General features: G+C 71.5%; 52 protein-coding genes, 4 tRNA genes and 1 pseudogene (2 of these 57 only partly in view). 16 read left to right on the top strand and 41 right to left on the bottom strand.

Translation table 11 applies throughout. The features are described from left to right. Together ACH4PY_RS22265 and ACH4PY_RS22270 are read left to right on the top strand one after the other, a co-directional pair. A protein-coding gene (locus tag ACH4PY_RS22265) for a hypothetical protein (protein WP_398185432.1) crosses the window boundary here: on the top strand, positions 1 to 163 show its end. The gene continues 593 nt to the left of window position 1, outside the view; 163 of the gene's 756 nt are visible here — the last part of the coding sequence; its start codon lies beyond the left edge, outside the window; the stop codon is at positions 161 to 163. 38 nt (positions 164 to 201) lie between these two features. After that, on the top strand, positions 202 to 2,223 hold the full coding sequence (locus ACH4PY_RS22270; protein ID WP_398185434.1) for a hypothetical protein: 2,022 nt from the start codon (positions 202 to 204) through the stop codon (positions 2,221 to 2,223). Here ACH4PY_RS22270 and ACH4PY_RS22275 read toward each other — a convergent pair. The 4 genes from ACH4PY_RS22275 to ACH4PY_RS22290 form a co-directional block, all read right to left on the bottom strand. Then, the gene (locus tag ACH4PY_RS22275) at positions 2,216 to 2,914 is read right to left on the bottom strand and encodes an IMP cyclohydrolase (protein ID WP_398185438.1); all 699 of its coding nucleotides are present in this window, start codon (positions 2,912 to 2,914) and stop codon (positions 2,216 to 2,218) included. The genes ACH4PY_RS22270 and ACH4PY_RS22275 overlap by 8 nt on opposite strands. Before the next feature lie 67 nt (positions 2,915 to 2,981). Then, positions 2,982 to 3,773: an alpha/beta fold hydrolase gene (locus ACH4PY_RS22280; protein ID WP_398185441.1), complete on the bottom strand. Its 792-nt coding sequence runs from the start codon at positions 3,771 to 3,773 to the stop codon at positions 2,982 to 2,984. Between the two features lie 100 nt (positions 3,774 to 3,873). Then, a complete protein-coding gene (locus ACH4PY_RS22285) occupies positions 3,874 to 4,119 on the bottom strand; it encodes a hypothetical protein (RefSeq protein ID WP_398185444.1) in 246 nt (81 codons plus the stop codon). Further along, a complete protein-coding gene (locus ACH4PY_RS22290) occupies positions 4,116 to 4,463 on the bottom strand; it encodes an ArsR/SmtB family transcription factor (protein ID WP_398185447.1) in 348 nt (115 codons plus the stop codon). The genes ACH4PY_RS22285 and ACH4PY_RS22290 overlap by 4 nt, the downstream gene beginning before the upstream one ends. A 106-nt stretch (positions 4,464 to 4,569) precedes the next feature. On the opposite strand from ACH4PY_RS22290, the gene ACH4PY_RS22295 reads away from it, so the two are divergent. Continuing rightward, positions 4,570 to 4,827: a hypothetical protein gene (locus ACH4PY_RS22295; protein WP_398185450.1), complete on the top strand. Its 258-nt coding sequence runs from the start codon at positions 4,570 to 4,572 to the stop codon at positions 4,825 to 4,827. Between the two features lie 165 nt (positions 4,828 to 4,992). On the opposite strand, the gene ACH4PY_RS22300 is transcribed toward ACH4PY_RS22295, so the two are convergent. Together ACH4PY_RS22300 and ACH4PY_RS22305 are read right to left on the bottom strand one after the other, a co-directional pair. Then, entirely contained in the window at positions 4,993 to 5,400 is a 408-nt protein-coding gene (locus ACH4PY_RS22300; protein ID WP_398185453.1) for a hypothetical protein, read from the bottom strand. Positions 5,401 to 5,510: 110 nt separating this feature from the next. Further along, on the bottom strand, positions 5,511 to 6,686 hold the full coding sequence (locus tag ACH4PY_RS22305; protein ID WP_398185456.1) for a GDSL-type esterase/lipase family protein: 1,176 nt from the start codon (positions 6,684 to 6,686) through the stop codon (positions 5,511 to 5,513). Between the two features lie 263 nt (positions 6,687 to 6,949). Here ACH4PY_RS22305 and ACH4PY_RS22310 point away from each other — a divergent pair, with 263 nt between their 5' ends. Together ACH4PY_RS22310 and ACH4PY_RS22315 are read left to right on the top strand one after the other, a co-directional pair. Then, on the top strand, positions 6,950 to 7,657 hold the full coding sequence (locus ACH4PY_RS22310; RefSeq protein WP_398185459.1) for an ABC transporter ATP-binding protein: 708 nt from the start codon (positions 6,950 to 6,952) through the stop codon (positions 7,655 to 7,657). After that, positions 7,654 to 9,408, top strand: coding sequence for a hypothetical protein (locus tag ACH4PY_RS22315; RefSeq protein WP_398185462.1), 1,755 nt, complete (start codon positions 7,654 to 7,656; stop codon positions 9,406 to 9,408). Before ACH4PY_RS22310 ends, ACH4PY_RS22315 begins: the two co-directional genes overlap by 4 nt. 102 nt (positions 9,409 to 9,510) lie before the next feature. On the opposite strand, the gene tuf is transcribed toward ACH4PY_RS22315, so the two are convergent. From tuf to rplK, 11 genes are all read right to left on the bottom strand, one after another. Continuing rightward, positions 9,511 to 10,704 (bottom strand): elongation factor Tu, encoded by a 1,194-nt coding sequence (tuf, locus tag ACH4PY_RS22320; protein WP_398185464.1) that lies wholly within the window; start codon positions 10,702 to 10,704, stop codon positions 9,511 to 9,513. Between the two features lie 82 nt (positions 10,705 to 10,786). Beyond that, the gene (gene fusA / locus ACH4PY_RS22325) at positions 10,787 to 12,913 is read right to left on the bottom strand and encodes an elongation factor G (RefSeq protein WP_398185467.1); all 2,127 of its coding nucleotides are present in this window, start codon (positions 12,911 to 12,913) and stop codon (positions 10,787 to 10,789) included. A gap of 38 nt (positions 12,914 to 12,951) precedes the next feature. Next, positions 12,952 to 13,422 (bottom strand): 30S ribosomal protein S7, encoded by a 471-nt coding sequence (rpsG, locus tag ACH4PY_RS22330; RefSeq protein ID WP_031519738.1) that lies wholly within the window; start codon positions 13,420 to 13,422, stop codon positions 12,952 to 12,954. A 2-nt stretch (positions 13,423 to 13,424) separates the two neighbouring features. Continuing rightward, a complete protein-coding gene (gene rpsL, locus ACH4PY_RS22335) occupies positions 13,425 to 13,796 on the bottom strand; it encodes a 30S ribosomal protein S12 (protein WP_031519741.1) in 372 nt (123 codons plus the stop codon). A 336-nt stretch (positions 13,797 to 14,132) separates the two neighbouring features. Further along, on the bottom strand, positions 14,133 to 18,032 hold the full coding sequence (locus ACH4PY_RS22340) for a DNA-directed RNA polymerase subunit beta' (RefSeq protein ID WP_398185473.1): 3,900 nt from the start codon (positions 18,030 to 18,032) through the stop codon (positions 14,133 to 14,135). 108 nt (positions 18,033 to 18,140) lie between these two features. Then, positions 18,141 to 21,626 carry a DNA-directed RNA polymerase subunit beta gene (rpoB, locus tag ACH4PY_RS22345; protein ID WP_398185476.1) on the bottom strand — a complete coding sequence of 1,162 codons (3,486 nt, stop codon included), beginning with the start codon at positions 21,624 to 21,626 and terminating at the stop codon, positions 18,141 to 18,143. Positions 21,627 to 22,277: 651 nt separating this feature from the next. Continuing rightward, positions 22,278 to 22,664 carry a 50S ribosomal protein L7/L12 gene (rplL, locus tag ACH4PY_RS22350; protein ID WP_398185480.1) on the bottom strand — a complete coding sequence of 129 codons (387 nt, stop codon included), beginning with the start codon at positions 22,662 to 22,664 and terminating at the stop codon, positions 22,278 to 22,280. A 154-nt stretch (positions 22,665 to 22,818) separates the two neighbouring features. Continuing rightward, positions 22,819 to 23,355, bottom strand: a complete 537-nt coding sequence (gene rplJ / locus ACH4PY_RS22355; RefSeq protein ID WP_398185482.1) for a 50S ribosomal protein L10 — start codon at positions 23,353 to 23,355, stop codon at positions 22,819 to 22,821. A 129-nt stretch (positions 23,356 to 23,484) separates the two neighbouring features. After that, a complete protein-coding gene (locus tag ACH4PY_RS22360; RefSeq protein ID WP_398185485.1) occupies positions 23,485 to 23,943 on the bottom strand; it encodes a hypothetical protein in 459 nt (152 codons plus the stop codon). Positions 23,944 to 24,090: 147 nt separating this feature from the next. Then, positions 24,091 to 24,816 carry a 50S ribosomal protein L1 gene (gene rplA, locus ACH4PY_RS22365; RefSeq protein ID WP_398185488.1) on the bottom strand — a complete coding sequence of 242 codons (726 nt, stop codon included), beginning with the start codon at positions 24,814 to 24,816 and terminating at the stop codon, positions 24,091 to 24,093. A 174-nt stretch (positions 24,817 to 24,990) separates the two neighbouring features. Continuing rightward, positions 24,991 to 25,425 (bottom strand): 50S ribosomal protein L11, encoded by a 435-nt coding sequence (rplK, locus tag ACH4PY_RS22370; RefSeq protein WP_398185491.1) that lies wholly within the window; start codon positions 25,423 to 25,425, stop codon positions 24,991 to 24,993. 390 nt (positions 25,426 to 25,815) lie between these two features. Between rplK and ACH4PY_RS22375 the strand changes: the two genes are divergently transcribed. Further along, positions 25,816 to 26,613, top strand: a complete 798-nt coding sequence (locus ACH4PY_RS22375) for an SGNH/GDSL hydrolase family protein (RefSeq protein WP_398185494.1) — start codon at positions 25,816 to 25,818, stop codon at positions 26,611 to 26,613. 82 nt (positions 26,614 to 26,695) lie between these two features. Here ACH4PY_RS22375 and nusG read toward each other — a convergent pair whose 3' ends face one another. From nusG to ACH4PY_RS22390, 3 genes are all read right to left on the bottom strand, one after another. Continuing rightward, complete coding sequence (gene nusG / locus ACH4PY_RS22380; RefSeq protein ID WP_398185497.1) at positions 26,696 to 27,580, bottom strand: transcription termination/antitermination protein NusG; 885 nt, start codon at positions 27,578 to 27,580, stop codon at positions 26,696 to 26,698. 125 nt (positions 27,581 to 27,705) lie between these two features. Then, a complete protein-coding gene (gene secE / locus ACH4PY_RS22385) occupies positions 27,706 to 27,999 on the bottom strand; it encodes a preprotein translocase subunit SecE (RefSeq protein WP_398185500.1) in 294 nt (97 codons plus the stop codon). Positions 28,000 to 28,106: 107 nt separating this feature from the next. Beyond that, a tRNA-Trp gene (locus ACH4PY_RS22390) sits at positions 28,107 to 28,179 on the bottom strand. 218 nt (positions 28,180 to 28,397) lie between these two features. Here ACH4PY_RS22390 and ACH4PY_RS22395 point away from each other — a divergent pair. Both ACH4PY_RS22395 and ACH4PY_RS22400 read left to right on the top strand, forming a co-directional pair. Then, on the top strand, positions 28,398 to 29,591 hold the full coding sequence (locus tag ACH4PY_RS22395; protein ID WP_398185502.1) for a pyridoxal phosphate-dependent aminotransferase: 1,194 nt from the start codon (positions 28,398 to 28,400) through the stop codon (positions 29,589 to 29,591). 102 nt (positions 29,592 to 29,693) lie between these two features. After that, on the top strand, positions 29,694 to 30,767 hold the full coding sequence (locus ACH4PY_RS22400) for an adenosine deaminase (RefSeq protein WP_398185505.1): 1,074 nt from the start codon (positions 29,694 to 29,696) through the stop codon (positions 30,765 to 30,767). On the opposite strand, the gene ACH4PY_RS22405 is transcribed toward ACH4PY_RS22400, so the two are convergent. From ACH4PY_RS22405 to ACH4PY_RS22440, 8 genes and pseudogenes are all read right to left on the bottom strand, one after another. Continuing rightward, the gene (locus tag ACH4PY_RS22405) at positions 30,764 to 31,807 is read right to left on the bottom strand and encodes a UDP-N-acetylmuramate dehydrogenase (RefSeq protein ID WP_398185508.1); all 1,044 of its coding nucleotides are present in this window, start codon (positions 31,805 to 31,807) and stop codon (positions 30,764 to 30,766) included. The two genes, ACH4PY_RS22400 and ACH4PY_RS22405, sit on opposite strands and share 4 nt — an antisense overlap. Positions 31,808 to 31,924: 117 nt before the next feature. Next, complete coding sequence (locus ACH4PY_RS22410; protein WP_398185512.1) at positions 31,925 to 33,421, bottom strand: DHA2 family efflux MFS transporter permease subunit; 1,497 nt, start codon at positions 33,419 to 33,421, stop codon at positions 31,925 to 31,927. 305 nt (positions 33,422 to 33,726) lie between these two features. Next, positions 33,727 to 34,275, bottom strand: a pseudogene (locus tag ACH4PY_RS22415) (TetR/AcrR family transcriptional regulator); the annotation flags it as partial. Between the two features lie 252 nt (positions 34,276 to 34,527). Continuing rightward, entirely contained in the window at positions 34,528 to 34,956 is a 429-nt protein-coding gene (locus ACH4PY_RS22420; RefSeq protein WP_398185514.1) for a MaoC family dehydratase, read from the bottom strand. Continuing rightward, entirely contained in the window at positions 34,956 to 35,435 is a 480-nt protein-coding gene (locus ACH4PY_RS22425) for a MaoC family dehydratase N-terminal domain-containing protein (protein WP_398185517.1), read from the bottom strand. The genes ACH4PY_RS22420 and ACH4PY_RS22425 overlap by 1 nt, the downstream gene beginning before the upstream one ends. 264 nt (positions 35,436 to 35,699) lie before the next feature. Continuing rightward, the gene (gene rpmG, locus ACH4PY_RS22430) at positions 35,700 to 35,864 is read right to left on the bottom strand and encodes a 50S ribosomal protein L33 (protein WP_004571794.1); all 165 of its coding nucleotides are present in this window, start codon (positions 35,862 to 35,864) and stop codon (positions 35,700 to 35,702) included. A gap of 84 nt (positions 35,865 to 35,948) precedes the next feature. After that, positions 35,949 to 36,021, bottom strand: a tRNA-Met gene (locus ACH4PY_RS22435). 46 nt (positions 36,022 to 36,067) lie between these two features. Beyond that, a tRNA-Thr gene (locus ACH4PY_RS22440) sits at positions 36,068 to 36,140 on the bottom strand. 467 nt (positions 36,141 to 36,607) lie between these two features. On the opposite strand from ACH4PY_RS22440, the gene ACH4PY_RS22445 reads away from it, so the two are divergent. The 4 genes from ACH4PY_RS22445 to ACH4PY_RS22460 all read left to right on the top strand — a co-directional run bounded on the left by ACH4PY_RS22445 (position 36,608) and on the right by ACH4PY_RS22460 (position 40,584). Continuing rightward, positions 36,608 to 37,894, top strand: coding sequence for an amidohydrolase family protein (locus ACH4PY_RS22445; protein ID WP_398185521.1), 1,287 nt, complete (start codon positions 36,608 to 36,610; stop codon positions 37,892 to 37,894). A gap of 488 nt (positions 37,895 to 38,382) precedes the next feature. Then, the gene (locus ACH4PY_RS22450) at positions 38,383 to 39,036 is read left to right on the top strand and encodes an NAD(P)H-binding protein (RefSeq protein WP_398185524.1); all 654 of its coding nucleotides are present in this window, start codon (positions 38,383 to 38,385) and stop codon (positions 39,034 to 39,036) included. Between the two features lie 129 nt (positions 39,037 to 39,165). Next, entirely contained in the window at positions 39,166 to 39,852 is a 687-nt protein-coding gene (locus tag ACH4PY_RS22455; RefSeq protein ID WP_398185527.1) for an SDR family oxidoreductase, read from the top strand. Positions 39,853 to 40,035: 183 nt separating this feature from the next. Then, the gene (locus ACH4PY_RS22460; protein ID WP_398185530.1) at positions 40,036 to 40,584 is read left to right on the top strand and encodes a hypothetical protein; all 549 of its coding nucleotides are present in this window, start codon (positions 40,036 to 40,038) and stop codon (positions 40,582 to 40,584) included. Positions 40,585 to 40,591: 7 nt separating this feature from the next. Here the strand turns inward: ACH4PY_RS22460 and ACH4PY_RS22465 are convergent, their stop codons facing one another. Then, the gene (locus ACH4PY_RS22465) at positions 40,592 to 41,443 is read right to left on the bottom strand and encodes a helix-turn-helix transcriptional regulator (RefSeq protein WP_398185532.1); all 852 of its coding nucleotides are present in this window, start codon (positions 41,441 to 41,443) and stop codon (positions 40,592 to 40,594) included. 95 nt (positions 41,444 to 41,538) lie between these two features. On the opposite strand from ACH4PY_RS22465, the gene ACH4PY_RS22470 reads away from it, so the two are divergent. After that, positions 41,539 to 42,177 (top strand): HD domain-containing protein, encoded by a 639-nt coding sequence (locus tag ACH4PY_RS22470; RefSeq protein WP_398185535.1) that lies wholly within the window; start codon positions 41,539 to 41,541, stop codon positions 42,175 to 42,177. 41 nt (positions 42,178 to 42,218) lie between these two features. On the opposite strand, the gene ACH4PY_RS22475 is transcribed toward ACH4PY_RS22470, so the two are convergent. Together ACH4PY_RS22475 and ACH4PY_RS22480 are read right to left on the bottom strand one after the other, a co-directional pair. Beyond that, positions 42,219 to 42,530 (bottom strand): hypothetical protein, encoded by a 312-nt coding sequence (locus ACH4PY_RS22475; protein ID WP_398185538.1) that lies wholly within the window; start codon positions 42,528 to 42,530, stop codon positions 42,219 to 42,221. Positions 42,531 to 42,561: 31 nt separating this feature from the next. Beyond that, positions 42,562 to 42,750: a hypothetical protein gene (locus ACH4PY_RS22480; protein WP_398185541.1), complete on the bottom strand. Its 189-nt coding sequence runs from the start codon at positions 42,748 to 42,750 to the stop codon at positions 42,562 to 42,564. A 405-nt stretch (positions 42,751 to 43,155) separates the two neighbouring features. On the opposite strand from ACH4PY_RS22480, the gene ACH4PY_RS22485 reads away from it, so the two are divergent. Next, positions 43,156 to 43,338: a hypothetical protein gene (locus tag ACH4PY_RS22485; RefSeq protein ID WP_398185544.1), complete on the top strand. Its 183-nt coding sequence runs from the start codon at positions 43,156 to 43,158 to the stop codon at positions 43,336 to 43,338. 114 nt (positions 43,339 to 43,452) lie between these two features. Here ACH4PY_RS22485 and ACH4PY_RS22490 read toward each other — a convergent pair. Then, a tRNA-Tyr gene (locus ACH4PY_RS22490) sits at positions 43,453 to 43,534 on the bottom strand. A gap of 217 nt (positions 43,535 to 43,751) precedes the next feature. Here ACH4PY_RS22490 and ACH4PY_RS22495 point away from each other — a divergent pair. Continuing rightward, complete coding sequence (locus ACH4PY_RS22495) at positions 43,752 to 44,240, top strand: YajQ family cyclic di-GMP-binding protein (RefSeq protein WP_398185547.1); 489 nt, start codon at positions 43,752 to 43,754, stop codon at positions 44,238 to 44,240. 61 nt (positions 44,241 to 44,301) lie between these two features. Here the strand turns inward: ACH4PY_RS22495 and ACH4PY_RS22500 are convergent, their stop codons facing one another. The 4 genes from ACH4PY_RS22500 to ACH4PY_RS22515 all read right to left on the bottom strand — a co-directional run bounded on the left by ACH4PY_RS22500 (position 44,302) and on the right by ACH4PY_RS22515 (position 48,936). Further along, a complete protein-coding gene (locus ACH4PY_RS22500) occupies positions 44,302 to 45,954 on the bottom strand; it encodes a bifunctional aspartate transaminase/aspartate 4-decarboxylase (protein WP_398185550.1) in 1,653 nt (550 codons plus the stop codon). Between the two features lie 47 nt (positions 45,955 to 46,001). Continuing rightward, positions 46,002 to 47,678: an aspartate-alanine antiporter gene (aspT, locus tag ACH4PY_RS22505; protein ID WP_398185553.1), complete on the bottom strand. Its 1,677-nt coding sequence runs from the start codon at positions 47,676 to 47,678 to the stop codon at positions 46,002 to 46,004. A gap of 206 nt (positions 47,679 to 47,884) precedes the next feature. Continuing rightward, positions 47,885 to 48,346 carry a peroxiredoxin gene (locus ACH4PY_RS22510; RefSeq protein WP_398185556.1) on the bottom strand — a complete coding sequence of 154 codons (462 nt, stop codon included), beginning with the start codon at positions 48,344 to 48,346 and terminating at the stop codon, positions 47,885 to 47,887. Between the two features lie 191 nt (positions 48,347 to 48,537). After that, positions 48,538 to 48,936: a MarR family winged helix-turn-helix transcriptional regulator gene (locus tag ACH4PY_RS22515; RefSeq protein ID WP_398185559.1), complete on the bottom strand. Its 399-nt coding sequence runs from the start codon at positions 48,934 to 48,936 to the stop codon at positions 48,538 to 48,540. Positions 48,937 to 49,041: 105 nt separating this feature from the next. Here ACH4PY_RS22515 and ACH4PY_RS22520 point away from each other — a divergent pair, with 105 nt between their 5' ends. Beyond that, a complete protein-coding gene (locus ACH4PY_RS22520) occupies positions 49,042 to 49,449 on the top strand; it encodes a YccF domain-containing protein (RefSeq protein ID WP_398185561.1) in 408 nt (135 codons plus the stop codon). 49 nt (positions 49,450 to 49,498) lie between these two features. Here the strand turns inward: ACH4PY_RS22520 and htpX are convergent, their stop codons facing one another. The 5 genes from htpX to nuoK all read right to left on the bottom strand — a co-directional run. Further along, positions 49,499 to 50,356 carry a zinc metalloprotease HtpX gene (gene htpX / locus ACH4PY_RS22525; protein ID WP_398185564.1) on the bottom strand — a complete coding sequence of 286 codons (858 nt, stop codon included), beginning with the start codon at positions 50,354 to 50,356 and terminating at the stop codon, positions 49,499 to 49,501. A gap of 150 nt (positions 50,357 to 50,506) precedes the next feature. Continuing rightward, a complete protein-coding gene (locus tag ACH4PY_RS22530; protein ID WP_398185567.1) occupies positions 50,507 to 52,150 on the bottom strand; it encodes an NADH-quinone oxidoreductase subunit N in 1,644 nt (547 codons plus the stop codon). Further along, on the bottom strand, positions 52,150 to 53,715 hold the full coding sequence (locus ACH4PY_RS22535) for a NuoM family protein (RefSeq protein WP_398185569.1): 1,566 nt from the start codon (positions 53,713 to 53,715) through the stop codon (positions 52,150 to 52,152). Before ACH4PY_RS22535 ends, ACH4PY_RS22530 begins: the two co-directional genes overlap by 1 nt. Positions 53,716 to 53,724: 9 nt before the next feature. After that, positions 53,725 to 55,713: an NADH-quinone oxidoreductase subunit L gene (locus tag ACH4PY_RS22540; RefSeq protein WP_398185571.1), complete on the bottom strand. Its 1,989-nt coding sequence runs from the start codon at positions 55,711 to 55,713 to the stop codon at positions 53,725 to 53,727. Then, positions 55,710 to 55,751 carry the final stretch of an NADH-quinone oxidoreductase subunit NuoK gene (gene nuoK / locus ACH4PY_RS22545; protein ID WP_398185574.1) on the bottom strand. The gene runs 360 nt beyond the window's last position, so 42 of the gene's 402 nt are visible here — the last part of the coding sequence; the start codon falls outside the window, past its right edge; its stop codon occupies positions 55,710 to 55,712. Before nuoK ends, ACH4PY_RS22540 begins: the two co-directional genes overlap by 4 nt.

Raw genomic sequence — 55,751 nt, forward strand, 5'->3', positions numbered from 1 at the left:
GGCCCTGCTGACCGGCGGACCGCGTCCGGGACCGTCCTCCGCCGGCCCCGCGGAAGGGGAGGAGGCCGCGGTGCTGTGGGCCGCCCGACGCCTGTCGGCAGCGCAACTCGCGCCGCTGCGCACCACGTTGAGGGCGCAGCGGCAGGGCGGGGGCGGGCGCTAGGGTCGGGGGCGCCGGAGAGGGCACGAGAGGAGCCGCACATGCGTCCGCCGCACGAGCTGAACAGCGTCCGGTGGCAGGACCTCGCTCACGCGTACGGCTCCGCCGGGGATCTGCCGGGACGGCTGCGGGGGCTGTACGGAGACGAGAACGCCGTCGGCGAGGCACTGTTCGAGCTGGAAGGCGTCTTCCGGGGCGACCCGCGGGTCCATGCGGCGGCCGCAGCCGAGAGCGTGCCCTTCCTCGCGCACGCCGCCCTCAACGCGCCGACCCGCCGGCGGGACGACGTCCTGATGCTGCTGGCCCTCTTCGCCGAACGGGACGAGGGCGCCGCCGCACGGGAGGCGGTCGCCCGCGAGGTCGCCGGGCTGCTGCCGTGCCTGCGCGAAGCCTCCCCCGACGTCCGCCGGGCGGCTTTGCGGGTGGGCGCGGCGGCGGCGGATCTGCTGGAGCCCGCCGTACGGGAGGCGGTGCTCGCCGCGGCCGACGCGCTGTACGCGGACGACCCCGTGGTGGCGGTCCGCGCCGACGCGATGGCGCTGCGCGTGCTGCTGGGCCGCACCGACGCCCTGCCGCTGGACAGCCCGCTGCCCCCGATACGCCTGGCCGCGGCCCTCCTGACGGCCCACGTCTCGGGCCCGCCGTACGCCCCGGAGGTGGTGCGGATCCTCTCCGAGGCCGAGGCCGAGGCCGAGGCCGAGGCCGAGGCCGAGGAGGAAGAGGAAGAGGAGGAGGCGGAGCCAGACGAGGACGAGGACGAGGGGTACGACGAGAGCGCCGAGGCCGACCTGTGGGCGGCAGCCACGGCCGGGCCGTCCGCCGACCCCGACTTCCACCCCGCACCGTACGAGCACCACGGCCCCGGCCCCCGCACGGGCGACCTCCCCTGGCCCGGCACCAACCTGCCCGGCACGCAGGTCAGTTCCGTCAGCACCGTCCTCGTGGCGGACCCGGACGCCGCCTTGCGGGTCGCGGCGGGGTGGATCGCGGACGGTGACGTGGAGCGGCGCGGCACGACGCTCGGCGAGAACGTCCTCCTCCGGTGGCGGGACCACGAGCCCGCCTTCCTCGTGCTCGCCCTCGACGCGCTGCCGCTCGCGCGGTTCCCCGGTGAGCTGGCGGTGCGGATCGGGGTGATCAGCCGGTGGGTCGGGCTGGACCCCTTCCCCGACGCACGGCTGCGCGACACCCTCCACGCCCACGCGTCCGGCACCGAGGAGCAGCCCGCGAAGGAAGCGCTGCTCGCCCTCGTCCGCGCCGGTGACCCGCGCGCCCTCGACCTGCTCCCGGACCTGTCGTACCCCGGGGCGCTGCGGGCGGCGGCCGTGCACTTCCCGGCGCAGTCCGCGCGGCTCGTCCCGTTGCTGCGGCGGGAGCTGGCGGCGCCGAAGCTCTGGGGCGGCGACGCCCTCACCCTCGTCGAGGCGCTGGCCGCGCTCGGCCCCGCGGCGGTACGCGAGGCGCAGGAGGAGCTGACGGAGTGCCTGCGCGCGGATCGCGCCGGGCTCACGGCGGGGCGGGCCCTGGGCACCGCGGGTGTGAGCTCGCCGGAGATCCTGGGCCTGCTGCGGATGGCCCTGCACCACCGCGACACCACCGTGCGGGCAGGTGCGTCCGTGGCCTACTCCCAGCTCACCGGCGAGCCCACCGCCGCGGTGAACGTCCTGGCCCCGCTGCTGGCCTCCCCCGGTGAGGCCGCCCGGCACCTGCCGCTGCTCCGGTCGCTGGGCCCGGCGGCGTCCCGGCTGCTCCCCCGGGTGGAGTCCCTGCTGACGAGCAGCTACGAGCCGACACGCGTCGCCGCGGCCGAGGCCGCCTTCTGGCTCACGGGCGACCCGGCCCGCGCGACCCCCGTCCTGGCGGCGTCCGTCGCCCCCACCCCGGAAGGTCTCAAGGCCCTCACGGCGCTCGCCGAGATGGGCACCGTCCCGCCGGGGCTGCGCGCCGATCTGGAGGAGTTCGCCACCTCCCCGCACCGCCTTCTGGGCCCGTCCACGGTGGAGGGGCCCCACCCGGACCTCCGGCTGCGCGAGCTGTCGCGCCGGTTGCTGGCGGCTAGCTGACCGGCAGCGCCTGCCGGATCCCGGCGGCGGCGAGGCCGTGCGGGGCGAACGTGGCCGCGGCGACGCGCAGTTCGGGCGTGAGGGCGGACCAGATGTCGTCCAGGAGTTCCGCGCGGTCCGCGGCGGTGGTGCGGGTCTGGGTGAAGGGCGCGCCGGTCGCGACGGTCACGCCGTCGGAGAGGTAGGTCGTCATGAGGACGCCCTCGCCGGGCTCCAGCGCGCCCACCCGCAGGGTCAGCCGGTCGGTGGCCGTACGCGCCGCGCCGCTGTGGCGCGCGGCGCCGAACCAGACGGGGGCGGCGGATCCGGCGGACGCCACGACGGTCAGGCGCCGGGTGAGGATCGGCGGGTCGGGCTCGTAGTCCAGACCGTCCAGTGCCTCCGCGGGGGCCTGCCCGGCGGCGAGCCGCCCGGCGACGGTCGCGACCTGCTCCCCGTTGCCGAAGACCAGCCACTCCCCGCTCTGCCGGGCGGCGGTGTAGTGCCGCAGCGCGTCGTGCGCCCGGTCGTCGGCAGGTCCGACGATCAGCTCGTCGTCCGTCGTGAGCCGTAGCGTCCGCCCGCGCGAGGCCGCCGTCCGCCCGGTCAGGAAGTACCCGCCGCAGACCTCCCCGTCCGCGGTCCGGCACCACAGCACTCCCCGCCCCGGATACCGGTTCCCCCGCAGCACATCTCCCAGTGACCCGCTCACCGCATCCACCCTCAGCAGTCGGAACGAAGAGCCCAGGCTATCGAGGCGTCAGGGTCCGGCCGAGCCGCTAGAAACCCGCCCCCCGCAGCGCCGCGACGACCTCGGCCGGGGCCTCCAGCGGGACGAGGTGACCAGCGGCCGGGAAGGAGGTGAGGGTCGCGGTGGGGATCGCGGCGGCGTAGCGGTGGGCCATCGCCACGAAGTCGGGGGTGTCGAGGGCTCCGGTGCCGATCAGGGTGGGGGCGGCGAGGGCCGTGACGGGCAGGGAGGTGCCCGGCCGGGAGTGCGCCTCGACCGCGGGCTGGTGGGCCAGGGCGGTACGGAGGGGGGTGCGGACGCGTGCGGTGCGGGCGGGCGGGACGGCGGACCAGGGGCGGGCGGGGCCGCGCAGCCACATGTCGAGGTTGAGCTCGACCGCCGCGTCCAGGTCGCCTGCCGCGAGCGCCGCGCCCTCCGCCGCGTCGTAGGCGCGCAGTTCGGGCGAGCGGTCGAAGCCGGGCCAGGGCGGGGAGAACGCGGCGAGGGCGCTCACCCGCTCCGGGTGCGTCAGCGTGAACTCGATCGCGATCCGCCCTCCCCACGACACGCCCGCGAGCCTCACCCGCGCGAGCCCCAGATGGTCGAGCAGCGCGGTGAGGTCGGCGACCTCCTCGAAGGGTCCTTCGGGCGGCGGGGACTGGCCGAAGCCGCGCAGGTCGTAGCGGACGACCGAGCGGTCCGCGGCCAGCGCGGGCGCGACCTCGTCCCACACGTGGTGGTCGGTCAGCCCGTCGTGGACGAGGACGACGGGCGGGGCGGCGGACTCCCGGCCCTCGACGACATAGCGGAGGGCGCCCTCTTCGGGCGGCAGGCTGAGCATGCCGGGATGCTGCCAGCCGGGCACGCCGCCCGCCACCGAAAAACGGCCGGGCCGGCCGCCCGCGAGGGTCACTGCGCCGGACGCCCGGGGCGCCCGTCTGCTACTCCACCTCCTGGAGCACGCGCTCGATCTTCGCCATCCGCACCGAGATCTCGGCGAGGCTGCGCTGTGTCGCCTCCTGCGACGCGAGCGACCGCTCGCTGATCTCACGGAAATCCGCCTCCCGGGTCCCCAGCGCCTTCGTGCGCAGGTGCGCGCCGAGCTGCCGGATGACCGTGACGAGCACGGCGCCGAATATCGCGAGGACGACGACCTCTTCGATGAGCCAGTTGGGCATGTGCGTCACGACTCCTTCTGCGCGGCCTCGCCGCGCTCTGCGATCTCCGGGAGCGTCCCGGCCGCGGCCGTCAGCGTCCGCGGGGTGAGGTGCAGGTCGAACGGCGCGACCTCGTAGAACTTCATGGCCTTGCCGTCGTCGGACACCTCGATCCGCGCCGCGACCAGCCCGGCCGTCTCCAGACGCTTGAGGTGCACCTGCAGCAGCGCCCGGCTGATCCCCAGGTCGCGGGCCAGCTGGCTCACATAGGTGGGGCCGGTCGACAGGGCCGCGAGGACGCGCATCCGGTGCGGGCTGGCGAGCGTCGCCAGCACCTTCACCAGGTCCTCGCCCGTCAGTTCCGTGGTTTCCATAAGCTCCTCCTGCACGTGCAAGTAATTATTTGCACGTGCCGACTCTCGCTGTCAACCGCGTGTGCGGCTTGCCGGAGCGGCCGGCGGTCCGCGACCATCGGGCGTCATGGACACCTACACGGGGGACATCCCGGCGGCGGGCCGGTCCGCGAAGTGCAGCAGTTGCGGCGGCACCGCGCTGGAGCCCGGCTTCATCGAGGACTCCGGCGAGGGCTCGCGGGGCTACGCCCGCTGGATCGCCGGCCCGCTGGAACGCGGCATATTCGGCGGCGCGCGGCGCATGGGCAAGCAGCGCTGGCAGATCGAGGCGTTCCGCTGCACGTCCTGCGGCCACCTGGACCTGTTCGCGCACAAGCCGGTGTAGAGGCACCGGGCCGACACGGACACCGGTACGAGCCCGAAAACACGGGTCCGGACACGGGCCCGGACACGGCAATGGGCCGCGGCGAGTGGTCAGTTCGCCGCGGCCCATCACACTTTCCCCCGAGGCACCACCGGGGCAGCGCGCGCCGCCCCGGTGGTGGTCCGGCTACCACCAGGACGAGCAGCGCGCCGTCCCGTCGTTGTTCGCCTGGATGCACACCCGGGTCAGGGCCGGGCTGTTGTCGGGCATGTAGCCGCTCTCCAGCGACTGGCCCGGGCCGACCCAGATACGGGCCTGGAGCCCGTAGAAGTGGCCGGTGTTGCCCTCGGGGGCCCAGTCCATCCAGCCCGAGCAGTCCACGCTGCCGTAGTTGTCCACCAGGTTGCGGACCTGCCAGCCGGTGACGGAGTTGTTCTCGGTCATCATCGTGGCGTGGCAGTTGCCGCTCCAGACGGTGTAGCGCGCCGTCTCGGCGGACGCGACCCCGCTGCCGCCCAGCACCAGCACGCCCGCTCCGGCCACCGCGCCCGCCACCACGGCGGCCTTGCGCGCCAGCGTCGTCGTCTTGCCCATGTCTCCCCGTTTCTCCGGTCCGGCCGCCGGTCGGCCGCCGGCGTCGGACCCGATCCTGTGCGAGGCCGCCAACGCGCCGCCAACAGCCCACCAACGCCCCGCGGGCGGCGTCAGGGCGTGGAGCAGGTGACGGTCGGGGCGGGGGACGGGCTGCTCGTGGCGAGGAAGCCGAAGGTGGTGGACGCGCCCGCGCCGAGCGTGCCGTTCCACGACTCGCTGTGGACGGTGACCGTGCCGCCGGGGCCGGTCGTGAAGACCCCGCTCCAGCCCTGGCTGACGGTGACGCCGGTAAGCGTGACGGTCCAGCTGGTGATCGCGTGCACCGCGGTGACGGTGACGGACGCCTGGTAGCCGCCCTGCCAGGAGTTGCCGACCGTCAGCACGGCGGAGCAGTCACCACCGCCGGTGCCTCCGGTGGAGCCGGTGGAGGTGCCGGTGGTCGTACCGGCGGAGGTCCCGGCCGACGTACCCGTGGACGTCCCCGCCGACGTACCGCCCGACGTGCCGCCGTCCTTCGCCAGCAGGGACGCAAGCGGCGGGTACCAGCGGGCGGCCATCTTCGCGATGCCCGCGTCGTTCGGGTGGACGCCGTCCGCCGTGTCCGTCGCGTCGTCGAAGCCGGTCCACTGGTCGACGACGGTCACGGGCGACCGCGCCGTGCTGATCGACTGGGCCCACGCCGGGATCGCCGCGTCGAAGGCGACGACGCGCTGCGCGCACTCCGCGCAGTTGCTCGGGTTCATCGGCAGGATCTGCGCGACGAGCACCTGCATGTCCGGGTTGCTCGCGCGCATCTGGCCGACCATCGTCGTGAAGGCGGCGAGGATCTGCGCGGGCGGGATGTTGCTCCAGACGTCGTTCGTGCCGAGGTGCATGAGCACGATGTCCGGCGAGGTGGCGGCGAGCCAGGCCGGGAGCTGGTTCTGGTTGGCGATGTTGGTGGCGAGGATGCCGCCGTGGCCCTCGTTGTCGCCGTCGTAGGCGACCCCGCAGCCCTGCGGGGGGAGGGTGCCGACGAAGTCGATGTTGGTGTACCCCGCGGCCTGGAGCTGGTTCCAGAGCAGGGCGCGCCAGCAGCCGGGCGAGCCGGTGATCGAGTCGCCGAGCGGCATGACCTTGACGGGGTTCGCGGCCGCGGCCGCCGGGGCGGCGGTGGTGGGCGCGGAGGCCGACGCCGAGCGGGCGCCGCCGACCGCGGCGAGCGCGCCGAGGGCGAGCAGGAGCAGCGCGAGCAGTAATCTCGGCGCCCGCCACGCGGGCCGGGCGGAGGGGAGTGCGCGGGACATGTCCGGTGTCCTTCCGGGAGGGGGGATCGCGCCCCCGGGACCGTACGTCTATGGGAGCGCTCCCATAGACGTACCGACGCGCCCTCCCGCACGTCAAGACACGTGCGGGAAGCGCCGCACCGCCGCGCCCGGGCCCGCCCGCGCCGCCGGGGTGTCGAACCGCGTCGAACGGCCAGGTGCGCGCGGGGTACGGGCCGCGGCCGCGCGGCACCCCCGTACTAAGGTCGGGCGGACACGAATCACCTCACCCGTACGGAGGCCTCATGCGCGCGACGAGCGGTGGCGGCGGAGCGCTGCTGCGACTGCGGAAGGTCGGCCGGACGTACGGGGAGCGGCTGGCGCTGGAACCGCTGGACCTGGAGGTCGGGCGCGGCGAGTGCGTCGCGCTCTACGGGCGCAACGGCTCCGGCAAGTCCACGCTGCTGCGGATCGCGGCCGGACGGGACACCCCCACCCGTGGGGACGCCTTCTTCGCGGGGCGGACGGTCCGCGAGGACGACCCGGAGGTACGGGCCAGGGTCGCGGTCGTCGGTGACGCCGCCGCCTGCTACCCGGACCTCACCGTGCGCGAGCACCTGGAGCTGGTCACCCTCGCGCACGCCGTGGACGACGCCGACGCCTGGATCGACCAGGTGCTGGCCGACCGCCGCCTCGCCGACCACGCCCGCGCGCTGCCCGGCTCGCTCTCCTCCGGGCAGCTCCAGTCCCTCATGCTGGCCGCCGCACTGGTACGCCCGCGCGAGCTGCTCATCCTCGACGAGCCCGAGCAGCGCCTCGACCCCACCGCCCGCACCCGGCTCGCGGAGCTGCTGGTCGCGGAGAAGGAGGACGGGACCGCCGTGCTGCTCGCGACGCACCAGCCCGACCTCGCCGAGGCCGTCGCCGACCGGCTCATCGCCCTGGAGGACGGCCGCGTCATCGCCGAGGGCCCGCCCGCGGACGTCCTGCGCGAACTGGGCGTCCGGGCATGAGCGAGGAGGCACCCCCCGGCGTGGAAGAGGCCCGGCCGCTCACGCCGGGCGCCCCGGCGGACGGCACCCCGGTGGACGGCCCGTCCTCACCCGGCCCCGAAGCGCCGGACGACCCCGACGACGACGCGCCCTGGTCCGAGGCCGAGGACGACCGGACCGACGAGGTCATGACGTGGCTGCGCGGGCGGCGGCGGGCGCGGCGGCGCGCCAAGGGGCGGGAGCTGGCCGTCGCCGTGTACACCGTCGTGATCGCCCTCGCCGGATACGGCAGCAGCTTCGTCGTGAGCTTCCTGCGCGGGCTCGACGACGGCGGTGCGCACGGGGCCGTCGCCCGGGAGCTGCGGGCGGCGATGCCCGCGCTCGCCGCCTTCGGGGCCGTCGCACTCGGGGTGCTCGCCGCACGGGACGCGCTGTGGCGCGGGCCCGTCGTCGTGCCGGGGCCGACCGCCGGATGGCTGCTGGCGCAGCCGGTACGGCGCGAACGCGTCCTGCGCCCGTGGTTCTGGCTCACCGCGGGGCTCGCCCCGCTGGCAGGGCTGCTGACGGGGCTCGGCTGCGCCGCCGTCCTGGACGTCACCCGGCTCGCCTCCCTCGGTGACGCGCTGCTCGCCGTGCTGCCCGGCGCGGTGTGCCTGCCGCTGCTCGCGGTCGCGCTCGGGATGGCGGTGGAGCGGCGGCCCGTGTGGGGCCGGGCGGTACGGCGCTGGACCGCGCCCGCCGTGCTGCTGCTCGCCGCGCTCGCCGGTCAGGCCGCCCTCGCCGCCAAGGGGCACCGCTCCCCCGCGGTCGAGCAGGCCGAGCTGTGGAGCGGGCCGTGGGGCTGGGCCGGGCAGCCCGTCGTGCACGCCGTCGGGGGACGGGCGCCGGGCTGGCCCGTTGCCGTCGCGCTGCTCGCGGCCGCGACCGCCGCGGCGCTGTCGGCCGCCCACCGGGACGCCGGGCGCGTACCCACCGCCCGGCTGCGGGAGCGGGCCGCGACCGCCGCGGCCGTCTCCGCCGTGGCCTGGTCCCTCGAACTGCGCGCCGCCAAGCTCGCGATCATGGCCGCGGACGGGGGCGGCCCGGCCGTCCGCACGCTGCGGTTCCGCCCGCCGCGCGGCCGCCTCGGACGGCACCTGCTCGTGCCCTGGCGCGACCTGCTGACGCTGCTGCGCACCCCCGGACGGCTCGGCAAGGCCGCCGTCTGGGCCGCCTGCGGGGCGCTCGCCGCGGGCGCCGGGGCGGATCTGGGCGGCGAACGCCGCTGGGTCGGGCTCGTCCTCGGGCTGCTCGCCGGGTACGTGGCCGTGGGGGCGCTCGCGGAGCCCGCGCGGCTGGAGACCGACGACGTACGGCGGGCCGCCTGGGCGCCGTACCGCTTCCGCCGGGTCATGCTGCTGCACGGCGTGGTGCCGGCGGTCCTGGGGGCGCTGCTGGGGCTGCTCACGGCCGTCCCGTACGCCGCCGCGGGCCATCCCGCCGCGCTGGTGCTGCTGCCCGCGTGCGCGCTGCCGCTCGCCGCGGGGGCGCTGGTGTCCGCGGCTCGCGGGCCCGCCCGTACGCAGCTGCTCTTCATGGGGCTCGCGACGCCCGCGGGGGATCCGGGGCCGCTCATCTATCTGGCGTGGTATGCCGCAGGGCCGCTGCTCGCGGTGGGAGGCCTCGTCCTGGCCCTCGCCGGGCCCCCCGCCCAGGCCGTGGTCGTCGCCCTGGTCCTCGCCGCGCTGCTGGCCCTGCTCGCGCGCCGCGCCGCGGACCGCCTCTTCCGGTAGAGCCCCGGAGGGGGCGCAGCCCCTACGCACGAAGGTCCCGCACCCCCGAGGGGTGCGGGACCTTCGCGAGGTGAGCCGTAGCTCACGAAGAGGCGTCGAAGACTACTTGACGATCTTCGTGACCTGGCCGGCGCCGACCGTCCGGCCACCCTCGCGGATGGCGAACTTCAGGCCCTCCTCCATGGCGATCGGCTGGATCAGCTGAACGCTCATGGAGGTGTTGTCGCCCGGCATGACCATTTCGGTGCCCTCGGGGAGGGTCACGACGCCGGTCACGTCGGTCGTCCGGAAGTAGAACTGCGGACGGTAGTTGTTGAAGAACGGGGTGTGGCGGCCGCCCTCGTCCTTCGACAGGATGTACGCCTGGGCCTCGAAGTCGGTGTGCGGCGTGACCGAACCCGGCTTGATGATGACCTGGCCGCGCTCGACGTCCTCGCGCTTGATGCCGCGGAGCAGCAGACCGACGTTCTCACCGGCCTGGCCCTCGTCGAGCAGCTTGCGGAACATCTCGATGCCCGTGACCGTGGTGGTGGTCTTCTCGGTCTTGATACCGATGATGTCCACGGTCTCGTTGACCTTGAGGATACCGCGCTCGATACGACCGGTGACGACGGTGCCACGACCGGTGATCGTGAAGACGTCCTCGATCGGCATCAGGAACGGCTTGTCGACGTCACGCTCGGGGGTCGGGATCGCCTCGTCGACGGCCTGCATCAGACCGAGAAGCTTCTCGCCCCACTCCTTGTCGCCCTCGAGGGCCTTGAGCGCGGAGACCCGGACGACCGGAAGGTCGTCACCCGGGAACTCGTACTCGGAGAGCAGCTCGCGGACCTCGAGCTCGACGAGCTCGAGGATCTCCTCGTCGTCCACCATGTCGGCCTTGTTCAGGGCGACGACGATGTACGGAACGCCGACCTGGCGGGCCAGGAGCACGTGCTCCTTGGTCTGCGGCATCGGGCCGTCGGTCGCGGCGACCACCAGGATCGCGCCGTCCATCTGCGCGGCACCGGTGATCATGTTCTTGATGTAGTCCGCGTGACCGGGGCAGTCGACGTGGGCGTAGTGGCGCGACTCGGTCTGGTACTCGACGTGCGCGATGGAGATGGTGATACCGCGCTGGCGCTCCTCGGGAGCCTTGTCGATCTGGTCGAACGCCGAGGCCTCGTTCAGGTTCGGGTACGCGTCGTGCAGCACCTTGGTGATCGCCGCGGTAAGGGTCGTCTTACCGTGGTCGATGTGACCGATGGTGCCGATGTTGACGTGCGGCTTAGTCCGCTCGAACTTCGCCTTCGCCACTGGGTTCCTCCTGGGGATGGATCTGTACGCCTTGCTTCATCGGCGCCAGGTGATCTTTGCTGGATTTCAAGCCTAAGGCGAGTTATTCGCCCTTGGCCTTCGCGATGATCTCCTCGGCGACGTTCCGCGGAACCTCGGCGTAGGAGTCGAACTGCATGGAGTAGCTGGCCCGGCCCGAGGTCTTCGACCGCAGGTCACCGACGTAGCCGAACATCTCCGACAGCGGAACCAGGCCCTTGACGACCCGGGCGCCGCTGCGCTCCTCCATGGCCTGGATCTGGCCACGGCGGGAGTTGAGGTCGCCGATCACGTCGCCCATGTAGTCCTCGGGGGTGGTGACCTCGACGGCCATCATCGGTTCGAGGAGCACAGGGCTCGCCTTGCGCGCGGCCTCCTTGAAGGCCTGCGAACCGGCGATCTTGAACGCGAGCTCGGAGGAGTCGACCTCGTGGTAGCCGCCGTCGATCAGGATGACGCGGACGCCCACCATCTCGTAGCCGGCGAGGATGCCGAACTTCATGGCCTCCTGCGCACCCGCGTCCACCGACGGGATGTACTCCCGGGGGATGCGGCCACCGGTGACCTTGTTGACGAACTCGTACGACGCGTCGCCGCCCTCGATCGGCTCGATGCCGATCTGCACCTTCGCGAACTGACCGGTACCACCGGTCTGCTTCTTGTGGGTGTAGTCGACCCGCTCGACCGCCTTGCGGATGGTCTCGCGGTACGCGACCTGCGGCTTGCCGACGTTGGCCTCGACGCGGAACTCGCGCCGCATACGGTCGACCAGCACCTCGAGGTGCAGCTCGCCCATACCGCCGATGATGGTCTGGCCGGTCTCCTCGTCCGAGTGGACCTGGAAGGAGGGGTCCTCCTCCGCGAGACGCTGGATGGCGACACCCAGCTTCTCCTGGTCGCCCTTGGACTTGGGCTCGATCGCGACCTGGATGACCGGCGCGGGGAAGTCCATGGACTCCAGGATCACCGGCGACTTGTCGTCGCACAGCGTCTCACCGGTGGTGGTCTGCTTCAGACCCATGACGGCGACGATGTCGCCGGCGCCCACCGACTCGATCTCCTCACGCTTGTTCGCGTGCATCCGGTAGATCTTGCCGATCCGCTCCTTCTTGCCCTTCACCGGGTTCAGCACAGCCGAACCGGACTCCAGGCGGCCCGAGTAGACCCGGACGAAGGTGAGCTTGCCCAGGTGCGGGTCGCTCATGATCTTGAACGCGAGGGCGGCCAGCGGCTCCTCGTCGGACGGCTTGCGCTTGACGACGACCTCGGCGTCCTTGACGTCGTGGCCCTCGATGGCCTCGACGTCCAGCGGGGAGGGCAGGTAGCGCACGACGGCGTCGAGCAGCGGCTGCACACCCTTGTTCTTGAACGCGGTACCGCAGAACACCGGGGTGACGGTGGTGTCGCCGCCCTTGCCGGAGTTGATGGTGATACGGCGGATCGCCGCGTACAGCTGCTCCACGGTGGGCTCCGAGCCCTCCAGGTACAGCTCCATCATCTCTTCGTCGTTCTCCGCGACCGTCTCCAGCAGCTTGCCGTGCCACTCCTCGGCGGCCTCGGTGTGCGTGGCCGGGATGTCGACGACGTCGTACATCTCGCCCTTGGTGGCCTCGGCGGACCACACGAGGGCCTTCATCTGGACGAGGTCGACCACGCCCTTGAAGTCGGCCTCGGCACCGATCGGCAGCTGCATCACGATCGGGGTCGCGCCGAGGCGGTCCACGATCATGTCGACGCAGCGGTGGAACTCGGCGCCGGTGCGGTCGAGCTTGTTGACGAAGCAGATGCGGGGAACGCCGTAGCGGTCGGCCTGCCGCCACACCGTCTCGGACTGGGGCTCCACACCGGCGACACCGTCGAACACGGTGACGGCACCGTCGAGGACGCGGAGCGAACGCTCCACCTCGACCGTGAAGTCGACGTGCCCGGGGGTGTCGATGATGTTGATGGTGTGGTCGACGTCCTCGAGCGGCCAGTGACAGGTCGTCGCGGCGGACGTGATGGTGATGCCGCGCTCCTGCTCCTGCTCCATCCAGTCCATCGTGGCAGCGCCGTCGTGGACCTCACCGATCTTGTACGAAACGCCGGTGTAGAACAGGATCCGCTCGGTGGTGGTCGTCTTGCCCGCGTCGATGTGGGCCATGATCCCGATGTTGCGGACCCTGGCCAGGTCAAGTGAAGTGGTGGCCATGTGGCTCAGTCTTCTCTCGGTCTCGATGGGGGTAGCGACTACCAGCGGTAGTGCGCGAAGGCCTTGTTGGACTCGGCCATCTTGTGCGTGTCCTCACGGCGCTTCACGGAAGCCCCGAGGCCGTTGCTGGCGTCGAGGATCTCGTTCATGAGCCGCTCGGTCATGGTCTTCTCGCGGCGGGCACGGGAGTACCCGACCAGCCAGCGCAGCGCCAGGGTGTTCTGCCGGCCCGGGCGGACCTCGACCGGGACCTGGTAGGTCGCGCCACCGACACGGCGGGACTTGACCTCCAGGGTCGGCTTGATGTTCTCCAGAGCGCGCTTGAGCGTGATGACCGGGTCGACCCCGGCCTTCTCGCGCAGGCCCTCCAGAGCGCCGTACACGATGCGCTCGGCGGTGGAGCGCTTGCCGTGCAGGAGGATCTTGTTGACGAGGGACGTCACCAGCGGGGAGCCGTAAACCGGGTCGATGATGACCGGGCGCTTCGGGGCGGGGCCCTTACGAGGCATTCTTACTTCTCCTTCTTGGCGCCGTAGCGGCTGCGGGCCTGCTTACGGTTCTTGACGCCCTGCGTGTCGAGGGAACCACGGATGATCTTGTAGCGAACACCCGGCAGGTCCTTCACACGACCGCCACGCACGAGCACGATCGAGTGCTCCTGCAGGTTGTGGCCCTCACCCGGGATGTAAGCGGTGACCTCGATGCCACTGGTAAGGCGCACACGGGCGACCTTACGGAGGGCCGAGTTCGGCTTCTTCGGGGTGGTCGTGTACACACGCGTGCAGACGCCACGCCGCTGCGGGGAACCCTTCAGCGCGGGCGTCTTGTTCTTGTCGACCTTGTCCTGCCGGCCCTTCCGGACCAGCTGCTGGATCGTAGGCACCGTTTCTCCGGTTTCTCTGTGCCGATCTCGATAAAACTAACCTGGGCTCCGACCCACGCGGTCGGGTGTGTCGCGGACCCTGCACATCCCCCGGTCACGGCGGGACGTGCGTATCGTCGGGTGCCGCGGCCTCGGGCTCCCCGCACGGTCGCATGGCACGCGCAAGGACCCGGGCACACCCCAGGCACAAGGTCAGAGCGTACCTACCGCATCGGCCGCGGTCAAAACACATGCATACCGGCCGGATTCCGCCAGCTCAGCGGCCCTGTCCAGGATGCCGCAGAGCGGCCGCCCCCGCACGGGGACGGCCGCTCTGCGGTGTGTGCGGACTACGCGTCAGCCGTTGTACGGGCCGTAGTCGTAGTCCTCCAGCGGAACGGCCTGGCCGGAGCCGGAGCCGAAGGGGCTGTAGTCGATGTCGTCGTAGCCGACGGCCGAGTACATCGCGGCCTTGGCCTCCTCGGTCGGCTCCACCCGGATGTTGCGGTAGCGGGACAGGCCCGTACCGGCCGGGATGAGCTTGCCGATGATGACGTTCTCCTTCAGACCCAGCAGCGAGTCCGACTTCGCGTGGATCGCCGCGTCCGTCAGCACCCGGGTCGTCTCCTGGAAGGACGCCGCCGACAGCCACGACTCGGTGGCCAGCGACGCCTTGGTGATACCCATGAGCTGCGGACGACCCGAGGCCGGGTGACCGCCCTCGGACACGACCCGCCGGTTCTCGGTCTCGAACCGGCCGCGCTCGACCAGCTCGCCGGGCAGCAGCTCGGCGTCGCCGGACTCGATGATCGTCACCCGGCGCAGCATCTGCCGGATGATGATCTCGATGTGCTTGTCGTGGATCGACACACCCTGCGAGTTGTAGACCTTCTGGACCTCGGCGACCAGGTGGATCTGCACCTGGCGCTGGCCCAGGATGCGCAGCACGTCGTGCGGGTTGGTGGCACCGTAGGTGAGCTTCTGGCCGACCTCGACGTGGTCACCCTCGCCCACCATGAGCTTGACGCGCTTGGAGATCGGGTACGCCAGCTCGTCGGAGCCGTCGTCCGGCGTGACGACCAGCTTCTTGGTCTTCTCGGTCTCCTCGACCCGCACCCGGCCGGCCGCCTCGGAGATCGGGGCGACACCCTTGGGCACACGGGCCTCGAACAGCTCGACGACACGCGGCAGACCCTGGGTGATGTCGTCACCGGCCACACCACCGGTGTGGAAGGTACGCATCGTCAGCTGGGTGCCGGGCTCACCGATCGACTGGGCGGCGATGATGCCGACCGCCTCGCCGATGTCCACCAGCTTGCCGGTGGCCAGCGAGCGCCCGTAGCAGTAGGCGCAGGTGCCGACGGCCGACTCGCAGGTCAGGATCGAGCGGACCTTGACCTCTTCGACGCCGAGCCGCACCAGCTGGTCGATGAGCACGTCGCCGAGGTCGACGTTGGCGGGCGCGACGACCTTGCCGTCCACCACCACGTCCTCGGAGAGCATGCGCGCGTACACGCTGGTCTCGACGTCGTCCGCCTTGCGCAGGACGCCGTCGGCGCCGCGCTCGGCGATCCGCAGCTTCAGACCACGCTCGGTGCCGCAGTCCTCCTCGCGGATGATGACGTCCTGCGAGACGTCCACCAGACGACGGGTCAGGTAACCCGAGTCGGCGGTACGCAGCGCGGTGTCGGCCAGACCCTTACGGGCACCGTGGGTGGAGATGAAGTACTCCAGCACGGAAAGGCCCTCACGGAAGGACGCCTTGATCGGCCGCGGGATGGTCTCGTTCTTGGCGTTGGAGACCAGGCCTCGCATACCCGCGATCTGACGCATCTGCATCATGTTTCCGCGGGCGCCGGAGTCGACCATCATGAAGATCGGGTTGGTCTTCGGGAAGTTGGCGTTCATCGCCACGGCGACCTCGTTGGTCGCCTTGTTCCAGATCCCGATCAGCTCGTCCGACCGCTCCTGCTTGGTGATCAGACCGCGCTCGTACTGCTTCTGGACCTTCTCGTCCTGCGCCTCGTAGGCGGCGATGATCGCCTTCTTGGCCTCCGGCACGACGATGTCGGTGACGGCGACGGTGACGCCGGAACGGGTGGCCCAGTGGAAGCCGGCCGCCTTCAGGTTGTCGAGCGTCGCCGCCACGATGACCTTGGGGTAGCGCTCGGCGAGGTCGTTGACGATCTCCGAGAGCTGCTTCTTGCCGACCGCGTAGTCCACGAACGGGTAGTCCTCGGGCAGCAGCTCGTTGAAGAGTGCCCGGCCCAGCGTGGTGCGCAGCCGGAAGCTGTCACCGACCTGGTACGGCTGCTCGCCCTCGGCCGGCTCCGGCGGCGTCCAGCCACGCGGCGGGACGGTGCCCACCGGGAAGCGGATGTCGACCGGCGCCTGCATCGACAGCTCACGGTTGTCGAAGGCCATGATCGCCTCGGCGGTCGCGCCGAAGGCCCGGCCCTCACCGATGATCGTGCGCTCTTCGGAGTCCGTGGTCAGGAAGAACAGACCGAGCACCATGTCCTGGGTCGGCATGGTGACCGGGCGGCCGTCGGCGGGCTTGAGGATGTTGTTCGAGGACAGCATCAGGATGCGGGCCTCGGCCTGCGCCTCCGCGGACAGCGGCAGGTGCACGGCCATCTGGTCGCCGTCGAAGTCCGCGTTGAAGGCGGTGCAGACCAGCGGGTGGATCTGGATCGCCTTGCCCTCGACCAGCTGCGGCTCGAAGGCCTGGATGCCCAGGCGGTGCAGCGTCGGCGCGCGGTTGAGCAGCACCGGGTGCTCGGCGATGACCTCTTCGAGCACGTCGTACACGACCGTGCGGCCGCGCTCGACCATGCGCTTGGCCGACTTGATGTTCTGCGCGTGGTTGAGGTCCACCAGGCGCTTCATCACGAACGGCTTGAAGAGCTCCAGCGCCATGGCCTTGGGCAGGCCGCACTGGTGCAGCTTGAGCTGCGGGCCGACGACGATCACCGAACGGGCGGAGTAGTCGACGCGCTTGCCGAGCAGGTTCTGCCGGAAGCGGCCCTGCTTGCCCTTGAGCATGTCGGACAGCGACTTCAGCGGACGGTTGCCGGGGCCCGTGACCGGGCGGCCGCGGCGGCCGTTGTCGAAGAGCGCGTCCACGGCCTCCTGGAGCATGCGCTTCTCGTTGTTCACGATGATCTCGGGCGCGCCGAGGTCGAGAAGCCGCTTCAGGCGGTTGTTGCGGTTGATGACGCGGCGGTACAGGTCGTTCAGGTCGGAGGTCGCGAAGCGGCCACCGTCCAGCTGCACCATCGGACGCAGGTCCGGCGGGATCACCGGGACGCAGTCCAGCACCATGCCGTTGGGCTTGTTGGTGGTCTGCAGGAAGGCGGAGACGACCTTGAGGCGCTTGAGCGCACGGGTCTTCTTCTGGCCCTTGCCGGTGCGGATGATCTCGCGGAGGCGCTCGGCCTCCTCGTCCAGGTCGAAGGACTCCAGGCGCTTCTGCAGCGCCGCGGCACCCATCGAGCCCTGGAAGTACGTACCGAAGCGGTCGCGCAGCTCGCGGTAGAGCAGCTCGTCGCCCTCCAGGTCCTGGACCTTGAGGTTCTTGAAGCGGGCCCACACCTCGTCGAGGCGGTCGATCTCGCGCTGCGCGCGGTCGCGCAGCTGCTTCATCTCGCGCTCGGCACCCTCGCGGACCTTGCGGCGGACGTCGGCCTTGGCGCCCTCGTTCTCCAGCTCGCCGAGGTCGGCCTCCAGCTTCTTCTGCCGGGCCTCGACATCGGCGTCACGGCGCTGCTCGACCTGCTGGCGCTCGACGGAGACCTGGGCCTCCAGCGACGGCAGGTCGCGGGTGCGGCGCTCGTCGTCCACCCACGTGATCATGTACGCCGCGAAGTAGATGACCTTCTCCAGGTCCTTCGGGGCGAGGTCGAGCAGGTAGCCCAGGCGCGACGGGACACCCTTGAAGTACCAGATGTGCGTGACGGGCGCGGCCAGCTCGATGTGGCCCATGCGCTCGCGGCGCACCTTGGCGCGGGTGACCTCCACGCCGCAGCGCTCACAGATGATGCCCTTGAAGCGCACGCGCTTGTACTTGCCGCAGTAGCACTCCCAGTCCCGGGTGGGGCCGAAGATCTTCTCGCAGAAGAGCCCGTCCTTTTCCGGCTTGAGGGTGCGGTAGTTGATGGTCTCGGGCTTCTTGACCTCGCCGTGCGACCAGGTCCGGATGTCGTCCGCGGTGGCCAGGCCGATCCGCAGCTCGTCGAAGAAGTTGACGTCGAGCACTGTGTCGTCAATCCCTCTCAGGGTTGATTCTCAAATGGTCTGAACGGGTCGTGGGGGCCGCCGGGCCCGGCCGTACGAGGTGTACGGCCGGGAGACCGGCGGAACCCGTCAGACCTCTTCGACGCTGCTCGGCTCGCGCCGGGACAGGTCGATACCGAGCTCCTCCGCGGCGCGGAACACGTCCTCGTCGGTGTCGCGCATCTCGATGGACATGCCGTCCGAGGACAGCACCTCCACGTTGAGGCACAGCGACTGCATTTCCTTGATGAGCACCTTGAAGGACTCGGGAATGCCGGGCTCGGGGATGTTCTCGCCCTTGACGATGGCCTCGTAGACCTTCACGCGGCCGAGCACGTCGTCGGACTTGATGGTCAGCAGCTCCTGGAGGGCGTAGGCGGCGCCGTAAGCCTCCAGCGCCCACACCTCCATCTCGCCGAATCGCTGCCCGCCGAACTGCGCCTTACCACCCAGCGGCTGCTGGGTGATCATCGAGTACGGACCGGTGGAGCGGGCGTGCAGCTTGTCGTCCACCAGGTGGTGCAGCTTGAGGATGTACATGTAGCCGATCGAGATCGGGTCCGGGAACGGCTCGCCGGAGCGGCCGTCGAAGAGCCGGGCCTTGCCGGACGGCAGGACCAGCCGGTCGCCGTCGCGGTTCGGGATCGTGGACTCGAAGAGCCCGCGGATCTCGTCCTCGCGCGCACCGTCGAAGACCGGGGTGGCGACGTTGGTGCCGGGCTCGACGCGGTGCGCGTCGATGGCCTCCAGCCGGCGCGCCCACTCGTCGGCGATGCCCGAGACGTCCCAGCCCTGCTTGGCGAGCCACCCGAGGTGGATCTCCAGCACCTGGCCGGGGTTCATCCGGGACGGCACGCCGAGCGGGTTGAGGATGATGTCGACCGGGGTGCCGTCCTCCAGGAACGGCATGTCCTCGACCGGCAGGATCTTCGAGATGACGCCCTTGTTGCCGTGCCGGCCGGCGAGCTTGTCGCCGTCGGTGATCTTGCGCTTCTGCGCGACGTAGACGCGGACCAGCTGGTTCACGCCGGGCGGCAGCTCGTCGCCCTCCTCGCGGTCGAAGACCCGGACGCCGATGATCTTGCCGACCTCGCCGTGCGGGACCTTCAGCGAGGTGTCGCGGACCTCACGGGCCTTCTCACCGAAGATCGCGCGCAGCAGCCGCTCCTCCGGCGTCAGCTCGGTCTCGCCCTTCGGGGTGACCTTGCCGACCAGGATGTCGCCGGCGACCACGTCGGCGCCGATCCGGATGATGCCGCGCTCGTCGAGGTCGGCGAGCACCTCCTCGGAGACGTTCGGGATGTCCCGGGTGATCTCCTCAGGGCCCAGCTTGGTGTCGCGGGCGTCGACCTCGTGCTCCTCGATGTGGATCGAGGACAGGACGTCGTCCTGCACGAGGCGCTGCGACAGGATGATCGCGTCCTCGTAGTTGTGGCCCTCCCACGGCATGAACGCCACCAGCAGGTTCTTGCCGAGCGCCATCTCCCCTTCCTGGGTCGACGGACCGTCGGCGAGCACCTGGCCGACCACGACGCGGTCGCCCTCGTTGACGACGACCTTCTGGTTGAAGGACGTGCCCTGGTTGGAGCGGGAGAACTTCGCGACGCGGTAGGTGTTGTACGTGCCGTCGTCGTTGGTCACCGTGACGTAGTCGGCGGAGACCTCCTGGACCACGCCGTCCTTCTCGGCCTTGATGACGTCACCGGCGTCGACCGCGCAGCGGTACTCCATGCCGGTGCCGACCAGCGGGGCCTCCGCCTTGATGAGCGGCACGGCCTGGCGCATCATGTTCGACCCCATGAGCGCGCGGTTGGCGTCGTCGTGCTCCAGGAACGGGATCATCGCGGTCGCGACCGACACCATCTGGCGCGGCGAGACGTCCATGTAGTCGACGTCGTCACCGGGGATGTAGTCGATCTCGCCGCCACGGCGGCGGACCAGCACGCGGGACTCGGCGAACCGCAGGTCCTCGGTCAGCGGCGCGTTGGCCTGCGCGATGACGAAGCGGTCCTCCTCGTCGGCGGTCAGGTAGTCGACGTCGTCGGTCACGACACCGCCGACGACCTTGCGGTACGGCGTCTCGACGAAGCCGAACGCGTTGACCCGGCCGTAGGAGGCCAGCGAGCCGATCAGACCGATGTTCGGGCCTTCCGGCGTCTCGATCGGGCACATGCGGCCGTAGTGCGACGGGTGCACGTCACGGACCTCGAAGCCGGCCCGCTCACGGGACAGACCGCCGGGGCCGAGCGCCGACAGGCGGCGCTTGTGCGTCAGACCGGACAGCGGGTTGGTCTGGTCCATGAACTGCGACAGCTGGCTGGTGCCGAAGAACTCCTTGATGGAGGCGACGACCGGCCGGATGTTGATCAGGGTCTGCGGCGTGATCGCCTCGACGTCCTGGGTGGTCATGCGCTCGCGGACGACACGCTCCATACGCGCGAGGCCGGTGCGGACCTGGTTCTGGATCAGCTCGCCGACGTTGCGCAGGCGGCGGTTGCCGAAGTGGTCGATGTCGTCGACCTCGACCACGATGCCGGAGCCGTTCTCCCCGGTGGTCTCGGTCTCACCGGCGTGCAGCTTCACCAGGTACTTGATGGTCGCGATGATGTCCTCGGTGGTGAGCACACCGGCGTCCAGCGGCGCGTCGCTGCCGAGCTTCTTGTTGACCTTGTAGCGGCCGACCTTCGCCAGGTCGTAGCGCTTGGGGTTGAAGTACAGGTTCTCCAGCAGCGTCTGCGCGGCCTCCTTGGTCGGCGGCTCGCCCGGACGCAGCTTGCGGTAGATGTCGAGCAGCGCGTCGTCCTGGCCCTGGGTGTGGTCCTTCTCCAGGGTGGCGCGCATCGACTCGTACTCGCCGAACTCCTCCAGGATCTGCTCGGTGCTCCAGCCGAGCGCCTTGAGCAGCACCGTGACCGACTGCTTGCGCTTGCGGTCGATGCGGACACCGACCATGTCGCGCTTGTCGATCTCCATCTCCAGCCAGGCACCCCGGGACGGGATGATCTTGGCCGAGAAGATGTCCTTGTCGGACGTCTTGTCGATGCTGGAGTCGAAGTACACACCCGGCGAGCGGACCAGCTGCGAGACGACGACACGCTCGGTGCCGTTGATGCAGAAGGTGCCCTTCGAGGTCATCAGCGGGAAGTCGCCCATGAAGACCGTCTGGGACTTGATCTCGCCGGTCTCGTTGTTGGTGAACTCGGCGGTGACGAAGAGCGGGGCGCCGTACGTGAAGTCGCGCTCCTTGCACTCGTCCAGCGAGTTCTTCGGGGGCTCGAACCGGTGGTCACGGAACGTGAGCGACATCGACCCGGAGAAGTCCTCGATCGGGGAGATCTCCTCGAAGATCTCCTCCAGACCGGACTTCCTGGGGACGTCCTGCCCACTGTCCAGCGCCGCCTCGACCCGGGCCTTCCACGCCGCATTGCCGAGCAGCCAGTCAAAGCTCTCGGTCTGGAGCGCGAGGAGGTTCGGAACTTCGAGTGGTTCACGGATCTTCGCGAAAGAGATGCGCAGCGGGGCAGTGCTGGCGCCGTTGTTCGAATTGGCAGTCGAGGCGTTGCGCGAGGCGGCCAAGAGGGGGTCCTTCCGAGGGCTCGGACTCACTACGCGCGTACCGGTCCGCCCCTGAGGACCAGAGGGAAAACCCTGATGGGAGGGCCTTCTCAGCAGCTCTCAGACGTGGGCATGCTCCTGGTGACGGGCCAGGCAGCAGCTAACAGGCAGCGCAAAGGGTCAGTGTAGCCACTTGGCACACTGATGTCCAGGCTGAGATTCGGAGTACCGAATCGTCGCCCCCTCCGCCCGTCTCGCGACCCCAAGCCTCGGAACCTGGAACCGCCTCCGTCATACCCTGCCGTCGTCCTGCGTCCTGCTGCATAGCCATGCATTCCCGCATCGCCACCGATCCATGCATCGGATCATGCAACGGATCGGCCGCGGAACCGCGACCGGCACCGCCGGGATCGCGTCCAACGTCGTGGCGCGTCCTGAGAATTGCGCGCCGCGTGCCAAACGTCAAGGCCCCGGCCCCGCACACATGCGCGAGCACCCGTTCCCAGCAGGAAGGATCACCCTACCCGGCGGGTACGACAACCCCCGGCGCGGCCCGCCGGAGGGCGTACGAACGACCGAGGGCGGCCACCCTTCCGGGTGACCGCCCTGCGGTAGCTGGAGCAGCGAGTGCTCCTACGTCACGGAGCGTGATGCTCTCGGTGACGTGAGGTGTTACTTGACCTCGACCGAGGCGCCGGCGCCCTTGAGGGACTCGGCGGCCTTGTCCGCGGCCTCCTTGTTGACCTTCTCCAGGACGGGCTTCGGGGCGCCGTCCACGAGGTCCTTGGCCTCCTTCAGACCCAGCGAGGTCAGCTCGCGCACGACCTTGATGACCTGGATCTTCTTGTCGCCCGCGGCGGTGAGGATGACGTCGAACTCGTCCTTCTCCTCGGGAGCGTCAGCGGCGACACCGGGGACACCCGGGCCGGCGACGACGGCGGCCGGGGCGGCGGCGGTGACGTCGAACTTCTCCTCGAACGCCTTCACGAACTCGGAGAGCTCGATGAGGGTGAGCTCCTCGAACTGGGCGAGCAGTTCGTCCTGGGTGAGCTTCGCCATGATGGCGGTCCTTCCACTAAATCGGCTGGTGCCGGATGTCGTACAAGTCGGCGGGCGTACGGTCGGCCCGCGTAAGCCGGTGCGCTGGTGCGTGGTGCGGTCGCGCGCCGGCCCCGACCGGAGCCGTCAGGCCCCGGTCATCGTGCGAGCCGAATTACTCGGCACCGCCCTGCTCGGCCTCGGCCAGCTTGACCCGAAGCGCCTCCGCGGTGCGGACGAACTTCGACGGGAGCGCCTGGAAGAGCGCGGCAGCCTGCGACTGCTTGGCCTTCATGGCACCCGCCAGCTTGGCGAGCAGAACCTCGCGGGACTCGAGGTCCGCAAGCTTCTTGATCTCGTCGGCGGACAGCGCCTTGCCGTCAAGGACACCGCCCTTGATGACGAGAGCGGGGTTGTCCTTGGCGAAGTCGCGCAGACCCTTCGCCGCCTCCACCGGGTCACCGGTGACGAAGGCGACAGCCGACGGACCCGCGAACAGGTCGTCGAGCTGGGTGATCCCGGCCTCGTTGGCCGCGATCTTGGTCAGCGTGTTCTTCACCACGGCGTACTGGGCGTTCTCACCGAGCGAGCGGCGCAGCGTCTTGAGCTGCGCGACGGTGAGACCGCGGTACTCGGTCAGCACAGCGGCGTTCGAGGCGCGGAACTGGTCCGTCAACTCGGCAACCGCGGCAGCCTTGTCAGGCCTCGCCATGAGTCTCGGCCTCCTTCCGGGGTGATGGACCGCGCGGAACGAAGGACGAGGCGGGTGTGCCCCGGGCAAAACAAACGCCCCGGCGCAGGCGCACGGGGCGTGACTCGACGCTGCCCTTCGGGTTTCCCCTCAAGGCTTCGGAGTCCATCCACGATCACCTGCGCGGGCCGTCCGCATCAGCGGATCCTTCGGCCGCCCCGCCCGGAGATCCGGACACGACGGCAACCAGCGGTCTTTGGCTTCCCCGGCAGCGTACGGGACCGCGACCCCACGGAGCAAATCGCCCGCGGGGACGGTGCCCCGGTAGATCGCCGGACGGCCGTCCACCGTCTCGTGCCCGACCAGCGTGACCGGGCCGCTGGACGGCATCAGGAGCAGCCGCTGGACCGGGCTGTGCTCCATCTGCTCCGCCAGAGCCGCCGCGACCTCGGTCAGGGTGAAGCGCAGCCAGCTCTTCCCCTTGTTCGGCCCCGCGGCCGGCGGATCGACCTGGACGTACTGGAACCCGTGCAGCGAGCGCACCTCCGTGCGGTCGTGGTGGTTCACCCCCTGCATGCCGAGCGCCGCGGGCGACGCGGTGAGGACCAACCCCGCGTCCGGGCCGCCCCAGGAGTTGATCCCGGTCTCCGTGTTGTCGGGCGCGCTCCCCAGTGCGCCGCGGGGCATCGTAGACGCGGAACGCCCCGCACCCCCCGGGAAGGGGGAATGCGGGGCGTTCGCGAGGTACGGCGCGGGTCAGACCGCCGCCGGGTCCTCCTCGGTGAGGAGGTTGCGGGTGCGGTTGGGGTCGACCTGGATGCCGGGGCCCATCGTCGTGGAGACGGCCGCCTTCTTCAGGTAGCGGCCCTTCGCCGCGGACGGCTTCAGACGCAGGATCTCGTCCAGCGCCGCCGCGTAGTTCTCCACCAGCTGGGCGTCGTCGAAGGACACCTTGCCGATGATGAAGTGCAGGTTGGAGTGCTTGTCGACGCGGAACTCGATCTTGCCGCCCTTGATGTCCGTCACGGCCTTGGCCACGTCGGGCGTCACGGTGCCGGTCTTCGGGTTCGGCATCAGACCACGCGGGCCGAGGACGCGGCCGAGGCGGCCGACCTTGCCCATGAGGTCCGGGGTGGCGACGACGGCGTCGAAGTCCAGCCGGCCCTTCGCGACCTCGTCGATCAGTTCGTCGGAGCCGACGATGTCGGCGCCCGCGGCTTCCGCGGCCGCAGCACGGTCACCGGTCGCGAAGACCAGGACCCGGGCGGTCTTGCCGGTGCCGTGCGGAAGGTTCACGGTGCCACGGACCATCTGGTCGGCCTTGCGCGGGTCCACACCCAGGCGGAAGGCGACCTCGACGGTCGAGTCGAACTTGGTCGACGCGGTCTCCTTGGCGATCCGGACGGCCTCCAGGGGCGCGTACAGCCGCTCCCGGTCGATCTTGGCGTCCGCAGCGCGGAGAGACTTGCTGCGCTTGCTCATGGAACTACTCCTGTAGCTGTTTCGATGGAGTTCGTGGTGCGGGCCGAGCAGGCCCTTCCACAGGTGCTGCCTTTGCGCGGGGGCGTCAGCCCTCGCCTGTTCCGCTCGGGCTTCCTGCTCCCTCGCTCCGCGGACGGCCTCGTACCTCGGCCGGCCACTGCGCGAGCTCGGGCGTCAGCCCTCGACGGTGATGCCCATGGAACGCGCGGTACCGGCGATGATCTTCTCCGCCGCGTCCAGGTCGTTCGCGTTGAGGTCGGGCATCTTGGTCGTGGCGATCTCGCGCACCTGGTCGCGGGTGAGCTTGGCGACCTTCTTGGTGTGCGGGGTGCCGGACCCCTTGTCGACGCCCGCGGCCTTGAGGATCAGCTTGGCCGCCGGCGGGGTCTTGGTGACGAAGGTGAAGGAGCGGTCCTCGTAGACCGTGATCTCCACCGGGATCACCATGCCGCGCTGCGACTCGGTGGCCGCGTTGTAGGCCTTGCAGAACTCCATGATGTTGACGCCGTGCTGGCCCAGCGCGGGGCCGACCGGCGGCGCCGGGTTGGCCGCACCGGCGTTGATCTGGAGCTTGATCAGCCCCGTGACCTTCTTCTTCTTGGGAGGCATTGCTCTCTCCGGGTCCTGTTGAGAGTTTTTTCCATACCTGCGAGCAGGCATACCGCACCACGATAGCGGGTACTGCCCCCGGCCCCGAAATCCGTTCCGGCCGCTCCCGCGCCCGGCCCCGCTCGGCGGGCTCCGCACGGCACGGAGCCCGCCCGTCGCACTGCCTCTCGGCAGACACTGCGAGTAGCGGTACGATCACAGCACGCCATGCACTGTTGCCCCCTCAGATACCCCCACCGGCCCACGAGTTGCACCCGCGCCACCGTCAACTCCCGTAGCGGAACCTGAAGTTCTGGTCTACGCGGGAAGAATTCTTGGCATGGACACTTCCCGTGGCTACCTACTGGCTGGTACCACAGTGCTGCAGGAAGCCCTCACCCAGGAGGTTCCGTGAAGCTGAGCAGGCCCCTCACCGCTCTTACCGCGCTGGCGTCCGCCCTGACGGCGGCGCTGGTCTTCTCCGGCCCGGCACAAGCGGCCGGGCCCGCGTACGTCGCCCTCGGGGACTCGTACTCCGCCGGGAACGGCGCAGGCAACTACATCAGCTCCAGCGGCGACTGCCACCGCAGCAACAGCGCGTACCCCGCGCTGTGGGCCGCCGCCCACAGCCCGTCCTCGTTCACCTTCGCCGCCTGTTCGGGCGCGGTCACCACGGATGTGACCAACAGCCAGCTCGGCGGTCTGAACTCCTCCACCGGTCTGGTCTCCCTCACCATCGGCGGCAACGACGCCGGCTTCGCCGACGTCATGACCACCTGCGTGACCGGCTCCGACAGCACGTGCGTCAGCCGCGTCAGCACCGCCGAGACGTACATCCGCAACACCCTGCCCGGCCGCCTGAACACCACCTACAACGCGATCCGCGCCAAGGCGCCCAACGCGAAGGTCGTCGTCCTCGGCTACCCGGACATGTACGACCTGTCGGCGTGGATCTGCGTCGGCCTCAGCGACACCAAGCACCAAAAGATAAACGAGGCCGCGGACGTCCTGGACTCCACGATCGCCTCGGTCGCGGCCTCCCACGGCTTCGCCTTCGGCGACGTGCGCAGCACCTTCAAGGGCCACGAACTCTGCTCGGGCGACGACTACCTGCACTCCCTGGTCATCTCACCGAGCTGGGAGTCCTACCACCCCACGGCCACCGGCCACTCCGCCGGCTACCTCCCCCTGCTGAACGCCAACGACTGACCGGCAACGGCCGCGGTGACGACCGAGCCCCTGCCCTCCGGACGCGGAAGGCAGGGGCTCGGTCGTACGAGCTTACGGAACGTCAGTTCTTCTGGATCTGGTCGAAGCTCAGCTCGACCGGGGTCTCGCGGCCGAAGATCTCGACGAGGCCCTTGACCTTCTTCGAGTCCGGGTTGATCTCGTTGATCGTGGCCTGGAGCGTCGCGAAGGGGCCGTCGGTGACGGTGACCGAGTCGCCGACCTCGAAGTCCAGCACCTGGACCTCGACCTTGCGCGGGACCGCGGTGCCCTCGGCGATGGCCGCGGCCTCGGCGGCCGCCTCGACCTCGGGGGCGAGCATCTTGACGATCTCGTCCAGGGTCAGCGGGTAGGGGTCGTAGGCGTTGCCGACGAAGCCCGTGACGCCGGGGGTGTTGCGGACGACGCCCCAGGACTCGTTCGTCAGGTCCATGCGGACCAGGACGTAGCCGGGGAGCTTGTTCTGCCGGATGGTCTTGCGGTCGCCGTTCTTGATCTGAACGACTTCCTCCTGCGGGACCTCCGCCTGGTAGATGTACTCCTCGACGTTCAGCGAGACGGCACGCTGCTCCAGGTTGGACTTCACCCGGTTCTCGTACCCGGCGTAGGTGTGGATCACGTACCACTCGCCGGGGAGCGTGCGCAGCTCCTCGCGGAAGGCGGCCACCGGGTCGACCGGGGCGGCCGGCTCCTCGGCCTCGCCGGTGTCCTCGGCCTCGTCCTCGTCCTCATCGGACTCGTCGGACTCACCGGACTCGTCGTCCTCGGCCGCGGTCTCGTCGTCGTCCTCGGCGGCGTCCGACTCCTCCGACTCCTCCGCGTCCTCCGCCGACTCGGACTCGGCCGGGTCCTGCGCGTCGGCGGGCTCCTCGGCGGCCTCGACGGCGTCGAGCGCTGCTTCCTCGCCCTCGACGGACTCGTCGGCGTCGTACACGTTCGGGTCAGACACGGTGACTGCTTCTTCCTGACTTCAAGGGTGGCACTGCGGGCGGGGCGACCAGCGCCCGGCGCCCTCCGCGCGGACAGGCGGGACGCGGAACCCGGCCCGAGACCGGCCCGGCAAGAGCGGACGGCTCAGCCGAAAACGGCGGAAACGAGCTTGCTGAAACCCCAGTCAACCACGCTCACGAACGCGATGACGACCACAACGAACACAATCACCACAGTGGTGTACGTGCTCAGATCGCTGCGGGTGGGCCAGACGACCTTGCGGAGCTCCGCGACGATCTGGCGGTAGAACAGCGCAAGACGGCCGAGCGGCCCCTTCTTCGCGCGCTTGCCGCCGCGGCGGGGCTTCTTCTCGGCCTCGTTGTCGTCCTGAGACGCGTCAGGCTCAGGGACCTCGATGGAGTCCGTGATCTCAGTCACTCGTCCTCACCTGACTCCGGGTCGTGGCCGTGCCGCGCCCGTCGCGCGGTACGGCGAGTGCCTTATGCCTGCATCTGCCTGCCCACGTCCGGTGAGGACGTGTGGAGCAGGGCCGGAGGGACTTGAACCCCCAACCGCTGGTTTTGGAGACCAGTGCTCTACCAATTGAGCTACGACCCTTCGACAGACACTCCCAACGTACCGCAGGCGACATCGCCGGGAGGCCATCGAGCGTTGAGTGTACGTGCTCGGAGGCATCTCGTCGAACGCCTTGCCTCGGATTGCCTCCGAACGCGCTTTCCGGGCCCCAAACCCCGGTGCCGGGGGCGGTTGGTGTCTGGGACGATGCAGGTATGAGCGCAGCCACTCCCCCAGTACCTCCGGCGACCGATCGGCGCGTGTCGGTCCGTGTCGGTGCGATCTCCGAGTCCGCCACTCTCGCCGTCGACGCCAAGGCCAAGGCCCTCAAGGCCGCCGGGCGTCCGGTGATCGGCTTCGGTGCAGGAGAGCCGGACTTCCCGACGCCCGGCTACATCGTCGACGCCGCCGTCGAGGCCTGCCGCAATCCGAGGTTCCACCGCTACACGCCCGCCGGCGGGCTCCCGGAGCTCAAGGCCGCCATCGCCGCCAAGACGCTGCGCGACTCCGGCTACGAGGTGGACGCCTCGCAGGTGCTGGTCACCAACGGCGGCAAGCAGGCCATCTACGAGGCCTTCGCCGCGGTGCTCGACCCGGGCGACGAGGTCATCGTGCCCGCCCCGTACTGGACCACCTACCCCGAGTCGATCCGGCTCGCGGGCGGCGTGCCGGTCGAGGTCGTCGCGGACGAGACGACCGGCTACCGGGTCACGGTGGAGCAGCTGGAGGCGGCCCGCACCGAGCGCACCAAGGTCGTGCTCTTCGTGTCGCCGTCCAACCCGACCGGCGCGGTCTACAGCCCCGGCGAGACCGAGGCGATCGGCCGCTGGGCCGTCGAGCACGGCCTGTGGGTGCTCACCGACGAGATCTACGAGCACCTCGTCTACGGCGACACCGTCTTCACCTCGATGCCGCAGGTCGTCCCGCAGCTGCGGGAGAAGTGCATCGTCGTCAACGGCGTGGCCAAGACGTACGCCATGACCGGCTGGCGGGTGGGGTGGATCATCGGCCCCAAGGACGTCGTCAAGGCCGCGACGAACCTCCAGTCGCACGCCACCTCGAACGTCAACAACGTGGCGCAGGCCGCCGCCCTGACCGCCGTCAGCGGCGACCTGGACGCCGTCGCCGACATGCGGACCGCCTTCGACCGGCGCCGGCAGACGATCGTGCGGATGCTCAACGAGATCGACGGCGTGATGTGCCCGACGCCCGAGGGCGCCTTCTACGTCTACCCGTCGGTCAAGGGCCTGCTCGGCAAGAAGATCCGCGGCAGGCAGCCCGAGAGCAGCATGGAGCTGGCCGCCCTGATCCTGGACGAGGCCGAGGTCGCCGTCGTCCCGGGCGAGGCCTTCGGCACCCCCGGCTACCTGCGGCTCAGCTACGCGCTGGGTGACGACGACCTGGTCGAGGGCATCACGCGGCTGCAGAAGCTGCTGGGCGAGGCGCGGGACTGAAGCCCGGGCCGACCCGTGATTCAGCCCGATGATGCATTCGGGCAAGCCCCCGTTCGGAGAATCCGGTTCCGAGCGGGGGCTCGCGTTTGGCAGGATCTTGGGATGGCAAGCGATGTACGTACGTCGGGGGGCGGTCCCGGCCGCCGGGATGTCCGCAAGCTCCCCAAAGCACACCTTCACCTGCATTTCACCGGCTCCATGCGCCCCGCCACCCTGCTGGAGCTGGCCGACAGGCACGGCGTCCGGCTGCCCGACGCGCTGACCTCGGGCGAGCCGCCCAAGCTGCGGGCCACCGACGAGCGCGGCTGGTTCCGCTTCCAGCGGCTCTACGACGCCGCCCGCAGCTGTCTGCGCACCCCCGACGACATCCACCGGCTGGTGCGCGAGGCGGCCCAGGAGGACGCGGCGGACGGCTCCGGCTGGCTGGAGATCCAGGTCGACCCGACCTCGTACGCGCCGCGGCTCGGCGGGCTCATCCCCACCCTGGAGGTGATCCTGGACGCGGTGCACACCGCGTCGCGGGACACCGGCGTGGGCATGGCCGTGATCGTGGCCGCCAACCGCATGAAGCACCCGCTGGACGCCCGTACGCTGGCCCGGCTCGCGGTCCGCTACACCGACCAGGGCGTCGTCGGCTTCGGCCTGTCCAACGACGAACGCCGGGGCCTGGCCCGCGACTTCGACCGGGCCTTCGCCATCGCCCGGGACGGCGGCCTGCTCGCCGCCCCGCACGGCGGTGAGCTGGCCGGGCCCGCGAGCGTCCGCGACTGCCTGGACGACCTGCACGCACAGCGCGTCGGCCACGGCGTACGCGCCGCCGAGGACCCGCACCTGCTGCGCCGGCTCGCCGACACCGGCGTCACGTGCGAGGTCTGCCCGGCCTCCAACGTGGCCCTGGGCGTCTACGACAAGCCCGAGGACGTCCCGCTGCGCACGCTGTACGACGCGGGCGTCCCGCTGGCCCTCGGCGCGGACGACCCGCTGCTCTTCGGCTCGCGGCTCGCGGCCCAGTACGAGATCGCGCGCGACGTGCACGGCTTCACGGACGCGGAGCTGGCCGAGCTGGCCCGCCAGTCCGTCCGGGCCTCGCGCGCCCCGCAGGAGGTCCGTGAGCGGCTCCTGGGGGACATCGACGCATGGGCGGCGGCAGAGCCGGAGAGCCAGGACAGGCCCTAGAGGGCGACGCCGACCATGACCGGCTCGTTGACGAGGGTGACGCCGAAGGCCGCGTGCACGCCGTCGCGCACCTCGCGGGCGAGCGCCAGCAGGTCCGCGGTGGTGGCCGCACCCCGGTTGGTCAGGGCCAGGGTGTGCTTGCCGGAGATGCGGGCCGGTCCGGTGCCGTAGCCCTTGGTGAAGCCCGCCTTGTCGATGAGCCAGGCCGCGCTGGTCTTGGTGCCCTCCCCCGCCGGGTACGCGGGCGGGGCGGCGTCGGGGCCGAGGCGGTCGTGGACGCGGTCCAGGAAGGCGGCGAACTCGGCGGCGGCCAGCACCGGGTTGGTGAAGAACGAGCCCGCCGACCAGGTGTCGTGGTCGGCCGCGTCCAGCACCATGCCCTTGCCCGCCCGCAGCGCCAGCACCGTCGCACTGGCCTTCTCCAGCGGCACCCGCTCCCCGACGGACACGCCCAGCGCGCGGGCGGTCTCGGCGTACTTCAGCGGCGCGGACATCCCCCCGGCCGCCTCCAGCGCGAACCGCACCCGCAGCACCACGTACCGCTCCGGCTCCTCCTTGAAGCGGCTGCTGCGGTAGGAGAACCCGCACTCCCGGTTGTCGAGCGTGACCGTCTCCCCGGCCCGCCGGTCGTAGGCCACGACCTGCGTGACGGTGCTGGAGACCTCCTGCCCGTACGCCCCGACGTTCTGGATGGGCGTGGCCCCCGCGGAGCCCGGGATCCCGGCCAGGCACTCCACCCCGGCCAGCCCCGCCCGCACGGTCGCGGCCACCGCGTCGCTCCACACCTCCCCCGCGGCCAGCTCCAGCGCACTCCCCCGCAGCTCGACCCCCTGGGTGGCGATCCGCACGGCGGTGCCGGGAAACCCCTCGTCCGAGATGACCAGGTTGCTCCCCCCGCCGAGCAGCAGCACCGGCTCCCCCCGCGCGTCCGCCTCCCGCACGGCACCGACCAGCTCGTCGTCCGTCGACACGGTCACGAGCCTGCGAGCGGGCCCCCCGAGCCGGAAGGTCGTGTACGGGGCGAGAACGTCAGAATCCACGCCCCCACCTTATGGCTCTCCCCGGTCCGGCCGGGACGGACGCCTCCGGGTTCTCCCCCGCACGCGCCCGCGGGCGGCCGGGGGTGTCCCGGCCGCCCGCGGAGGAGGGTGGTGGTGTCAGCCGACCTTCTGGAGGGAGGCGGGGGCCGGGGCGCCCTGGGCGACGGTGGCCGCACGGGCCGCGCGGCGGGGCAGGGCGAGGGCGGCGAGGAAGGCGACGGTCAGGGTCGCGGCGCCGACCCACAGGGCCGGGACGAGGCCGTCGACGAAGGCCGCGCCGGAGGTGTAACCGCCGTACGCGGCGAAGATCGAGCCCATCAGCGCCACACCGAGGGCGCCGCCGATCTCGCGCAGGGCGTTGCTGGCGCCGGACGCGATGCCCTGCTCGTGCGGCTCCACGCTGGACATGCCCAGGCTCGTGGAGGCCGGGAAGTACAGGGCCATACCGACGCCGGAGATGATCAGCGAGGGCAGCTGGGTGGCGTACGAGACGTCCGGCGAGGCGATGACCGCGAACCAGCCCAGGCCGATCGCCTGGAGCGCCAGACCCGCGGCGACGACGGGACGGCCGCCGACGCGGTCGGAGAGGTAGCCCGCGATCGGCGCGACGATCATCGGCATGCCCGTCCAGGGCAGCATCCGCAGCCCCGCCTCGGTCGGCGAGTACCCGAGCACCGTCTGCAGGAACTGGCTGAGCAGGAAGATCGAGCCGAACATCCCGACGAACATCAGCATCGTCGCCGCGTTGATCGCGCTGAAGGCGCGGCGGCGGAAGAACCTCATCGGCAGCATCGGCTGGCGCGCCGTCATGCCGTGCCGCACGAAGGCCGCGACGAGGACGCTGCCGGCGATCAGCCCGGAGAGCACGCGGGCGCTGGTCCAGCCGTGCTCGTTGGCGTTGACCAGGGCGAAGACGATGCCGAACAGGCCCAGGCTGATGAGCGCGGTGCCGCGGCCGTCCAGCCGCGCGCCGGGCGCGGTGGACTCGGCCAGGCGCAGCCGGGCCAGCGGGAGCAGCAGCACACCGAGCGGGACGTTCAGCCAGAAGATCCACTGCCACGAGATGTGCTCGGTCAGGCTGCCGCCGATGAGCGGGCCGGACGCCACGGCCATGCCGTTGACCGCGCCCCATATGCCGTAGGCGGCGCCCCGGCGCTCGGGCGGTATCGCCGCGGTCAGCAGCGTGAGCGTCAGCGGCATCATGATGGCCGCGCCCACACCCTGGACCGCGCGGGCCGCGATCAGCTCGTTGATGCCGGGCGCCATGGCCGCGGCGGCGGACGCGCCCGTGAAGATCGTCAGACCGGTGAGGAAGAGCTTGCGGCGTCCGAAGCGGTCGCCGAGCGCCGCACCGAACATGAGCAGGACGGCGAAGGTGAGCGTGTAGGCGTTCACCGTCCATTCGAGGTCGGACAGCGCGCCGCCGAGGTCCTTGCGGATGGACGGCAGCGCGGTGGTGACGACGAGGTTGTCGAGGGCCGCCATGAAGCCCGCGACGCTGGTGATCAGCAGCGCCCAGCCTGCCGTGGCCTTGCCGCGGGGCGACGTCTTGTCCGTGGTGGGTGCGGGTGCGGGTGCGCCGTCGGCGGGACGCGCGCTGTCTGCGGTGGTCATTGCCCTGATCTCCTTGGTCCCCTGTCGAGATGTTGCTGCGGGCTGGGTTAGTAATTGATGACTAACTTTTTTGGGCCGAAAAAATCCCGTCCGGGGGCCGACCCCCGGGCGGGCCGCTGCTAGTCGGAAGCCTTCGGGCGCTTGGCGGACCCGGCACACCACGGAGCTTCCGGGGTCTGCGGGTCCTGCGGGTTCTGCGGGTTCTGCGCGCCGTCCGAGTCGTCCGAGTCGTCCGAGCCGTCCTGGCCGTCCTGGCCTTGCGGGTCCTGCACCGGCTCCGGGTCCTCGGCGTCCGCCGGCTTTTCCGGCCGAACGGATTCGTAGAAGCCCTCCCAGATCGGGTCCTCAGCCGAAAAACCCAGCGACACCAAGGTGTTGACGAGCATCCCGTAGGCGAAGAACTGCGTGGTCTCCTCGACGTCGGTGCCGAGCGCGTCCCGCACGGTCTCCCACAGCAGCGTCCAGACCGCGCGGATCTCCACACCGAAGGCGCGGTCCCCCGCGGCCTCCGCCGCCGCCACGGCCACGTACGTCTGCATCTGCATCAGCAGCCGCTCGGGATCGGCGTGGATCATGGCCTGGTAGGCCTTGCCCATCTCGCCCAGCCGCTCTTCGGCCGACACCCCGACCGCCGCATCCGCGAAGACCTTTGCGGTCGTCTCGATGCAGTGACGGGAGGCGGCCAGGAAGATGGCCTGCTTGTTCGGGAAGAGCCGGAAGAGGTACGGCTGCGACACACCCACCCGGCGGGCGATCGCCTCGGTCGACGTGCCGTGATAGCCGCCGTGGGCGAACTCGCTCATCGCCGCGCGGATGACGCTCTCGCGCCGCTCCTCTGCGCTCATCCTGACCATGGGCCTTAAGTTAGTGGCCAATCACTACCTTGTCAACGCGGAGGCGTGGCGGGCCCGTTGCGGGCCGCCGAGGGCAGGTCGCGGGCCCAGCACGGGCCCGCCGCCGGCTGACCGCCGACCCACCGCCGACCCACCGCCGACCGGAAAACGTAAGGACCGCCTGCCATGGGCAAGCGGTCCTTACACGGCACAGACGGTGCGCGGCTCGGCAGTATGTGCGGCCGGGCCGACGCGAAGCCTGTCGCCCGGCGGTCAGGCCAGCTGGACGACCGCGCGGGCCATGCCCAGCACCTTCTGGCCCGCCGACATCGCGGTCAGGTCCACGCGCACCCGGTTGTCGTCCAGCTTGGCCGCGACCTTGGCCGTGACCTCGACGAGCGCGCCCTCGTCGTCGTTCGGGACCACGACCGGCTTGGTGAAGCGCACCCCGTACTCGACGACCGCGGCCGGGTCCCCGGCCCAGTCGGTGACCACGCGGGCCGCCGAGGCCATGGTGAACATGCCGTGCGCGATGACGTCCGGCAGTCCGACCTCGCGGGCGAACTTCTCGTTCCAGTGGATCGGGTTGAAGTCGCCGGACGCCCCCGCGTACCGCACGAGCGTCGCCCGGGAGACCGGGAAGCTCTGCGCGGGCAGCTCGGTGCCGACCTCGACCTCGTCGTACGCCACGGCAGCCGCCATCACGCGTCTCCGTCCTGGGCGGTGCCCTGCTCGGGGTCGGCCGCGCGGGCGACCAGCTTCGTCCAGGCGGTGACGACGTGCTCGCCCGTCTCGTCGTGGACCTCGCCGCGGACGTCCAGGATGTCGTTGCCGGCCATCGACTTCACGGCCTCGATCGTGGACGTGACCGTGAGCCGGTCACCGGCCCGCAGCGGGCGCGTGTACGCGAACTTCTGGTCGCCGTGCACGACCCGGCTGTAGTCCAGGCCCAGCTCCGGGTCGGAGATCACGACGCCCGCCGCCTTGTAGGTGATCGCGAAGGCGAAGGTCGGTGGCGCGATGACGTCCGGGTGGCCGAGGGCCTTGGCGGCCTCCGGGTCCACGTAGGCCGGGTTGGCGTCGCCGATCGCCTCGGCGAACTCGCGGATCTTCTCCCGGCCGACCTCGTAGGCGGGGGTGGGCGGGTAGGTCCGCCCGACGTAGGACTGGTCGAGAGCCATCGTCACCTCGGAGTGTGCGGCAGATCACGGGCGTTGCGGGTGTTGCGGATGTCACGGGTGTTCGGGAGAGGCGTGCGGGGCGCTCAGGTGTGTGCGCGGGAGCGCGGGCGGGCGCGGGGCTCGCACCCCGCCGCGCACGCGGGCCCGGTGCGCGCCGCAGGGCCCGAACGCGCCGCGAGGCCGTCCCCCCGTCCTGCGACGGGGGGACGGCCTCGCGGTGTTACGGCCTGGTGCTGCTGGTGGTGCGACGCAGGAACGGCGAAGTCAGCGCGTCTCGCGGTGCGCGGTGTGCGCGTTGCAACGCGGGCAGTGCTTCTTCATCTCAAGACGGTCCGGGTCGTTACGCCGGTTCTTCTTGGTGATGTAGTTCCGCTCCTTGCACTCCACGCAGGCCAGCGTGATCTTCGGGCGGACGTCGGTGGCGGCCACGTGAGTGCTCCTTGACGAACGGGATATTTGAACACAGGAAGAGTAGCCGATTGAGGGACCGATCCCGCAATCGGCTACGCAGAGTAGCGGCGACCGGACTTGAACCGGTGACACAGCGATTATGAGCCGCTTGCTCTACCGACTGAGCTACGCCGCTTCGACGAACCGACCCCCGCCACGAGGGCGGGGAACCGATCCATCAGAGCCCCAATACGGAATCGAACCGTAGACCTTCTCCTTACCATGGAGACGCTCTACCGACTGAGCTATTGGGGCGAGCGAGGAAGACATTACACGCTCCGCTGCCATACGTGAAATCCGTATCCGGCGGGGCACATCGGGCACCACCGGCGGCTCCGCGGACGGCCCGCCCGGCCCGCTGTGCGCCCGTCCGCCCACCCCTCCGCCCACCCTTCCGCCCGCCCGTGACGGCGCGTTGCCGCAGGGTGCCGCAGGACCGCCCCACGTGCGTACGACAGTACGAGTAATGCACTCGTGCCGGGTGTCCCGACGCCGGTTACCGGACGCGCGCGCGGCCTGGCCCTAGGCTCGACCATGCGTGATCGTCCCGGCGGCTCGGGCGTCCCGACCGGGCGCTTCCGGCCGGACGTTTCCGACCGGCCGCTCCCGGTCGTCCCGACGCCGCCCCGGTGGTCCGCGCCCGCTCCACTGCCTCCCCCGCTCTTCCGTCCCCGGCGGCACCGGCGGGACCCGCGGGAGGCACCAGGCACCGGAGGAGCCCGATGAGCGACAGCCCGCGCGGCACCGCCGCCGAGACCGCCACCCTGCTGCTGTGCGGCGCCCGCCTCACCGACGGCCGGACCGTCGACGTACGCCTGAGCGGCCCGCGGATCGAGGCGGTCGGCACCGCGGGCAGCCTCGCCGGGCCGCCCGGTGCCACCGCCCCCCGGCAGGGCTCCGGCGCGAGCACGGGTACGGGTACGGGTACGCGGATCGACCTGCGCGGCTACCTGCTGCTGCCCGCGCCCGCCGAGCCGCACGCCCACCTCGACCTCGCCCTCACCGCGAACTGCGCGGGCCCGCCCGCCGCCGACGTCGCCGACGTCCAGCGCCGCGCCACCGAGGCCGCCCTCCTCCAGCTCGGGCACGGCGCGACCGCCCTCCGCAGCCATGTGCGGGTCGGCGACGTGCACGGGCTGCGCGCCCTCGAAGCGGTGCTCCAGGCCCGGCGGGCGCTGCGCGGTCTGATCGACGTCCAGGTGGTGGCCGTCCCCCGGCTGCTGACCGGCGCCGCGGGCGCCGACGGACTCGACGTGCTGCGGGACGCGCTCAAGATGGGCGCCTCCGCGGTCGGCGGCTGCCCCGACCTCGACCCGGACCCGAGCGGACACACCGAGGCGGTCGTCGCGCTCGCGGCGGAGTTCGGCGTGCCGGTCGACCTGCACACCGCCGCCGACGACCCCGTCCGCCTCGCCCGGCTCGCCGCGATGGCCGGCGGCCTGCGTCCGGGCGTCACGCTCGGCCCGTGCCACGGGCTCGGCACCATGCCGCGCGAGGCGGCCCTGCGCGCCGCCGAACGCCTCGCCGCCGCGGGCGTCTCCGTCGTGGCCCTCCCGCAGGGCGGCTGCGGCGGCCTGGAGACGGTACGCCGCGGCGCCGCGGGCCTCCACACCCCCGTACGGCTGCTGCGCCGCGCGGGGGTGCCGGTCACCGCGGGCAGCGGAGCCCTCGCCGACCTGGCCAACCCGGTGGGCCGCGGCGACCCGCTGGAGGCGGCGTTCCTGCTCGCCTCCTACGGCGAGTGCGAGCCGCTGCGCGCCTACGACCTCGTCAGCACGCGGGCCCGCGCCGTCCTCGCCCTCCCCGAGGTCCGCGTCGAGGCGGGCTTCCCGGCGGAACTCCTCGCGGTGCGCGGCGAATCCGTCGAGGGCGTCCTCGCCCTCGCCTACAGCCGCGTCGTCATCCACCACGGCCGCGTCGTCTCCCGTACGAGCGCGGTCCGCGAATTCTGCGACACCTCCACCGACCCCGCCCTCGACCTCCCCCGCCAGTCCCACCGCGAACCCTGACCGAACCGCGAGGGAGCCGCGCGAGGACCGCGCGCACCCCCTCGGCGAAGATCGCGGCACCGCCGCAGGCCGCCCCCGGAGCGCACAGGGGCGCGAGGAACCGCCCGCACAACCCCCACGGCGCGAAGCCCGCGAAACCCACCGCACCCCCACCCCGCAGCGAAGGGGCGCGAGGAACCGCGCGCACAACCCCCGCCCACGGAAGATCGCGAAGCCCACCCCAGCCCCACCCCCGGAGCGAAGGAGCGCGAGGAACCGCGCGACAAGCCCCCCACGGCGGAAGGTCGCGGCACCGCCGCACCCCCCACACCGCAGCGCACAAGGGGCGCGAGGAACCGCCCGCACAACCCCCACAGCGCGAAGCCCGCGAAACCCACCGCACCCCCACCCCGCAGCGCAACCCCCCGCGGCCCCCGCCGCAAAAGCCGCCCGCCAGGGCCCGGCGCGCCCGGCGGCGCAACCCCGCCCCACCCCGTACCGTCGGAGACATGCGTATCGTCATCGCCGGAGGCCACGGCCAGATCGCCCGCCGCATGGAACGCCTGCTCGCCGCCCGCGGCGACCACGCGGTGGGCCTGATCCGCAATCCCGACCAGGCCGACGACCTGCGCGAGGCCGGCGCCCAGCCCGTCGTGCTGGACCTGGAGGCGACTCCCGCCGAATCCGTGGCGACGGCCCTCGCGGGCGCGGACGCCGCCGTGTTCGCGGCCGGCGCGGGTCCGGGCAGCGGTGTGGACCGCAAGCAGACGGTCGACCGCGACGCCGCCGTCCTGCTCGCCGACGCCGCCGAACGCGCGGGCGTACGCCGTTTCCTGGTCGTCTCCTCGATGGGCGCGGACGCGGAGTCCGCGTACGAGGATCCGGGCTTCCGGGCGTACCTGCGGGCCAAGGGCGCCGCGGACGACGCGATCCGGTCGCGTACGTCCCTGGACTGGACGATCCTGCGCCCCGGTTCGCTCACCGACGACCCCGGTACGGGCCGGGTCGATCTCACCGCGAGCACCGGCCGCGGCTCGGTGCCGCGCGACGACGTGGCCGCCGTGCTGGTCGAGCTGCTGACCGCGCCGCAGGCCGCGGGCCGGACCCTGGAGCTGATCGCCGGCCCGACGGAGATCCCGGCGGCGGTCGCCGCCCTGCGCTGACGTCCCCTCACCGCACAGGTCCGTCTCCTTCCTGGTGTCAGGACCACCAGCAGAGTTCCCAACTGGTTGTCCTCCGCCCGCCCTTCGAGGATCGAAGAGCAAGCGAAGGAACGACAGGAGGCGCGGAACATGCGTGTGGTGATCATGGGCGGGACGTCCGGCATCGGGCTGGCGACGGCGGAGAAGCTGACGGCCGCGGGCGCGGAGGTGATCGTCACCGGGCGCGACGAGGGGCGCCTCGCGGCGGTGAAGGGCAGGGTGGCCGCCGCCGAGCGGGTGGACGGCACGGACGCGGCCGCGGTGACCGCCTTCTTCGAGCGGGTGGGCGGCTTCGACCACCTGGTGCTGGCGTTCAGTCCGGGCGCGCTGGGTCTCGGGCCGCTGGCGGAGGTGGACGTCGCCGATGTCCGCGGCGCGTTCGAGGGCAAGCTCTTCGGCTATCTGCACGCCGTGCAGAAGGCCCAGGTGACGGGTTCGGTGACGATGGTGTCCGCCGTGTCCGCGCGTGCGGCGCTGCCCGGCACGGTGGCGCTGGCGGCGGTCAACGGGGCGATCGAGCGGATCGTCTCCCCGCTGGCGGCCGAGCTGTCGCCGGTACGGGTGAACGCCGTCTCGCCGGGTGTGGTGGACACCGCCTGGTGGTCCTTCCTGCCCGCCGAGTCGCGGGAGGCGACCCTCGCCGAGTTCGTGAAGGACACGCCCGCCAAGCGGGTGGGTACGCCGCAGGACGTGGCGGACGCGATCGCGTACGTCATCGGGGCGACGTACGTGACCGGCACGGTGCTGCCGGTGGACGGCGGCGCCACGGTCGCCTGAGCGCGGCGGCGCCGCGGCGCGAACGGGGGGCCGGGGGCCGGGTCGGTGCGACCCGGCCCCCGGCCGCGCCCCCCTGCCGCGCCCCCGGGACCGCCTCCGCCCGCGCCTTCGGGACCGCCCGGAATCCGGCGCCGGAGTCCGGCACCCCCTCCTCTGTCCGACCCGCGTGACACGATGACGTAGGTGAGCCGACCGCTGCTCTACCTCGACGTCGACGGCCCCCTCAACCCGTACGCCGCACAGCCCGAACGCCGCCCGGACGGCTACACCACCCTCCGGGTCACGCTCGACCCCGACCGGTCCGGTCCGTCCGGTCCGTCCGCCCTCGCCGGGCGCACGCTGCGCGTCTGGCTGGCCCCCTGGCACGGCCCGGCCCTGCTCGGCCTCGACTACGAACTGTGCTGGGCCACCACGTGGACGGCCGACGCCAACCGGTGGATCGCCCCGGTCCTGGGCCTGCCCGAGCTGCCGTACGTCGACTTCGGCGACGCCCTGCTGGCCGAACGCCCCGACGGCGTCCACTGGAAGACGGCCGCGCTCGTCGAGCACGCCGCCGGCCGCCCCTTCGCCTGGGTCGACGACGAGCAGAGCGCCCTGGACGGGGAGTACGTCGCCGCGCACCACCCGGGGCCCGCGCTGCTCCACCACGTGAACCCGCGCGTCGGGCTGCTCCCCGAGGACTTCCGGACGCTGGCGCAATGGGCGGGGGGCATAACGGACGAGGAGCGCTGACGCCTCCTCAGCCGGCCGGCTGCCGCTCCGCGAGAGTCTCCCGCAGCCGGCGGTCCAGGTCCGAGCCCGGCGGGGTCAGGTAGGACACCACCGTCCTGTCGTCGTTCGCGATGTGCATCTTGGCGTACTCGAACGTGACCCGGCCGAGCACCGGATGGTCGAGGGTGCGCGGCTGCGGGACGTACGGCGTCAGGTCCTTGCGCCGCCACAGCCGGCCGAAGTCGGCGCTGGCCCGCTCCAGGTCGCGCAGCAGGGCGACGACGTCGGGGTCCAGGATGTGCTCCCCGACCTGGGCGCGGAAGAGGCCGAGGGTGTGGGCCGCCTCCTCCTCCCAGTCCAGGGACATGGCGCGCGCCTCGGGGGAGGTGAAGTGGAGCCACAGGATGTTGCGCCGCTCGGCGGGCAGGGCGGCGAGGTCGCCGAGCAGCAGCTCGCAGCCGGCGTTCCAGGCGAGGACGTCGAAACGGCGATTGACGACGAAGGAGGGGTTCGGGTCCAGGTGCGCGAGCAGCAGCTCGTACGGCCTGGGTATCCCGGAGGGCGCGGGCGGTCCGGCGGGCCGGTCGGCGGGCGGCATCTCGCCGGCGAGGCGGTAGAGGTGGTCGCGCTCCGCCGTGTCGAGCCCGAGCGCGGGGACGAGGCTGCCCAGCACCTGGCGGGAGACCTTGATCTCACGGCCCTGCTCCAACCACGTGTACCAGGTGATGCTCAGGCCCGCGAGGGTCGCGACCTCCTCCCGCCGCAGCCCCGGCGTGCGCCGCTGCCCGTAGACCCGCAGCCCCGCGTCCTCCGGCTTGCGCCGCTCCCGCCGGCTCCTGATGAACTCCGCGAGCTCGCGCCGCCGTTCGAGATCCCCCACCGCTCCCCCTCCGCGCCGTGCACGGCCCTCCGCGTGGTTGCCGTCGCCCCAGCCTAGGCGCGTGCGGCGGCGCGCCTGCGGGAGAATGACGGACGATGACCGACCTCACGCCCCTCCCCACCCCCGAGGACATCCGCCGACTCCACGAGCGGTACGCCCCCTCGCCGCAGGCCTTCGACGCCGTGCACGGCCACTGCGTCATCGTCTGGCGCATCGCCGAACAGCTCCTGGACGCCCTCGCCGCCCACGGCGCCCCCGCTCCCGTCGACCGCGACCTGGTCCGCGCGGGCTGCCTCGTCCACGACATCGGGGTCTACCGCCTCTACGGCGCCGGCGCCGACGGCGGCTTCGACGGCGCCCACTACATCCGCCACGGCCTCCTCGGCCACGAGATCCTCGCTGCCGAGGGACTCCCCGAGGCCCTGTGCCGCTTCTGCTCCCACCACACCGGCGTCGGCCTGACGAAGGACGACATCACCCGCCAGAACCTCCCGCTCCCGCCCGCCGACTACCTGGCGGAGACCCCGGAGGAGCGGCTCGTGATGTACGCCGACAAGTTCCACAGCAAGAGCACGCCCCCCAAGTTCCTGACCCCCGCCGCCTACACCGCCGCGGTCCGCCGCTTCGGCGAGGACAAGGCCGACGCCTTCACCCACCTCCGCCACGCTTTCGGCGACCCCGACGTCCGGGCCCTCTCCGCCGCCCACGGCCACCGCCTCGTGGACGCTCCCTGACGCGACCGGGGCCGCACGGCCCTCCCCGGCCCGCCGGAAGGTCAGATCCCCGCGGGTTCGCCGGACCCGGCCCCGGCCTCGTAGGCGGTGAGGACGAGCCTCCCGCCCTCACCGGCCACGACGTCGACGTACAGCTCGCTCTCCTCGTCGAAGCGCAGCGTGAAGACGGGATCGAACGCCATCAGGAGGTCGAACCCCTCCTGGTACTCCCCGACCAGGGGTGGCTCCGGGGTGGCCTCACAGCTCCACCCGTCCTGACCCGCACTCACCACGACCCGCACCGGAACCCCGGCCAGACACGTCGACCGGTTGGCCCACCACTCCAGCGTCGCAAGCCCCTCGTACCTGTCCACCCCCACAGTCCATCACCCCCCACCGCCCGGCTCAACGCCGCCAACGGCGCCGCCCCGACGAGGTGGACCGCACACCGCCGAACCCGGCCAGGTGCATGGCGACGAAGAACGCCCCGGCGATCAGCAGGCTGAACGGCGTGAACGCCGCGTCGGTGTGCGTGCTGGTGACATTGAGCAGATAAGCGACGGCGAGAATGACGGCCCCCACGGCTGCCAGCATCGTGTGCCTCCTTGGCAATGAACAGTCAGCGCCGGCGGTACGCCGACCCTGACTCGGCCGACCGGACGCCCTTGCCCATCCGGTGCCCCCAAACGACTGTTTGAATCCGCCCCAAGCCCCCGGCAGCGAGCCGCCCGCCCCCGGCATGACGGCCCACGTGAGCAACGACGCGGACCTGCATCCCGGACCCATACCCGGCTACCACGACAGCCCGTTCGGACGGCGGCCCGAGCAGCTGGACGAGAGGTTGTTCTGGATGGGGCACCTCTACTCGTGGGGGAACGGTGCACCGGTCAGACGTTCTTCGGGCCGGGGTATGCCTGAGCGGACCACCGGGCCTATCGGCAGCGCGTTTGGCAGCGGGCCGACTGGCCGGTCCTCACCGTTCCGGACCTGGTCACAGCGATGGACAACGGCCTGCCCGGAGACACCACCACCGACCCCCACACCCGCCCGCTCCTCCCCGCCTTCGGCGACGCGGCCGCACCACGAGAGGCAGTCGGCCGAATCGCCGCCGCCCTCCACGCGCGCCTGGGCACGGAGGATACGAAGGACGCCGAGCAGCTCGCCGAGGCCCCCGAGGCGTGAACACGGCAGACCGTCCCGACCACCCCCGTTCGGGGGGCTCCGCCCACGGTCGCCCCACCCACGACGAAGGGCCCCTGAGCAGCGCAAACGCTGCTCAGGGGCCCTTCAACCATGTGGCGGCACGTGGATTCGAACCACGGTAGGCTAAGCCGACGGATTTACAGTCCGCTCCCATTGGCCACTCGGGCATACCGCCATGGGATGCCGCCCCGGACCGGGGCCGCGCGGTGCGCGGGGTCCTTGGCGACGGGGTAAACGATACCTGATGGATGGGGGTGGTTCGCCACCGGGTTGATCAGGGGATCGGGTCGGTGCGGGGGGTGGGGGGCGGTGGCTAGGCTGGTCGCGGACGGTTCGGGGAACGGGCCGTGGACGTGATCGCTGATGGAACACAGTCAAGGAGCCCACTGAAGATGGCCGACTCCAGTTTCGACATCGTCTCGAAGGTCGAGCGGCAGGAGGTCGACAACGCCCTCAACCAGACCGCCAAGGAGATCTCGCAGCGCTACGACTTCAAGAACGTCGGGGCGTCGATCGCGTGGTCGGGTGAGAAGATCCTCATGGAGGCCAACTCCGAGGAGCGCGTCAAGGCGATCCTGGACGTCTTCGAGACCAAGCTGGTCAAGCGGGGGATCTCGCTCAAGGCGCTGGACGCGGGTGAGCCGCAGCTGTCCGGCAAGGAGTACAAGATCTTCGCCTCCATCGAGGAGGGGATCTCGCAGGACAACGCCAAGAAGGTCGCGAAGATCATCCGGGACGAGGGTCCCAAGGGCGTCAAGGCCCAGGTGCAGGGTGACGAGCTGCGGGTCAGCTCGAAGAGCCGGGACGACCTGCAGGCCGTGCAGGCGCTGCTCAAGGGCAAGGACCTGGACTTCGCGCTGCAGTTCGTGAACTACCGCTAGGACGTGCCGGCAGGCGCCGGGTGAGCCCGGCGCCCCCCGTTCGGCGGGGGGCGCGTGCGGCTCAGGAGTCCTTCGCGGTGCGCCACTCGTGGTGGTATTCCTCGAAGATGCGGTGCAGGCCGTGGCCGATCTTGAGGTAGTCGAGGTCGTCGAGGTTGGCCAGCGAGGCGCGCACCGACCATTCGGGGCCGTCGAAGCCGCCGCCGTTGAGGAGGACGACTCCGGTCTGGGCGGCGAGCCGGAAGAGCGGGTCCACCGGTTCGTAGGTGGCGGTCAGGTAGTCCGCGAAGGGCTTGCCGTACACCCGCTCGGCCTCGGCGAGCAGGTCGAGTTCGACGTAGTACGCGGCCCGGTCCGGGTCCTCCGCGATCTTCATGCCGGCGCCCTCCACCAGCAGGTCGAGGCGGCGGTGGACGATGGTGCGCAGTTGCTCCTTGTAGGCCTGGCCCTCGGGGAGCATCGCGAAGAGCGAGAAGAGGGTCGTCATCGCCTGTTGCGGGGTGGACAGGCCCGCGGTGTGGTTGAGGGCGACCTGCCGGGAGTCGGCGACGAGCCGGTCGATGAAGCGCAGGCCGGGGACGTCCAGGGTGATGGAGCCGTAGCGGCGGGCGAGGCGGTCGCGTTCGGTGTCCGGGAGCGCGGCGATCATGTCGTCGATGACGTTGTCGTCGCTCAGCCCGATCACGCCGAGCCGCCAGCCGGTGGCGCCGTAGTGCTTGGAGTACGAGTAGACCAGCAGGGTGTTGCGGGGCAGGTCGGCGGCGAGTGAGCGGAAGCCCTCGACGAAGGTGCCGTAGACGTCGTCGGTGACCACGACCAGGTTCGGGTTCTGCTCGGCGACGATCGAAGCGATCTGGTCGGCGACCCGGCGGCTGAGCGCCAGCGAGGGCGGGTTGGACGGGTTGACGAGGCAGAGCAGCTTGATCGAGGGGTCGGCGAGCTTGGCGACCTCCGACTCCGGGTAGCGCCATTCGCGGACGCCCTTGCCCGCCATGAGGTCCGCGTTCACGTAGACGACGTCGAAGCCGTACGTGTCGAGCTGCGGGATCTCCAGGTACGGGGTGAAGACCGGCACCATGAGGGCGATCCGGTCGCCCTTGTGCAGGATGCCGTTCTGCACGAGGGAGTCGAAGACGTAGCACATGGCGGCGGTGCCGCCCTCGGTCGGGAAGAGCGAGAGGCCGGCGGACGGCAGTTCGCCGCCGTAGACCTCGCTGCGCAGGTAGGCGCGCACCACCTCTTCGGTGCCGGCCAGGGAGCGGTCCGGCACGGGGTAGTTGTCGCCGGTCACGGCGTCGGTCAGTTCGTGGAGGAAGTCCTCGCGGTCCAGGCCGAGTTCGCCGGTGGCGTGGTCGACGCAGTCGGCGAGCAGCAGGGTGCCGGGCAGTTCCGGGTGCTCGCGCAGCCAGCGGTCGAAGCGGGCACCGACGCCGGGCTTCTCGGGCATGCCGCCGAGGTCGTCGCCGTGCCAGACGCGGCGCGACTCGGTGAGGGCGAAGTAGCCGAGCGCGTAGAAGGCCTCGCGGGGGCTGGTGGCGATCCAGTTGGGGTTGCCGCGCCCGGCGTTGAGCATCTGGACGGAGCTGGTGTCCTTGTGGCCGGGCTGGTCGCCCTGGGCCTGCTGGGCGATGTCGATGAAGACGTTCTTGAGCTCGAACGGGGAGAGCTGCGCGTACCGCTTGATCTCGTCACGGGTGAAGCTGCGTGCGGGCATCGGGGGCGGCCTTCCGTGGGTCGCGGGGCGGGGGACGGGGGGCCGGGTCAGGAGCCCAGGATGCCGACCAGGACGGGGCCGGTCAGCGGGAGCAGGAAGTTGGAGAGGGCGTAGGTGATCGTGTAGCCGAGCATCGGTACGGAGGAGTCGGCGACCTGGGTGACCGCGGTGATGGCCGGGGTCGAGCACTGCTGGCCGGCGATCGCGCCGATCAGCAGCGGTTTCTCGATCTTCAGCAGCTTCAGGCCGACGAACAGGGAGATCGTCGCGGGCACCAGCACCATGGCGACGCCCGCGCAGGGCAGCAGGGCGCCGTACTTCTTGATCAGCGGCCAGGCCTGCGGGCCGGAGGTCAGTCCGGTGCAGGCGATGAAGACCGCGAGGCCCATGTCCTTGATGGTGGCTGCGGCCTGCGGCGGGAAGGCGCCGAAGGTCTGGGTGCGGGAGCGGAACCAGCCGAAGACCAGGCCGGAGACGAGGCAGCCGCCGCCGGTGCCGAGCGACAGCGGGGCCGAGCCGATCTTGATCTCGACCTGGCCGAGGAGCGAGCCGAGGGCGATACCGAGGCCCAGGTAGATGAAGTCGGTGGTGTCGTTCTTGACGACCTGGCCGAGCTTGCCGACGAGTGTCTTCAGCCCGGAGCGCAGTCCGATGAGGCGCAGGACGTCGCCCTGGTGCACCACGGTCTCACCGGAGGCGGGAATCGCGTTGCCCGCCCGGACGACCTCGGTGACGTAGACGCCGCTGCGGTAGAACTCGGGGTTGTCCTGCTCCAGTTCGTCGATCGACTTGCCGTCGTTCTCCTTGCGGGTGACGGACACCTGCTCGGTGGCGAGCGGGGTGTCCATGCCGGGGACGGTGGGCACCTCGGGGCCGATCTGGTGGCCGACGTCGATGACGTCCTCGCGGCGGCCGACGAGCAGCAGGACGTCACCGGTGGCGGCGACGTAGTCGTCGGGGACGGGGGTGCTGACCTTGCCGTCCCGGCGCAGGGTCTCGACGCTGACCCGCTCGCTCAGCCCGCGCAGGTGGGTGAGGTTCTCGCCGGAGGACTGCGCCACCAGGTAGGTGCGGCCGACGACGCCGGGCAGGCCCTGCCGTTCGTCGGACTCCAGGTCGCCCTTGGCGCGGCTGCGCTGCCACAGCTTGCGGGAGGCGTCGGCGAGGTTGATCCGCATGATCATCGGCATGATCTGGCTGGCGTAGAGCACGATCGTGATCAGGCCGAAGAGGTAGCAGACGGTGTAGGCGGTCGCCACGTTGCCCTGGTAGTGGGTGACCTGGGCGGGCGTCAGGCCGGAGAGCTTGCCGATGGACTCGGTGGCGGTGCCGACGACCGCGGATTCGGTGGCCGCGCCGGCGAGGATGCCGGAGGCCGTGCCGACGTCGAGGTCGAACCACTTGGCCAGCAGCAGCGCGATGGCCAGGACGCACACCAGCTCGATCGCGCACAGCGCGAAGAAGCGCAGGCTCTTGCGGTTGAGGTTGCGGAAGAACTGGGGTCCGGCCATGTAGCCGAGCGCGAAGATGAACAGCGCGAAGAAGACCGTCTTGACGTCGTCGGCGATGGTCGCCTTGGTCCAGGCGCCGAAGAGCAGCGAGACGATGAGGGTGCCGCAGATGCCGCCCAGGGTGATGGGGCCGATCCGGCCCTTCCCGACCAGGTAGCCCAGCGACAGGCTGAGGAAGAGGACCAGTTCGGGATGGTCCTTGAAGACGCCCATGCCCACTCAGCCCCCGGCCACGGGGGGTTCGGCCGCCACCGGGGGCAGTTCGGCCACGGCCGGGAGCAGTTCAGCCGTCACCAGGACGGTGAAATATCGGTGCATGAGCCGAAAATAGGTGCATAACGGAAAGCGCGGGCGTACGGCACGCCGAACGTGCCGTACGCCCGCGCCGCCGCCCGCCCTCCGCGGCTGTGGGGCCGCCGCTACCGCGCCTGGAGCTCGCGGACAACCTTCAGCGCGTCGTCGATGTGCCCGCCGATGTTCGTCATCGACGAGAACGTGTGCCGGATGACGCCCTCCTTGTCGATGACGAAGGTGATCCGGCCCGGCAGCAGGCCGAGCGCCGAGGCGCCGTACAGCTTGCGCACCTCGCGGCCGCGGTCGGACAGCAGGACGAACGGCAGCTCGTGGCGCCCGGCGAAGCCCTCGTGGGTGGCGACGGAGTCCGAACTGACGCCGACCACCTCGGCGCCCGAGGCGACGAAGCTCTCGTAGCTGTCGCGGAAGCTGCACGCCTCGGCGGTGCAGCCGCGCGTGTTGTCCTTGGGGTAGAAGTACAGCACCACGACCTTCTCGCCCAGGATGCCGCTGAGCGTCACCTGCTTCCCCGCCTGATCGGGAAGCGTGAAGTCCGGTGCCTTGTCGCCGACCTGCAGGGTGCCCATGGCCATCTCCTCGACTTCTCGGCCGCGTTGGCGTCTGCGGCGATCGTACGGCGCCGGGCCGCGCGCGGTTCGACCGCAGGCCCCGCGCCGCGCGCCCCGCACCGACCGCGCCGCGCGCCCCGCACCGACCGCGCCGCGCGCCCCGCACCGCACCGCACCGCCCCGCACCGCACGGCACCGCACGCAACGGTTTACGCCGCCGGGTCGTGCCCCTCGACGAGGGCCGTCAGCAGCCGGGCCGGCTCCGCCCGCCCGTCGGCTCCCAGCGTCGCGCCCAGCTCCGCCTCCGCGGCCTCCACGACCTCGCGGGCGGCGCGCAGCGCGCGGTGGCCCTCGCCGGTGAGGCCCAGGACGTAGGAGCGGCGGTCGTCGGGGTTGCGGGTGCGTATGACCTGTCCTGCGGCCTCGAAGCGGTCGATGAGCTTGACCATGGTGGTGCGGTTGATGCCGAGCCGGTCGCCGAGATCCTGCTGGGAGTGGGCGGCACCGGGCTCGCCGATGGTGTCCAGGACCTGGAAGTCGCGGGCGCCGCCGCGCGCCGCCCGCGCAGCCCCGCGCGACCGTCGGGAACCGGCCATCCCTGCCGTCACGGACCGCACCGTATCGGGCCGCTTCCGTTTCCCTCTGTCAGTGCGCGGCCCGATACTGGACGCAGTGGGCGCATGGAGCCGTTCGGACCTGGAAAGGTGCAGGCCATGAGTGTGTTGCGACTCGTACTCAACGTGATCTGGCTGGTCTTCTGCGGGCTGTGGATGGCGCTGGCCTACGTCCTGGCGGCGCTGATCTGCTTCGTCCTCATCGTGACGATCCCGTTCGGCATCGCCTCGCTGCGGATAGCGGGATATGTGCTGTGGCCCTTCGGGCGGACGACGGTGGAGCGGCCGGACGCCGGGGCGCCGTCCTGCGTGGGGAACGTGGTCTGGCTGGTCTTCGCGGGCTGGTGGCTGGCGCTGGGGCACCTGCTCACCAGCATCCCGCTCTTCGTGTCGATCGTCGGCATCCCGTTCGGCTGGGCGAACCTGAAGCTCATCCCCGTCTCGCTGATGCCGCTGGGCCGCGAGATCGTGCCGTCGGACGAAGGCGCCTTCGCGTACCCGCGCTGAGCGCCCGGACCCGGGCCCGTATGCGGGCCCCGGGCCCGGACTGAAGGGCTCAGCGGCGGCCGGCCATCTCCTCCAGGCGGGAGATGCGCTCGGCCATGGGCGGGTGGGTGGAGAAGAGCTTCGACGCGTCGCCGGGCCGGAAGGGGTTGGCGATCATCATGTGACTCGCCGTCTCCAGCCGGGGCTCGGGCGGCAGCGGCAGCTGCTTGGTGCCCGCGTCCAGCTTGCGCAGCGCCGAGGCGAGCGCGAGCGGGTCGCCGGTGAGGCGGGCGCCGGACGCGTCGGCCTCGTACTCCCGGGAGCGGGAGACGGCGAGCTGGATGAGGGACGCGGCGAGCGGGCCGAGGATCATCATCAGCAGCATGCCGAGGATGCCGGGGCCGTCGTCGTCGTCCGAGCGGCCGACCGGGATCAGCCACGCGAAGTTGACCAGGAACATCACCACGGAGGCGAGCGCGCCGGCGATCGACGAGATGAGGATGTCGCGGTTGTAGACGTGGCTCAGCTCGTGGCCGATGACCCCGCGCAGCTCGCGCTCGTCGAGGATGCGCATGATGCCGTCGGTGCAGCACACCGCGGCGTTTCGCGGGTTGCGGCCGGTGGCGAACGCGTTGGGCGCCTCCGTCGGCGAGATGTAGAGGCGCGGCATGGGCTGCCGGGCCGCCGTCGACAGCTCGCGCACGATCCGGTAGAGCGCGGGCGCCTCGATCTCGCTGACCGGCCGGGCGCGCATCGCGCGCAGCGCCAGCTTGTCGCTGTTCCAGTACGCGTACGCGTTCGTACCCAGGGCGATGACGAGCGCCACGATGAGCCCGGTGCGGCCGAAGAAGCTGCCGATGACCAGGATGAGTGCGGACAGGCCACCGAGGAGTACGGCGGTCTTCAACCCGTTGTGCCGGCGGTGCACGTGCGCCCTCCACATTCTGCGGTGTGTGCCCCGGGGGACCTCCCCCTAAGGAAAACCTCCTGCCCTGCTCAACGCCACCCGGCGGGAGCTAGTTCCCTTGTGCGTTCCGGCACACGCGCGCGGTGGCCGCCGGCAGGGCGAAGGGGCGGCTCAGAGCAGGCTGCCCTGCGCGAAGCGCAGGACGAGCTGCGGGGCGCCGGACAGCGCCAGGCCCGCGGCGGCGGTGAGCGCGACGGCCGCGCCGAGCGCGAAGGGCGTACGCGCCACGGCGGCCTCAACGACGGTCTCCCCCGCGGCCGCGGGTGCGGGCTCGGGGGCGCGGGCGAAGAGCAGGGCCGTCCAGCGCAGGTAGTAGACGAGCGCGATGACGACGTTGACGGCCATGACCACCGCCAGCCAGCCGTGCTGCGTCCCGACCGCGGTGGAGAAGACCGCGACCTTCGCGAACAGCCCGATCACGCCGGGCGGCAGCCCGGCCAGGCACAGCAGGAAGAAGGCGAGCGCCAGGGCGGCCGCGGGGCGGCGGGCGTGCAGGGCGCGGTAGTCGGTGAGGCGGCTGAGCGGCGCGGTGCGCTCGACGAGGGCGACGACGGCGAAGGCGCCGAGGTTGACCACCGCGTACATGAGCGCGTACGCGACCGTGGTGCCGATCTCGTGCGCGGGCTCGTCGGTGGAGGCGGCCGCGGCCATCGGCACCAGCAGGTATCCGGCCTGCCCGATCGACGACCAGGCCAGCAGGCGTACGGCGCCGCGGGGGACGTCGGGGCGCTGCCGCAGGGCGCCGACGTTGCCGACGGTCATGGTGAGCGCGGCCAGGACCGCGATCGCCGGGCCCCACGTGTGCGCGTACGGGCGGAAGGCGACGACGACGAGCAGGATCAGCCCGGAGAAACCGGCGGCCTTGCCGACGACCGACAGATAGGCGGCGATCGGCAGCGGAGCGCCCGCGTAGGTGTCGGGCACCCAGAAGTGGAAGGGCGCGACGGCGAGCTTGAAGGCGAAGCCCACGATGGTGAGGGCCATCCCTACGTGGGCGACGGTGGAGAGCGGGCCGGCGTCGGTGAGCGGCAGCGCGGAGCCGATCTGCGTCAGGTAGAGGGTCCCGGAGGCGCCGTAGACGAAGCTGACGCCGAGCAGCGCGACCGCGGTCGCCGTGACCGAGGTCAGGAAGAACTTGAGCGCGGCCTCGCCGGAGTGCTTGTCGTCGCGGCGCAGGCCGACGAGCGCGAAGGCGGGCAGCGTCGTCACCTCCAGGGCGACGATCAGCGTGGCCAGGTCGCGGGAGGCGGGCAGCAGCGCGGCGCCGGTGACGGACGACAGCAGCAGGAACCAGTACTCGCCCGCGGGCATCTCGTCGAGGGTGCTGATCGACAGCAGTGTGGTGAGCAGGGCGCCGCCCAGCACCAGGGCCTGGATCGCCAGGGTGAAGTGGTCGGTGACGTAGGAGCAGTCGGCGGTGTGGGGGCTCTGGCTGCGCGTCTGGCAGAAGGTCGCGCTCGGGCCGCCGCGCAGCGGGATGAGGGTGAGCGCGGCGGCGAGCAGCCCGGCCGCGGTGATCCAGCCGAGCAGCACCTTGCGGGCGGGCGGCAGGAAGAGGTCGGCGACCAGGACGGCGACGGCGAGCGCGGCGGGGACGAGGACGGGGCCGAGCGGGGACCAGTCGACGTGCTGTGCGAAGGCGGCTGCCTGCGTGAGGGCGGAATCCGGGACGTGGGTGGGGGCCGGGACGTGGGCTGTACCCGCGACGTGGGTTGCGGCGGCCTGGGCGTGGACGGCGGCGTGGGCGAGTGCCATCAGTGGCCTCCGAGCAGGGAGCGTACGGCCGGGTCGGTGAGCCCGAGGAGGGCCGCGGGCCACAGCCCGGCCAGCACGGTGAGGGCGGCCAGCGGCGTCCAGGCGGCGAACTCGTAGCCGCGGACGTCGGCGAGGGCGGGGCGCAGCTCGGTGGTCTCCTTGTCGCCCATGCAGACCCGGCGCACGACCGTGAGCAGGTAGCCGGCGGTGAGCAGGGTGCCGAAGGCGGCGACCGCGGTGAAGACCAGGTACGCGGGGCGGCTCAGTTCGGCGGCGGGTTTGAAGGAGCCGAACATCGCGAGCATCTCGCCCCAGAACCCGGCCAGGCCCGGCAGGCCGAGCGAGGCGACGGCGGCGAAGGCGAGCAGGCCGCCCAGGCGCGGGGCGCGGCCGTAGAGGGCGGCGCCGGTGCGGCCGGCGAGTTCGTCGAGGTCGGAGGAGCCGTAGCGGTCCTTGACGGCGCCGACGAGGAAGAAGAGCAGGCCGGTGATGAGGCCGTGGGCGATGTTGGCGAAGAGCGCGCCGTTGACGCCGGTGGGGTTGAGGGAGGCGATGCCGAGGAGCACGAAGCCCATGTGGCCGACGGAGGAGTAGGCGATCAGGCGCTTGAGGTCGCCACCGTTGCCCTGCCGAGCGAGCTGGAGGCAGGCGAGCGAGCCGTAGACGATGCCGACGACCGCGAAGGCGGCCAGGTAGGGGGCGAACGTCTGTATGCCGCCCGGCGTGTCGGGCAGCACGATGCGGACCAGGCCGTACGTGCCCATCTTGAGCAGCACGCCCGCGAGCAGCACCGATCCGACGGTGGGGGCGGCGGTGTGGGCGTCCGGGAGCCAGCTGTGCAGGGGCCACATCGGGGCCTTGATCGCCAGGCCGGTGCCGATGGCGAGAACGGCGATGAGCTGCGTGGAGTGACCGAGGTGTGACCCGTTGTCAGTGGCGAGTGCCACCATGTCGAAAGTGCCCGCTTTGATCCCGATGAGGAGCAGGCCGAGCAGCATGATCACGGAGCCGAGGAGTGTGTAGACGATGAAGCGCAGGGCCGAGCGTTCCCGGTCGCCGCCCCCCCAGCGGGCGATCAGGAAGTACATCGGGATGAGGACCGTCTCGAAGGCCAGGAAGAACAGCATCAGGTCGAGGACGGCGAAGGTGGCCAGCGTGCCCGTCTCCAGCAGGAGCAGCAGGGCGACGAAGGATTTCGCCGAGCCGCCGGCCGGCAGGTGGAAGTACGAGTAGAGCGCGCACAGGAAGGTCAGCAGCGCGGTCAGCACGAGGAGGGGGAGCGAGATGCCGTCGACACCGAGGTGGAAGTGGATCCGCAGCGCGGGGATCCAGCTGACGTCCGTGCTCGCCTGCGTCTTCGCGGGGTGGTCGTGGTCGAAGCCGGCCGCGAGGACGATCGCGAGGATCAGGACGGCGCCGGTGACGGTCACACCGTGCCGCAGCACGGCCTGGTCGGGGCTGCGGCCCTTCAGACCGGGGGGCGGCGGGAGCAGGGCGCCGGCCGCGCCGAGCAGCGGCAGAGCCACGAGCGCGACGAGGACGTACTGCAGAGCGGTGTCGTTCACGGGTTTCTCTCAGCCTCCGACGGCGACGAGGACGGCGAGCACCACGGCACCGGCCAGCAGCGCGCTGAGGTAGGTCTGGACGTTCCCGCTCTGGGCCTTGCGGACGGCCGCGCCGAGCAGCCCCGGGGCGCCGCCCGCACCGCGGACGTAGGTCTCGACGACCTGCCGGTCGAGGAAGCGGACGAGCGAGGCGGCGGCCAGGACGGGACGGACGAAGAGCGCGCTGTAGACGGAGTCCAGGCGGAAGCCGTGCGCGGCGAGCGGGTGCAGCGGGCCGAGCAGGGTGCGGCCGGGGTCGGCGGGGTCGTCGGCGGCGGCGATGTCGCCGTAGATCTCCTTGTGCGTCGCGATGGCCTCGGCCTCGACGAGCGCGGGTTCCTCGCCGGGGTCGGCGGTGACGACGGCCCCGGCGGGTACGGCCCGGCGGGTGGCGGCCGCGCGGGACCAGACGGCGTAGGTGACGGCGACTCCGGCGAGGGCCAGGAGGGTGCCGAGGAGGGAGGTGAGCAGGGTCGGGCCGAGCGGGGCGCCGCCGAACCAGTCGGGCAGCTCGCGGTAGGCCAGGCCGCCGAAGGCGACGGTGGGGACGGCCAGCACCCACAGCACGCCGGTCATGACGGCGGGCGGGCGGCCGTGGTCGGGGGCGTCGGGGCCGCTGCCGCGGAAGGCCAGCAGGAACAGGCGGGTGGCGTACGCGGCGGTGAGCAGGGCGGTCAGCAGCCCGGCGACGAGCACGGTCCAGCCGACCGCGGCGGGGACGTGCGCGGTGTCGCCGGAGGCGGCGTGCTCGGCCGCGCGCAGCACGGACTCCTTGGAGAAGAAGCCGGACAGCGGCGGCAGGGCGGCGAGCGCGGCCAGTGCCAGGCCCATCGTCCACATCGCGTCGGGCACGCGCTTGCTCAGGTGGCCCATGCGGGACATGGCGGTGAGCGAGTTGGTGCCGGCGGCGTGGATGACGACGCCCGCGCCCAGGAAGAGCAGCGCCTTGAAGGCGCCGTGCGACAGGAGGTGGAAGACGGCGGCGTCCCGGTCGCCGACGGCCAGCGCGCCGGCCATGTAGCCGAGCTGGCCGATCGTGGAGTAGGCGAGCACGCGCTTGATGTCGTCCTGCGCGAGGGCGGCGAGCGCGGACCCGGCCATCGTCACGGCGGCCATCACGGCGAGGACGGCGAGCGCGGCGGCGGACGCGGTGAAGACCGGCAGCAGCCGGGCCACCAGGTAGATGCCCGCGGCGACCATCGTGGCGGCGTGGATGAGCGCCGAGACGGGGGTCGGGCCGGCCATCGCGTCGGGCAGCCAGGTGTGCAGCGGGAACTGCGCGGACTTGCCGGCGACCCCGGCGAGGAGCAGCAGCGCGATCACCGTCGGGTGGTGCAGCTGCCCGTGCGCGGTCGCGTCGAGGATGCCGGTGATCCGGAAGGTGTGCGCGTCGGCGGCGAGCGCGAACACCCCGATGAGGAAGGGGACGTCGCCGAGCTTGGTGACGAGGAAGGCCTTGATCGAGGCGGCGCGCGCGGCCTCGGTCTCCCAGTAGTGCCCGACCAGGAAGTAGGAGCAGATGCCCATGACCTCCCAGCCGACGAGCAGCACCATCAGGTCGCCGGTGTAGACGACGAGCAGCATCGCGGAGGTGAAGAGGGAGACGAGCGCCGCGTACGACGGGTAGCGCGCGTCGTGCCGCAGGTAGGCGACGGAGTACAGCTGCACGCAGGTGGCGACCAGGCCGACGAGGACGGCGACCAGCACCGAGAAGCCGTCCAGGTGCAGGGCGAGGTCGATCGGCACGGAGCCGGTGACGGTCAGCCGGTGGGCGGCGTCGGTGGGCGCGCCGGTGCCCTGCCGGGCGGCGGTGACCGCGGCGAGCACGAAGGCGGCCGCGGTGGGCAGCACGGCGAGCGGCCGGACGAAGCCGGGCGCACGCCGGCCGAGCAGCAGTCCGGCGGCCGCGCCCAGGAAGGGCAGCAGGGGGACGAGCGCGGCGGTGGCGGTCAGGGTCACGCGGTGGCCTCTGCCTTCCCGTCGCCGGCGGTGGCCCC

It is taken from the genome of Streptomyces sp. NPDC021224 (genome assembly GCF_044332905.1).
Classification (GTDB): domain Bacteria; phylum Actinomycetota; class Actinomycetes; order Streptomycetales; family Streptomycetaceae; genus Actinacidiphila.

Coding starts and splice junctions, on each gene's coding strand:
- ACH4PY_RS22270 (WP_398185434.1), top strand. CDS start 202: ATGCGTCCGCCGCACGAGCTGAACAGCGTCCGGTGGCAGGACCTCGCT.
- ACH4PY_RS22280 (WP_398185441.1), bottom strand. CDS start 3,773: ATGCTCAGCCTGCCGCCCGAAGAGGGCGCCCTCCGCTATGTCGTCGAG.
- ACH4PY_RS22290 (WP_398185447.1), bottom strand. CDS start 4,463: ATGGAAACCACGGAACTGACGGGCGAGGACCTGGTGAAGGTGCTGGCG.
- ACH4PY_RS22295 (WP_398185450.1), top strand. CDS start 4,570: ATGGACACCTACACGGGGGACATCCCGGCGGCGGGCCGGTCCGCGAAG.
- ACH4PY_RS22300 (WP_398185453.1), bottom strand. CDS start 5,400: ATGGGCAAGACGACGACGCTGGCGCGCAAGGCCGCCGTGGTGGCGGGC.
- ACH4PY_RS22305 (WP_398185456.1), bottom strand. CDS start 6,686: ATGTCCCGCGCACTCCCCTCCGCCCGGCCCGCGTGGCGGGCGCCGAGA.
- ACH4PY_RS22310 (WP_398185459.1), top strand. CDS start 6,950: ATGCGCGCGACGAGCGGTGGCGGCGGAGCGCTGCTGCGACTGCGGAAG.
- ACH4PY_RS22315 (WP_398185462.1), top strand. CDS start 7,654: ATGAGCGAGGAGGCACCCCCCGGCGTGGAAGAGGCCCGGCCGCTCACG.
- fusA (WP_398185467.1), bottom strand. CDS start 12,913: ATGGCCACCACTTCACTTGACCTGGCCAGGGTCCGCAACATCGGGATC.
- rpsG (WP_031519738.1), bottom strand. CDS start 13,422: ATGCCTCGTAAGGGCCCCGCCCCGAAGCGCCCGGTCATCATCGACCCG.
- rplL (WP_398185480.1), bottom strand. CDS start 22,664: ATGGCGAAGCTCACCCAGGACGAACTGCTCGCCCAGTTCGAGGAGCTC.
- rplJ (WP_398185482.1), bottom strand. CDS start 23,355: ATGGCGAGGCCTGACAAGGCTGCCGCGGTTGCCGAGTTGACGGACCAG.
- rplA (WP_398185488.1), bottom strand. CDS start 24,816: ATGAGCAAGCGCAGCAAGTCTCTCCGCGCTGCGGACGCCAAGATCGAC.
- rplK (WP_398185491.1), bottom strand. CDS start 25,425: ATGCCTCCCAAGAAGAAGAAGGTCACGGGGCTGATCAAGCTCCAGATC.
- ACH4PY_RS22400 (WP_398185505.1), top strand. CDS start 29,694: ATGGCAAGCGATGTACGTACGTCGGGGGGCGGTCCCGGCCGCCGGGAT.
- ACH4PY_RS22410 (WP_398185512.1), bottom strand. CDS start 33,421: ATGACCACCGCAGACAGCGCGCGTCCCGCCGACGGCGCACCCGCACCC.
- ACH4PY_RS22420 (WP_398185514.1), bottom strand. CDS start 34,956: ATGGCGGCTGCCGTGGCGTACGACGAGGTCGAGGTCGGCACCGAGCTG.
- ACH4PY_RS22425 (WP_398185517.1), bottom strand. CDS start 35,435: ATGGCTCTCGACCAGTCCTACGTCGGGCGGACCTACCCGCCCACCCCC.
- ACH4PY_RS22445 (WP_398185521.1), top strand. CDS start 36,608: ATGAGCGACAGCCCGCGCGGCACCGCCGCCGAGACCGCCACCCTGCTG.
- ACH4PY_RS22450 (WP_398185524.1), top strand. CDS start 38,383: ATGCGTATCGTCATCGCCGGAGGCCACGGCCAGATCGCCCGCCGCATG.
- ACH4PY_RS22455 (WP_398185527.1), top strand. CDS start 39,166: ATGCGTGTGGTGATCATGGGCGGGACGTCCGGCATCGGGCTGGCGACG.
- ACH4PY_RS22470 (WP_398185535.1), top strand. CDS start 41,539: ATGACCGACCTCACGCCCCTCCCCACCCCCGAGGACATCCGCCGACTC.
- ACH4PY_RS22480 (WP_398185541.1), bottom strand. CDS start 42,750: ATGCTGGCAGCCGTGGGGGCCGTCATTCTCGCCGTCGCTTATCTGCTC.
- ACH4PY_RS22485 (WP_398185544.1), top strand. CDS start 43,156: ATGGACAACGGCCTGCCCGGAGACACCACCACCGACCCCCACACCCGC.
- ACH4PY_RS22495 (WP_398185547.1), top strand. CDS start 43,752: ATGGCCGACTCCAGTTTCGACATCGTCTCGAAGGTCGAGCGGCAGGAG.
- ACH4PY_RS22500 (WP_398185550.1), bottom strand. CDS start 45,954: ATGCCCGCACGCAGCTTCACCCGTGACGAGATCAAGCGGTACGCGCAG.
- aspT (WP_398185553.1), bottom strand. CDS start 47,678: ATGGGCGTCTTCAAGGACCATCCCGAACTGGTCCTCTTCCTCAGCCTG.
- ACH4PY_RS22510 (WP_398185556.1), bottom strand. CDS start 48,346: ATGGGCACCCTGCAGGTCGGCGACAAGGCACCGGACTTCACGCTTCCC.
- ACH4PY_RS22520 (WP_398185561.1), top strand. CDS start 49,042: ATGAGTGTGTTGCGACTCGTACTCAACGTGATCTGGCTGGTCTTCTGC.
- ACH4PY_RS22530 (WP_398185567.1), bottom strand. CDS start 52,150: ATGGCACTCGCCCACGCCGCCGTCCACGCCCAGGCCGCCGCAACCCAC.